This is a genomic window from Chloroflexota bacterium, from assembly GCA_016875875.1.
Taxonomy (GTDB): Bacteria; Chloroflexota; Dehalococcoidia; order GIF9; family UBA5629; genus 9FT-COMBO-48-23.
Window position 1 is genome coordinate 57,672 of the sequence record VGOP01000006.1, and the last position, 57,671, is coordinate 115,342.

General features: G+C 47.3%; 59 protein-coding genes and 2 pseudogenes (2 of these 61 cut by a window edge). 39 read left to right on the forward strand and 22 right to left on the reverse strand.

Annotation, left to right across the window (positions count from 1 at the left end):
• Window positions 1-242: the final stretch of a hypothetical protein gene (locus tag FJ023_05730; GenBank protein MBM4446837.1), read on the forward strand. It extends 361 nt beyond the left edge of the window; the window shows 242 of its 603 coding nt (coding positions 362-603); the start codon falls outside the window, past its left edge; its stop codon occupies window positions 240-242.
• Window positions 243-250: 8 nt separating this feature from the next.
• Here FJ023_05730 and FJ023_05735 read toward each other — a convergent pair whose 3' ends face one another.
• Window positions 251-1,582, reverse strand: coding sequence for a signal recognition particle protein (locus tag FJ023_05735; GenBank protein MBM4446838.1), 1,332 nt, complete (start codon window positions 1,580-1,582; stop codon window positions 251-253).
• A gap of 102 nt (window positions 1,583-1,684) precedes the next feature.
• Here FJ023_05735 and FJ023_05740 point away from each other — a divergent pair, with 102 nt between their 5' ends.
• The 9 genes from FJ023_05740 to FJ023_05780 all read left to right on the forward strand — a co-directional run bounded on the left by FJ023_05740 (window position 1,685) and on the right by FJ023_05780 (window position 11,315).
• Window positions 1,685-2,449, forward strand: a complete 765-nt coding sequence (locus FJ023_05740; protein MBM4446839.1) for a PD-(D/E)XK nuclease family protein — start codon at window positions 1,685-1,687, stop codon at window positions 2,447-2,449.
• A gap of 133 nt (window positions 2,450-2,582) precedes the next feature.
• On the forward strand, window positions 2,583-4,541 hold the full coding sequence (locus tag FJ023_05745; GenBank protein ID MBM4446840.1) for an acetoacetate--CoA ligase: 1,959 nt from the start codon (window positions 2,583-2,585) through the stop codon (window positions 4,539-4,541).
• A gap of 312 nt (window positions 4,542-4,853) precedes the next feature.
• Entirely contained in the window at window positions 4,854-5,432 is a 579-nt protein-coding gene (locus FJ023_05750; protein ID MBM4446841.1) for a pyruvate oxidoreductase subunit gamma, read from the forward strand.
• Window positions 5,433-5,465: 33 nt separating this feature from the next.
• Window positions 5,466-5,717 (forward strand): pyruvate ferredoxin oxidoreductase, encoded by a 252-nt coding sequence (locus FJ023_05755; protein MBM4446842.1) that lies wholly within the window; start codon window positions 5,466-5,468, stop codon window positions 5,715-5,717.
• The gene (locus FJ023_05760; GenBank protein ID MBM4446843.1) at window positions 5,687-6,985 is read left to right on the forward strand and encodes a pyruvate ferredoxin oxidoreductase; all 1,299 of its coding nucleotides are present in this window, start codon (window positions 5,687-5,689) and stop codon (window positions 6,983-6,985) included. Before FJ023_05755 ends, FJ023_05760 begins: the two co-directional genes overlap by 31 nt.
• Window positions 6,986-6,998: 13 nt before the next feature.
• Entirely contained in the window at window positions 6,999-7,934 is a 936-nt protein-coding gene (locus FJ023_05765) for a pyruvate synthase subunit beta (protein ID MBM4446844.1), read from the forward strand.
• 171 nt (window positions 7,935-8,105) lie between these two features.
• Window positions 8,106-9,431 carry a diaminopimelate decarboxylase gene (lysA, locus tag FJ023_05770; GenBank protein ID MBM4446845.1) on the forward strand — a complete coding sequence of 442 codons (1,326 nt, stop codon included), beginning with the start codon at window positions 8,106-8,108 and terminating at the stop codon, window positions 9,429-9,431.
• Window positions 9,432-9,438: 7 nt separating this feature from the next.
• Window positions 9,439-10,482, forward strand: a complete 1,044-nt coding sequence (holB, locus tag FJ023_05775; protein MBM4446846.1) for a DNA polymerase III subunit delta' — start codon at window positions 9,439-9,441, stop codon at window positions 10,480-10,482.
• Window positions 10,482-11,315: a stage 0 sporulation family protein gene (locus tag FJ023_05780; GenBank protein MBM4446847.1), complete on the forward strand. Its 834-nt coding sequence runs from the start codon at window positions 10,482-10,484 to the stop codon at window positions 11,313-11,315. Before holB ends, FJ023_05780 begins: the two co-directional genes overlap by 1 nt.
• 2 nt (window positions 11,316-11,317) lie before the next feature.
• Here the strand turns inward: FJ023_05780 and FJ023_05785 are convergent, their stop codons facing one another.
• The 6 genes from FJ023_05785 to FJ023_05810 all read right to left on the reverse strand — a co-directional run bounded on the left by FJ023_05785 (window position 11,318) and on the right by FJ023_05810 (window position 17,173).
• Entirely contained in the window at window positions 11,318-11,821 is a 504-nt protein-coding gene (locus FJ023_05785; protein ID MBM4446848.1) for an HNH endonuclease, read from the reverse strand.
• 57 nt (window positions 11,822-11,878) lie between these two features.
• On the reverse strand, window positions 11,879-13,306 hold the full coding sequence (locus FJ023_05790; protein MBM4446849.1) for an AAA family ATPase: 1,428 nt from the start codon (window positions 13,304-13,306) through the stop codon (window positions 11,879-11,881).
• Window positions 13,221-13,952, reverse strand: a complete 732-nt coding sequence (locus FJ023_05795; protein ID MBM4446850.1) for a DnaD domain protein — start codon at window positions 13,950-13,952, stop codon at window positions 13,221-13,223. Before FJ023_05795 ends, FJ023_05790 begins: the two co-directional genes overlap by 86 nt.
• A gap of 12 nt (window positions 13,953-13,964) precedes the next feature.
• Window positions 13,965-15,335, reverse strand: a complete 1,371-nt coding sequence (dnaB, locus tag FJ023_05800; protein MBM4446851.1) for a replicative DNA helicase — start codon at window positions 15,333-15,335, stop codon at window positions 13,965-13,967.
• Entirely contained in the window at window positions 15,328-15,786 is a 459-nt protein-coding gene (rplI, locus tag FJ023_05805; protein ID MBM4446852.1) for a 50S ribosomal protein L9, read from the reverse strand. The genes dnaB and rplI overlap by 8 nt, the downstream gene beginning before the upstream one ends.
• A gap of 205 nt (window positions 15,787-15,991) precedes the next feature.
• A complete protein-coding gene (locus FJ023_05810) occupies window positions 15,992-17,173 on the reverse strand; it encodes a M20 family metallopeptidase (GenBank protein ID MBM4446853.1) in 1,182 nt (393 codons plus the stop codon).
• Between the two features lie 147 nt (window positions 17,174-17,320).
• Between FJ023_05810 and FJ023_05815 the strand changes: the two genes are divergently transcribed.
• From FJ023_05815 to FJ023_05840, 6 genes are all read left to right on the forward strand, one after another.
• Window positions 17,321-17,845, forward strand: coding sequence for a DUF177 domain-containing protein (locus tag FJ023_05815; protein ID MBM4446854.1), 525 nt, complete (start codon window positions 17,321-17,323; stop codon window positions 17,843-17,845).
• Window positions 17,846-18,043 carry a 50S ribosomal protein L32 gene (locus tag FJ023_05820; GenBank protein MBM4446855.1) on the forward strand — a complete coding sequence of 66 codons (198 nt, stop codon included), beginning with the start codon at window positions 17,846-17,848 and terminating at the stop codon, window positions 18,041-18,043.
• A 102-nt stretch (window positions 18,044-18,145) separates the two neighbouring features.
• Window positions 18,146-19,090: an ACP S-malonyltransferase gene (gene fabD / locus FJ023_05825; GenBank protein ID MBM4446856.1), complete on the forward strand. Its 945-nt coding sequence runs from the start codon at window positions 18,146-18,148 to the stop codon at window positions 19,088-19,090.
• A 72-nt stretch (window positions 19,091-19,162) separates the two neighbouring features.
• On the forward strand, window positions 19,163-20,314 hold the full coding sequence (locus FJ023_05830) for a radical SAM protein (GenBank protein MBM4446857.1): 1,152 nt from the start codon (window positions 19,163-19,165) through the stop codon (window positions 20,312-20,314).
• Window positions 20,301-20,753, forward strand: a complete 453-nt coding sequence (gene nusB, locus FJ023_05835) for a transcription antitermination factor NusB (GenBank protein ID MBM4446858.1) — start codon at window positions 20,301-20,303, stop codon at window positions 20,751-20,753. The genes FJ023_05830 and nusB overlap by 14 nt, the downstream gene beginning before the upstream one ends.
• Before the next feature lie 17 nt (window positions 20,754-20,770).
• A complete protein-coding gene (locus FJ023_05840; GenBank protein MBM4446859.1) occupies window positions 20,771-21,028 on the forward strand; it encodes an acyl carrier protein in 258 nt (85 codons plus the stop codon).
• A gap of 124 nt (window positions 21,029-21,152) precedes the next feature.
• Here FJ023_05840 and mfd read toward each other — a convergent pair whose 3' ends face one another.
• Window positions 21,153-24,488, reverse strand: a complete 3,336-nt coding sequence (gene mfd, locus FJ023_05845; GenBank protein ID MBM4446860.1) for a transcription-repair coupling factor — start codon at window positions 24,486-24,488, stop codon at window positions 21,153-21,155.
• A 256-nt stretch (window positions 24,489-24,744) separates the two neighbouring features.
• On the opposite strand from mfd, the gene FJ023_05850 reads away from it, so the two are divergent.
• Window positions 24,745-25,353, forward strand: a complete 609-nt coding sequence (locus FJ023_05850; GenBank protein MBM4446861.1) for a hypothetical protein — start codon at window positions 24,745-24,747, stop codon at window positions 25,351-25,353.
• 93 nt (window positions 25,354-25,446) lie between these two features.
• Window positions 25,447-26,328 (forward strand): universal stress protein, encoded by an 882-nt coding sequence (locus FJ023_05855; protein MBM4446862.1) that lies wholly within the window; start codon window positions 25,447-25,449, stop codon window positions 26,326-26,328.
• 50 nt (window positions 26,329-26,378) lie between these two features.
• Here the strand turns inward: FJ023_05855 and FJ023_05860 are convergent, their stop codons facing one another.
• Entirely contained in the window at window positions 26,379-27,974 is a 1,596-nt protein-coding gene (locus FJ023_05860; protein ID MBM4446863.1) for a PAS domain S-box protein, read from the reverse strand.
• 67 nt (window positions 27,975-28,041) lie between these two features.
• Window positions 28,042-28,707: a response regulator transcription factor gene (locus FJ023_05865; GenBank protein ID MBM4446864.1), complete on the reverse strand. Its 666-nt coding sequence runs from the start codon at window positions 28,705-28,707 to the stop codon at window positions 28,042-28,044.
• Window positions 28,708-29,088: 381 nt separating this feature from the next.
• Between FJ023_05865 and FJ023_05870 the strand changes: the two genes are divergently transcribed.
• The 10 genes and pseudogenes from FJ023_05870 to FJ023_05915 all read left to right on the forward strand — a co-directional run bounded on the left by FJ023_05870 (window position 29,089) and on the right by FJ023_05915 (window position 39,659).
• Window positions 29,089-29,664 (forward strand): 4Fe-4S dicluster domain-containing protein, encoded by a 576-nt coding sequence (locus tag FJ023_05870; GenBank protein ID MBM4446865.1) that lies wholly within the window; start codon window positions 29,089-29,091, stop codon window positions 29,662-29,664.
• Entirely contained in the window at window positions 29,661-30,536 is an 876-nt protein-coding gene (locus FJ023_05875) for a disulfide reductase (protein ID MBM4446866.1), read from the forward strand. The genes FJ023_05870 and FJ023_05875 overlap by 4 nt, the downstream gene beginning before the upstream one ends.
• 13 nt (window positions 30,537-30,549) lie before the next feature.
• Window positions 30,550-32,511: a CoB--CoM heterodisulfide reductase iron-sulfur subunit A family protein gene (locus FJ023_05880; GenBank protein MBM4446867.1), complete on the forward strand. Its 1,962-nt coding sequence runs from the start codon at window positions 30,550-30,552 to the stop codon at window positions 32,509-32,511.
• Window positions 32,508-32,915 (forward strand): annotated as a pseudogene (locus tag FJ023_05885) (hydrogenase iron-sulfur subunit). The gene FJ023_05880 and the pseudogene FJ023_05885 overlap by 4 nt, the downstream one beginning before the upstream one ends.
• Before the next feature lie 264 nt (window positions 32,916-33,179).
• The gene (locus FJ023_05890) at window positions 33,180-34,334 is read left to right on the forward strand and encodes a (Fe-S)-binding protein (protein ID MBM4446868.1); all 1,155 of its coding nucleotides are present in this window, start codon (window positions 33,180-33,182) and stop codon (window positions 34,332-34,334) included.
• 16 nt (window positions 34,335-34,350) lie between these two features.
• A complete protein-coding gene (locus FJ023_05895) occupies window positions 34,351-36,312 on the forward strand; it encodes a CoB--CoM heterodisulfide reductase iron-sulfur subunit A family protein (GenBank protein MBM4446869.1) in 1,962 nt (653 codons plus the stop codon).
• The gene (locus FJ023_05900) at window positions 36,309-36,737 is read left to right on the forward strand and encodes a hydrogenase iron-sulfur subunit (protein ID MBM4446870.1); all 429 of its coding nucleotides are present in this window, start codon (window positions 36,309-36,311) and stop codon (window positions 36,735-36,737) included. Before FJ023_05895 ends, FJ023_05900 begins: the two co-directional genes overlap by 4 nt.
• Window positions 36,730-37,689: an oxidoreductase gene (locus tag FJ023_05905; protein MBM4446871.1), complete on the forward strand. Its 960-nt coding sequence runs from the start codon at window positions 36,730-36,732 to the stop codon at window positions 37,687-37,689. The genes FJ023_05900 and FJ023_05905 overlap by 8 nt, the downstream gene beginning before the upstream one ends.
• A complete protein-coding gene (locus FJ023_05910) occupies window positions 37,686-39,146 on the forward strand; it encodes a Ni/Fe hydrogenase subunit alpha (protein ID MBM4446872.1) in 1,461 nt (486 codons plus the stop codon). The genes FJ023_05905 and FJ023_05910 overlap by 4 nt, the downstream gene beginning before the upstream one ends.
• Window positions 39,147-39,188: 42 nt before the next feature.
• Window positions 39,189-39,659, forward strand: a complete 471-nt coding sequence (locus FJ023_05915; GenBank protein MBM4446873.1) for a hydrogenase maturation protease — start codon at window positions 39,189-39,191, stop codon at window positions 39,657-39,659.
• Between the two features lie 45 nt (window positions 39,660-39,704).
• Here FJ023_05915 and FJ023_05920 read toward each other — a convergent pair whose 3' ends face one another.
• From FJ023_05920 to FJ023_05945, 6 genes are all read right to left on the reverse strand, one after another.
• A complete protein-coding gene (locus tag FJ023_05920; GenBank protein MBM4446874.1) occupies window positions 39,705-40,892 on the reverse strand; it encodes a hypothetical protein in 1,188 nt (395 codons plus the stop codon).
• A 79-nt stretch (window positions 40,893-40,971) separates the two neighbouring features.
• Window positions 40,972-41,301: a hypothetical protein gene (locus tag FJ023_05925; protein MBM4446875.1), complete on the reverse strand. Its 330-nt coding sequence runs from the start codon at window positions 41,299-41,301 to the stop codon at window positions 40,972-40,974.
• Between the two features lie 533 nt (window positions 41,302-41,834).
• Window positions 41,835-42,410, reverse strand: a complete 576-nt coding sequence (locus tag FJ023_05930; GenBank protein MBM4446876.1) for a hypothetical protein — start codon at window positions 42,408-42,410, stop codon at window positions 41,835-41,837.
• Between the two features lie 74 nt (window positions 42,411-42,484).
• Window positions 42,485-44,452 (reverse strand): acetate--CoA ligase, encoded by a 1,968-nt coding sequence (gene acs, locus FJ023_05935; GenBank protein MBM4446877.1) that lies wholly within the window; start codon window positions 44,450-44,452, stop codon window positions 42,485-42,487.
• Between the two features lie 43 nt (window positions 44,453-44,495).
• Window positions 44,496-44,951, reverse strand: coding sequence for a cyclic nucleotide-binding domain-containing protein (locus FJ023_05940; protein ID MBM4446878.1), 456 nt, complete (start codon window positions 44,949-44,951; stop codon window positions 44,496-44,498).
• 275 nt (window positions 44,952-45,226) lie between these two features.
• Complete coding sequence (locus FJ023_05945) at window positions 45,227-45,553, reverse strand: hypothetical protein (GenBank protein MBM4446879.1); 327 nt, start codon at window positions 45,551-45,553, stop codon at window positions 45,227-45,229.
• Window positions 45,554-45,761: 208 nt separating this feature from the next.
• Between FJ023_05945 and FJ023_05950 the strand changes: the two genes are divergently transcribed.
• The 3 genes from FJ023_05950 (at window position 45,762) to nadC (ending at window position 48,901) form a co-directional block, all read left to right on the forward strand.
• A complete protein-coding gene (locus FJ023_05950; protein MBM4446880.1) occupies window positions 45,762-46,451 on the forward strand; it encodes a response regulator transcription factor in 690 nt (229 codons plus the stop codon).
• 63 nt (window positions 46,452-46,514) lie between these two features.
• Window positions 46,515-47,951, forward strand: coding sequence for a PAS domain S-box protein (locus FJ023_05955; GenBank protein ID MBM4446881.1), 1,437 nt, complete (start codon window positions 46,515-46,517; stop codon window positions 47,949-47,951).
• 98 nt (window positions 47,952-48,049) lie between these two features.
• Window positions 48,050-48,901: a carboxylating nicotinate-nucleotide diphosphorylase gene (gene nadC / locus FJ023_05960; GenBank protein ID MBM4446882.1), complete on the forward strand. Its 852-nt coding sequence runs from the start codon at window positions 48,050-48,052 to the stop codon at window positions 48,899-48,901.
• Here the strand turns inward: nadC and FJ023_05965 are convergent.
• The 6 genes from FJ023_05965 to FJ023_05990 all read right to left on the reverse strand — a co-directional run bounded on the left by FJ023_05965 (window position 48,898) and on the right by FJ023_05990 (window position 52,336).
• A complete protein-coding gene (locus tag FJ023_05965) occupies window positions 48,898-49,614 on the reverse strand; it encodes an ABC transporter ATP-binding protein (GenBank protein MBM4446883.1) in 717 nt (238 codons plus the stop codon). The genes nadC and FJ023_05965 overlap by 4 nt on opposite strands.
• Window positions 49,615-49,626: 12 nt before the next feature.
• The gene (cbiQ, locus tag FJ023_05970; GenBank protein MBM4446884.1) at window positions 49,627-50,397 is read right to left on the reverse strand and encodes a cobalt ECF transporter T component CbiQ; all 771 of its coding nucleotides are present in this window, start codon (window positions 50,395-50,397) and stop codon (window positions 49,627-49,629) included.
• The gene (locus tag FJ023_05975) at window positions 50,387-50,671 is read right to left on the reverse strand and encodes a hypothetical protein (GenBank protein MBM4446885.1); all 285 of its coding nucleotides are present in this window, start codon (window positions 50,669-50,671) and stop codon (window positions 50,387-50,389) included. Before FJ023_05975 ends, cbiQ begins: the two co-directional genes overlap by 11 nt.
• Before the next feature lie 17 nt (window positions 50,672-50,688).
• Complete coding sequence (locus tag FJ023_05980; protein MBM4446886.1) at window positions 50,689-51,351, reverse strand: cobalamin biosynthesis protein CbiM; 663 nt, start codon at window positions 51,349-51,351, stop codon at window positions 50,689-50,691.
• 54 nt (window positions 51,352-51,405) lie between these two features.
• Complete coding sequence (locus tag FJ023_05985; protein MBM4446887.1) at window positions 51,406-51,819, reverse strand: transcriptional repressor; 414 nt, start codon at window positions 51,817-51,819, stop codon at window positions 51,406-51,408.
• Window positions 51,820-51,883: 64 nt separating this feature from the next.
• The gene (locus FJ023_05990) at window positions 51,884-52,336 is read right to left on the reverse strand and encodes a D-tyrosyl-tRNA(Tyr) deacylase (protein ID MBM4446888.1); all 453 of its coding nucleotides are present in this window, start codon (window positions 52,334-52,336) and stop codon (window positions 51,884-51,886) included.
• A 133-nt stretch (window positions 52,337-52,469) separates the two neighbouring features.
• Between FJ023_05990 and FJ023_05995 the strand changes: the two are divergent.
• The 8 genes and pseudogenes from FJ023_05995 to FJ023_06030 all read left to right on the forward strand — a co-directional run.
• A pseudogene (locus FJ023_05995) lies at window positions 52,470-52,766 on the forward strand (bifunctional nuclease family protein).
• A gap of 183 nt (window positions 52,767-52,949) precedes the next feature.
• The gene (locus FJ023_06000; GenBank protein ID MBM4446889.1) at window positions 52,950-53,261 is read left to right on the forward strand and encodes a bifunctional nuclease family protein; all 312 of its coding nucleotides are present in this window, start codon (window positions 52,950-52,952) and stop codon (window positions 53,259-53,261) included.
• A gap of 375 nt (window positions 53,262-53,636) precedes the next feature.
• Window positions 53,637-53,945 (forward strand): AtpZ/AtpI family protein, encoded by a 309-nt coding sequence (locus tag FJ023_06005; GenBank protein MBM4446890.1) that lies wholly within the window; start codon window positions 53,637-53,639, stop codon window positions 53,943-53,945.
• 4 nt (window positions 53,946-53,949) lie between these two features.
• Window positions 53,950-54,912 carry a F0F1 ATP synthase subunit A gene (locus FJ023_06010; protein ID MBM4446891.1) on the forward strand — a complete coding sequence of 321 codons (963 nt, stop codon included), beginning with the start codon at window positions 53,950-53,952 and terminating at the stop codon, window positions 54,910-54,912.
• Window positions 54,913-54,927: 15 nt separating this feature from the next.
• Window positions 54,928-55,158 carry an ATP synthase F0 subunit C gene (locus FJ023_06015; protein MBM4446892.1) on the forward strand — a complete coding sequence of 77 codons (231 nt, stop codon included), beginning with the start codon at window positions 54,928-54,930 and terminating at the stop codon, window positions 55,156-55,158.
• Between the two features lie 210 nt (window positions 55,159-55,368).
• Complete coding sequence (atpF, locus tag FJ023_06020) at window positions 55,369-55,872, forward strand: F0F1 ATP synthase subunit B (GenBank protein MBM4446893.1); 504 nt, start codon at window positions 55,369-55,371, stop codon at window positions 55,870-55,872.
• Between the two features lie 14 nt (window positions 55,873-55,886).
• On the forward strand, window positions 55,887-56,426 hold the full coding sequence (gene atpH, locus FJ023_06025; protein ID MBM4446894.1) for an ATP synthase F1 subunit delta: 540 nt from the start codon (window positions 55,887-55,889) through the stop codon (window positions 56,424-56,426).
• 21 nt (window positions 56,427-56,447) lie between these two features.
• Window positions 56,448-57,671, forward strand: the 5' portion of a protein-coding gene (locus FJ023_06030; protein ID MBM4446895.1) for a F0F1 ATP synthase subunit alpha. The gene runs 288 nt beyond the window's last position; 1,224 of the gene's 1,512 nt are visible here — the first part of the coding sequence; it begins with the start codon at window positions 56,448-56,450; its stop codon lies off the right edge, out of view.

A 57,671-nucleotide genomic window follows, 5' to 3' on the forward strand; every position in this document is an offset into this window, starting at 1 on the left:
GAATTGACGCTAAAACAGGTTTAATCGGGCGAATTGATATTGGGGAAGGTAAACCCAGAGTAGTAATAGATGAGTTCAATCTAGGCAAACTGCCATTGCCTGAATCTGCAAAAGTAAGAGTTGAGCAGTTAGTTAATGTTATAGTCAGATTACAGATATCCGATGTGCCGCTAGAGATAACTAACGTTGAAATCAAAGACCGTCAGCTTACCATCACTGGAACGGTTAAAACTGGCGAATAGAGCTCTTCTCACCGCCTCAACATATCCATCATATTTTTGGGCATCTTCCCAGTGGCTGCCATTTTAGCAAATTTTTGCATCTGGTGAAATTGATTAAGCAACCGATTAATTTCCGCAGTTGTTGTTCCACTACCATATGCAATACGTCGCCTTCGGCTGCCATTAATAATAGCTGGGTTAAGTCGTTCTTCAGGAGTCATGGATAGGATGATAGCCTCAATTTTGCGCATCTGGTACTCTTCACCGCTCTGAGGAATACTGGAGCCGAGCTTCGAAAAACCAGGTAATAGTTCAATCAATTGAGCTAATGACCCCATCTTCTTAATCTGGCGTAATTGCAGTAGAAAGTCCTCGAGACTAAACTCTGCAGTGCGCATCTTTTTCTCCAACTGTTTAGCGCGCTGCTCATCAAAGGCCTCCTCTGCCTTCTCAATGAGAGTGAGTACGTCACCCATACCCAAGATGCGAGAGGCCAAGCGGTCCGGGTAAAAAGGTTCAAGGGCACTTGCTTTTTCGCCAGTGCCAATGAACTTCATCGGCACTCCAGTGACGAACTTAATAGAAAGAGCAGCACCACCCCGAGCATCTCCATCCATTTTAGTCAAAATAAGTCCAGTCAACCCAACATTCTTGTTAAACTCCTCAGCCGTGTTCACCGCATCTTGACCGGTCATAGCATCAACTACCAATAGCACTTCTGAAGGGCAAATTTCAGCTTTCAGTTGAGCCAGCTCTTTCATCATTGCTTCATCAATGTGAAGACGCCCTTGAGTATCAATAATCACCCAAGTAGCTGCCATCTCTTGGGCCTGCTTTAGAGCTTGGCGACAAATTGCCAACGGTATCGCCTTAGCATCCTCACCAGAGACTGGTATGTCCAATTGTTTGCCCAACATCACCAACTGGTCAATGGCGGCCGGTCGGCGAGTGTCAGCAGCTACTAGCAAAGGACGTTGTCCTGCGTTTTTAAGATGCAGGGCCAGCTTAGCTGCCGTGGTAGTCTTTCCAGAGCCCTGCAAACCGACAAGCATGGCGACTGAAGGTAGCCGACCAGCTACTACAAGATGAGTGCGCTCTTTACCTAAGATATTTACGAGTTCTTCGTTGACAATTTTTATGATTTGCTGAGCCGGGGTAAGACTTTCCAATACGTTGGCCGCTAAAGCCCGCTCTTTTATGCTGACCAGAAAACTCTTCACTACCCTGAAATTAACATCGGCTTCCAGAAGAGCTAAACGTATCTGCCGCAAGGCTTCATCAATATCTTTTTCACTGAGCCTACCTTTACGGCCGAGGCTACTGAATACATTGCTCAGTTTCTGGGTCAGAACTTCAAACATAGGTCTTCTATAGCATTCTACCTATGCCTGTCCCCGCAGTCAATTGTGATAAAATAGAACCAGTGTCTGAAACCATAAAGCCTAGCTCAACATGATTTAAGAATGTTTGAAGCTTCACCATTCAGCCTGAATATGTTTCAGCAGTGCCCGAGACAATATAAGTTTCAGTATATCGATCGTCTTGGGGGCATTTACAGAAAATCACGGCCTTACTTCACCATGGGCGACCATGTACATGCTACGCTCAAAGATTTCCTCTCTGTAATCCCGGTTAGCGAGCGAAATCTATCGAAACTAGAGGATTTGCTCCGAGAGAAATGGCGGCGTTATCGCAAAGGATTCAATGACAGAGCGGACGAGAAAAGATGGGGTGAAAAGGCTCTCAACCAACTACGCTGGTTTGCTCAGAATCAGGATATCTCTGTTACCCCCTTCATGGTGGAAGATTATCATAGTGCTGAACTTACCAGCACCATACTCCTAAAAGGCAAAATAGATCGAGTGGATAAGGAAGCCGATGGTAGTCTGCACATAATCGATTATAAGACCGGCAAAATGCCGACTGAAATAAATCAAACTCAGCTCCACATCTATGCCCTTATTCTTTCCAAAGAACAAGACTTGCCACTCAAAAAAGCTTCCTATTTTTATCTAGATGCCGGTAAATTCAAAACTATCGAGCTGACCACTGCAGACTTAGCGCAAGCTACTTCCTATGTAATTGAACTGGTCGATAGGATATGCAAGGATAGAGAATATCCAGCCACCCCCAATATTTACTGCTGGAACTGTGATTTCCTTGAGATATGCCCGAGTAAAGAAGAGGCTGCCAAATTCGCCGCCAATGAAGACGAATTAGATTTCTAGCGCTTGATTTCCGTCTCGACGAGAAGGATAATAATAAGCTGCTTGTAAGCGTTTTATTCAAGAGTGCACGCTTTGAATAACAAAAGTTCCGCTATTCAGTTCACCCTTAGTAACTACTAGGAAGGAGGTCATAATGGCAAAGCTGCTCTGGAAACCATCCGAGGAACGAAAAAAGAAATCCAATATAGTAAAGTTCATAGATTATGTCAATAAGCGGTATGCCAAGAAAATCAGCACTTATGACGAACTATATTCCTGGTCAGTAAGTGATATACCCGATTTCTGGGCTGCAGTATGGGACTTCGTTAAAATCAGGGCTTCCAAAAGCTATGACACCGTAATCGATGACCTGAATAAAATGCCAGGTGCCAAATGGTTTAACGGGGCAAGACTGAATTTCGCCGAAAACCTGCTCAGATATAGAGATAATCACACAGCCTTTATATTCAGAGGGGAAACTCAAAAATCAGCAAAAATGAGCTATGCGGAACTGTATGACACCGTGGCACGTCTGTCAAAATCCCTGCGGCAAATGGGAGTTTCTCCGGGAGATCGGGTGGCAGCATACATGCCCAACATGATGGAGACTGCCATTGCTATGCTCGCCGGCACCAGCGTTGGCGCTACTTGGGCTTCCTGCGCTACTGACATCGGTCCCGAAGCAGCTATTGACCGCCTTGGCCAAATCGAACCAAAAGTTCTATTCACCGTTGATGGCTATTTCTACAAGGGAAAGGGGTTTAATTCCCTTCCCAATGCCGCTGAGATTGTCCAGAAAATACCTTCAATCGAAAGGGTCGTAGTGGCTTCCTACACAGGACAGAAACAAGATATCAGCTTTATCCCAAACTCGGTGCACTGGATTGACTTCCTATCCCCTGAGAAAGGACTTGAAATTCAGTTTGAACAGCTACCTTTTGAGCATCCCGTATTTATCATGTTCTCTTCTGGAACAACTGGTAAGCCAAAGTGTATGGTGCAGGGAGCCGGCGGAATCCTTATCAATCAGTTAAAGGAGCTAATTATCCATACAGATTTGAAACGAGAGGACATCCACTTCTTCATCACCACTTGTAGCTGGATGATGTGGAACTGGATGTTGAGCTCTTTGGCAACAGGAAACACTTTAGTTTTATATGACGGCAATCCCAGCTATCCCGACCTAGGCGCTACGTGGAAGTTGATGCAAGACGAAAAAGTTACCATGTTCGGTTGCAGCGCAAGCTATATCAATTTTCTCAGAGGCGAGAAATTCAAGCCCGGGAAGGATTACGATCTATCATCAGTGCAGCAAATATGGCAAACCGGCTCAGCTCTTTCAGTCGACGGATTTGAGTATGTTTACCAAGAGGTTAAGAAGGACTTGTGGTTTAACTCTAGCTCCGGCGGCACTGATATTAATGGCTGTTTCTGCACTGGGAACATTATCAGCCCCGTATATGCCGGCGAACTACAAGGGCCTGCTTTAGCTATGAAAATAAATATCTACGATGAAAATGGCAAGCCAATAGCTGACCGTGAGGGCGAACTCGTCTGTGAAGCTCCTGCCCCTTGCATGCCACTTTACTTCTGGAACGACCCCGGCGGCAAAAAATACCTGGAAGCCTATTTTGAAGTTTATCCCGGTGTATGGCGTCATGGTGATTATGTCATGCGTAACAGCAAAACAGGGGGATTTATTTTCTTCGGACGCTCTGATTCCGTGTTGAAGCCTTCTGGGGTCCGCATAGGTACAGCCGAGATATATAACCAGGTGGAAAAATTAGAAGAGGTTGCTGACAGTCTGGCAATAGGACAGAACTGGGAAGGAGACCAGCGCGTTATTCTCTTCGTTAAACTTACTGAAGGTCACAATCTGACAGAGGACTTGAAAAACAAGATTAGAAAGACGCTGCGTGAAAATGCTTCCCCACGGCACATTCCAGCTAAAATCCTTCAGGTGCCCGATATTCCTTACACCCTGAACATGAAGAAGGTTGAAAGCGCCGTTACCAACATAATACATGGTAGACCAGTCTTGAACAGAGACGCTTTGGGCAATCCCCAATGCCTGGATTACTACGAGAAGCTCCTTGAAGAGCTTAAGACATAATGCACCAGGGTCTATCAGGCATTTGTAAATTTAGTAGCCACCGGGTGCTACCCAAAGGATAAGAGCAAAATAGATTACCCTTAAAGTTCTACTCAAAAGGATATTTCCACCTTTCGAACATGCTATGTAACTCGTTGCTTGCTCACAGCACTCTTTAGCACGTGTTCCACCAGCATCAAGCAATGACAACCACCATAGCTTACAGAAACCCCGGTTCTGTATTTGACACACCCAAGGAATGAGAGTTAACATATATGGCCGTTCACTTTGAAATACAAAGCGATTAGCTAAGAAGAGTCAAGGAAATTCTCTGTGATTACAAAGCTGTATGAGATTAGATGGCATGGACGGGGCGGACAGGGAGCAGTAACAGCCGCCAAGATAGTAGCTCAGGCAGCCCACTTTAAAGGATATCAAGGTGTAACGGCGGCACCATCATTTGGCGCTGAGAGAAGGGGTGTTCCAGTAAGTGCCTTAACCAGGATTGCCCCAGAACCAGTAATGGTTGTATCTCAGGTGGAAAAACCGAAAGCTGTTGTGGTTCTGGACCAGTCGCTGCTTAAATACCAGGAGGTAATCAGCGGCTTAGGCAAGGGGGGATGGCTGGTAGTTAACTCATGGCTGCACCCTAAAGAACTTAACATCAAAGGCGATTTTAACATCGCCACCGCCGATGCTACTAAAGTCTGTCGAGAGATGGGGCTGATGGTCGGCGGACTCCCAATGGTGAACACTGCTATGCTAGGTGCCCTTGCTTGCGCTAGTCAAATAGTGGATATGCCCAGCATTGAAAAGGTAATAAGGGAAAGATTTACCAATAACGCTGTTGGCATTAACCTCGCCGCTATTGAGAAGACCTACGAGATTACCAAACTGGAGAGAATAGGATAACACAAGACCTTGGGAACCAGGGATTGCCAGCATATCTGCGATGAGTCATCGCCAGCTATCGGTGAAGCTGGCAAGACAGGTGAGTGGCGCAGCCTGATGCCGGTGATACACAATAACAAGTGTATCCCGGCTAAACAAAAGAAGCCCTCATGTTTTCTCTGCTGGCTGTATTGTCCAGATGCTGTCATAAAGAAAACCATACCCATCCAAATAAATCTGGAATACTGCAAAGGGTGCGGAATATGCATGCAGATATGCCCGGCCAAGGCTATAACCATGGTGTAACGAAAAAAACAGCTCTGTCTGGAACAAGAAAATTGAGCAGCTCTTTGGCAAAGAAAGATAATAAAGCCAATATTCGATTGCTGGACGGCAATCAAGCTGCCGCCGAGGGGGCTAAACTCAGCCGTGTCCAGGTCATTGCCGCCTACCCCATCACGCCACAAACACCACTTACCGAAGCACTTTCTGAATTCGTGGAGAGAGGCGACCTAAAAGCTGAATACGTCGCCGTCGAAAGTGAACATAGCGCCATGACCGTATGCACTTCAGCCTCTCTAGTAGGAGCCAGAACCTTCACCGCCACAAGCGCCCATGGTTTAGCCTACATGCATGAAATGCTGCATTGGGCGGCTGGGGCACGCCTACCAGTGGTGCTCGCCTGCGTTAACCGCGCCATCGGAGCACCCTGGAATATACTCAACGACCAGCAGGACTCTATATCCCAGCGTGATACCGGCTGGATACAGATATATGCCCGAAACAACCAGGAAATTCTGGATTCTATCATCCAGGCGTACAAGATTGCGGAAACTGTATACGTGCCCGTCATGGTCTGCTTCGATGGCTACGTCCTATCCCATACCGAAATGCCGGTGGACGTACCGTCACAAGAAGAGGTGGATAAATTCCTACCCCGGTATAAACCGCACACCATACTGGACCCAGCCAACCCCAAAAACTACAACCTGGTAACGCTCGCCGACCCCAGAGTCAACGCCGAGGGTGTCCTCTGTCACGGATACATGGAGCTGAGATATCTCCTCCAGGAAGCTTTGCAAGACTCCACAGAAACGATAATGAAGGTAGGACAGGAATTCGGCGAACTATTCGACAGGAACTACGCCAACATGTTCTGGGAAGATGACATGAACGATGCCGATATAGTTATTGTTGCCATGGGCAGCCTGGCAATGGAAGCAAAGGTGGCTGTTGACATGCTTCGAGAGGAGGGCCATAAGGTCGGTATTTTAGGTCTGAGAGTGTTCAGGCCATTTCCTAAAGCCGCTTTGGTAAAGGCATTAGAGAAGGCCCAACTGATTGCGGTTTTCGATAAGAATATCAGCTATGGCTCCGAGGGGGCTACCTGCTCAGAAATCAAGGCAGCTCTTTACGGTAGTCAGGTAAAAGCGGCCATAAGAAACTTCATCGTCGGACTTGGTGGGCGAGATGTAAAAGCCAGAGAGCTGGCAGATGCAGTGAGAGAAGCTATAACCTCGTTGAAAACAGGCGCTTTGAATATCGAACATCCTGAATGGATATGCTACATCTAAGAGGTACTCCATTTTGAAAGTTAACGCAGTCAACCTAACTGAAACAGAATATGCACTGCCCGGCAACAGGACATGCCCGGGATGTGCCTTAGCTCTTGCCTATCGCCACATTCTAAAGGCATTAGATGGGCAGGTCATTGTCACCGTGCCAGCAAGTTGTCTCACCGTACTGCACGGCATGTACCCAATAACATCGGTTAATGTCCCTTGCGTGAATACGCCGTTTGCCTCCACCGGGGCATCAGCAACAGGATTAGTTGCCGGACTCCGGGCTACGGGCAAGAAGGGAATTACAATACTGGCAATGGCTGGCGATGGTGGCACCCATGACATAGGAATCCAGTCGTTGAGTGGAGCCGCAGAAAGGCAGGAGGATTTCATCTACATCTGCTACGACAACGAAGGCTATATGAACACCGGTAATCAACGCTCAGGCTCAACGCCCCTGGGTGCTATCACAGGCACCACACCTGTACTGGGCAAGCGACAGAACCCCAAAGACATGGCTGCCATAATGGAAGCCCATTGCCTGCCGTATATCGCCACTGCCAATGCCTCTTACCCACTGGACCTGTACGAAAAGGTCAGAAAAACAAAAGGGATAAAGGGCACCAGGTTCATTCATGTTTTTACCCCCTGCGCTCCCGGCTGGCAATTCCCATACAGTGACACCATCAAAATCGGCCAGTTGGCAGTAGAAACCGGACTGGTTGTGCTCTATGAAGTAGAGGATGACGTTTTTCGTCTCACCTCTGCAAGCGAGTCCCTCGCCCAAAAGGGTAAGCTGAAGCCGGTGAGAGAATACCTAACTGAACAGGGAAGGTTTAAAAACGTTACCGAAGAGCAAATCGCTCAATTACAGGACTGGGTAAATGCCCGATGGCAATGCTATCTCGCCCGGGCAGCCAGTTTACAGCCTGCGACTGATATCACAGAATCAGCACCCTGAGACATCCCGAAAATAATTTATCTCTTTTCACTCGACAAAGCAGTTTTGTCGAGTCTCACACTGACACCACACAAAAAACCGCCCTGAACCCTAAGCTAAGATGACAGTCTAACTACGAGGATAGTATAATGGTTACAGATTATATATGCTGATAGCTGTGATATTGTTTCAATGCGCCGAAGCGATTTATCGAAGCTTTCCCTGTTTCCGTTAACAAAGGAGGTTGACAATCACGGTCACCTTCATATTGGTGGCTGCGACTGTGTTGAGCTGGCTAAAAAATTCGGCACCCCACTTTATGTTTTCGACGAGGCCACTCTTCGCTCCAAGTGCCAGGAGTTCAAGGCTGAATTCACCAAGCGTTATTCGAACACACTTGTCATATATGCATCAAAGGCTTTCCTGAATCGTGCTATAGCCATTATCTTCAAAGAAGAAGACCTGGGCCTAGATGTTGTCTCTGGCGGAGAGATGAGCGTGGCTCAGTCGATAGACTTCCCCCCAGAAAAGGTGTATTTCCATGGAAATAATAAGACTGGCGATGAGCTAAAGCTAGCTCTAGATTGGGGAATCGGGCGAATTGTAGTTGACAATTTGGATGAGCTGGAACTGCTTAATTCATTGGCTCGCGATGTGGGAGTTAGACAGGCCATTCTACTCCGCCTTAATCCGGGAGTTGACCCTCATACTCACCGACATACTACGACCGGCATACTGGATAGCAAATTTGGCTTTCCGCTAGCTACCGGACAGGCTGAGACGGCAGTAGCCAAAGCCACGTCAGCTTCAAACATTGAGCTCGTGGGCCTTCACTTTCACCTCGGCTCACCGATTCCCGATACCTCCTCCTATCAGATAGCCATAAGCCTTATCTTTAATTTTGCCAAGGAAATGAAAACCAAGCATGATTTTCATCTCGACGAATTCAGCCCCGGCGGTGGCTTTGCCGTCCGGTATACGGTAGAATCACAGGCACCAGACATAGCTGACTATGCCGAAGCCATAACTGCCAGGGTTTCAGGTCTAGTCAGTGAGCTTGGCTTGACACGCCCAAAGCTAATCATCGAACCCGGAAGAGCCATCGTGGCACAAGCCGGCGTGGCTTTGTATACTGTCGGTTCAATAAAAGAGATTCCCGGGGTGCGGAAATATGTATGTGTGGACGGCGGCATGGGAGACAACATACGCCCAGCTCTTTATGAAGCGAGATATGAAGTCTTGGTGGCAAACAAGGTCAGCGATGATGAGTCAACAAAAGTCACTATAGCCGGTAAATATTGCGAGTCAGGTGACATACTTGCCAAAGACGTAAACCTGGCTCCAGTGTCACCGGGAGATATTATCGCTATACCGGTCAGCGGCGCTTATGCTATCCCCATGTCGAGCAACTATAACATGGTGCCCAGGCCAGCCGTTGTGATGGTCAGAGACGGCAAAGCCCGACTCATCCGGAAGCGCGAGAGCTATAAGGACTTGATGAGATTAGACTTAATTTAGAAAAGATATGTGGCAAACGATTGGTCAACCAGAAGCATTAGCTTTATTTGAACATAGTCTTCAAACCGGCAATTTGGCTCATGCTTACCTTTTTGTTGGAGCAGCACACATAGGTAAGACAACATTGGCACTTGATTTAACCAGAGCAGTGAACTGTCAAGGCAGCGAGCCACCTTGTGGTGAGTGCCAGTCCTGTAAAAGAATTGCCAACGGCAAGCATGCCGATATTACAATTATAGGTTTGAACTCAGCCAAAGATTCAGGGGATGCAAAATCACGGGTTGAGATTAGCATAGATGATATTAGGGAGCTCCAGCGCAATGCCAGCTTGCCTCCTTTCGAGGGTAAACATAAAGTGTTTGTTATTGACGGCGCTGAATATTTGTCTAGCGAGGCGGCCAACTGCTTGCTCAAAACCATAGAAGAACCTCCACCCTACGTAATGATACTTCTCTTGACCGCCGAAGAGCTGCGGCTCTTGCCCACAGTGATCTCTCGCTGCCAGCGGATAAAATTGAAGCCAGTGTCTAACGAGGAAATAGAGAAGATACTCATCGAGGCCTATGGCGTTGACAGCGATAGAGCTAAACTCTTGGCCCGATTGTCTCAGGGCTGCCTTGGCTGGGCACTAACAGTTTATATGGATGATAGTTACCTTGCACAGCGGAATCAAAGGCTAACCGAAATGTTCTCTTTGCTAGATTCTGGCTGGGAAGAGCGCTTCAACTATGCCGCTAAGCTCGGGAATGACCGTAAGTCGGCCGAGGAGATGATAAAGCTCTGGTTCGCATGGTGGCGCGATGTGATGCTGACTAAATGCGGCTGCGAGCATGCCATCACTAATGTTGACTATGCACCCATACTTGAGAAATGGGCACAGGTGCTAAGCTTATTGGAGATTAAGGACTTCATCAATAGGCTGCAACAAGCGTTAAACCAAATCGCCATAAATGCTAACCTGCGCTTAGTGTTTGAAATATTGATGCTTAACATGCCTAGAAAGGAGAGGGCACTGGGTCAAATAACATTACCAAAGCCCGTAAGATTATAATGTCAGAAATAGTTGGAGTTCGTTTTAATCAAGCTGGCAAAGTCTACTATTTTGACGCCATGAATATCCCCGTGGAAATAAATGACAATGTGGTTGTTGAGACCAGCCGTGGCTATGAACTGGGCAAAGTGGTCATCTCCCCAAAACAAGTTATTCACAGTGAAATAACCGAACCATTGAAACCCATTGCCCGCAAAGCACAGGCGGAGGACATGGAGAAAGCTCAGCGGCAACAAGAAAGGGCAACAAACGCCATAGCCAAATGCCGAGAACTAATCGAAAGACTCAACTTGCCAATGAAACCGATTTCAGCTCAATATAATTTGGACGGAAGCCATCTCACCATCTTCTTCAGTGCCGAGAAAAGAGTGGATTTTCGCGAGCTCGTTCGGGAGTTAAGCCGCAACCTAAAGACACGAGTCGAACTAAGGCAAGTTGGAGCTAGAGACGAGGCAAAGTTAGTCGGCGGCTTAGGTAAATGCGGTTTACCCTTGTGCTGTACCACCTTCCTCAGCGAGTTTGCGCCGGTTTCCATTAAGATGGCAAAGGAGCAAGATATAGCACTAAACCCAATGAAAACGTCTGGTATCTGCGGTCGGCTCCTCTGTTGCTTGGGCTATGAATATGAACAATACCGAGCTATGAAAGAAAAGATGCCCCCATTGCGTCAGGAGGTGTCTACGGCCTTGGGAAATGCTAAAGTAGTCAGCTTTAATCCGATTAAAGAAACAGTGACCGTGGAATTAGAAACAGGGAGTACCGTAGAATTGCCTCTTAGCCAGATAGCCTGGCGTGAAAAAGCAGCAGACGATAAGCAGCAAACAAAAACTTAGATTTACTGAGGAAGATATTTCTGCCACTCGGTATGCACACGGATGTACTGGTAAGGCACGTAGAAGCCATCGTTGTGTGGTGGTCTAGGTTGGTGAAGTAGTGGCATCCCAGCCTCTATTGGCGTTCGTCCGGCCTTCCGACGATTACAAGGTATACAAGCGCTTACCACGTTTTCCCAGCTATGCTCACCACCACGCCGCCGCGGTATAACATGATCTAAAGTGAGTTCCTTACTCTCCCGACCACAGTATTGACAAGCATACCGGTCGCGATTGAAAACTTCAAGCTTGGTCAACTTACGCTGCTGCCGCGGTCGCCTAATAAAATAACCAAGCCGAATCACCGAGGGAACATCGAAAATATCATCAATGGAATGGAGATTACCTCGCCCATTCTCCAAAACCTCAGCCTTGCCACAAAACAGCAAAACTATAGCCCTGCGTACTCTGCAGATATTAAGCGGTTCATAATTCTGATTAAGTACCAGAACTGGCGAGTTTACCACGGCTCTTTCCTAGCTAATCTAGGTTATTTTAGCAGGAAAACTTTTGGCCGACAACAGCTAAGACAATCGACCCCGCCGCGAGTACCGTTGCTGTGTCTTGGCTTCACGAGCCAGTGGCGACTTTATATCACCCCGATGATCAGGTGCATTGATATTTAATACAAGGCTGAGTCTGGGGTCAACCATCCGTGAGCCGATACGTCTTTCAATACTATCCAAGTCAAAACAGGTGGTGATCACCGTGGCTAACCTAGCATTATAGCGATAATTTATTAGCTGATAGAGCTTTTCCTGAGCCCACGGCGTGGCTGCCTGCTCACCAAAATCATCAAGAATAAGCACCGGAGCCTTCTTGATTTTTTCAAAGAGCTCATCATAGGACACCCTGCTCTCCGGATTAAAAGTGGAGCGCAAATAATCGAGGAGATCAGTAACCACAATGAACAAGACTGATTTACCCTCGCGGCGCAGATGATTGTAAATGGCGGCTGCCAGGTGTGTTTTGCCACATCCATTGATACCCATGAAAATCAACCAGCCCTCCGGAGATTTAGCAAAATTGACTGCACCGTGATAGGCTCGCTCCAGGCTCTGGCGCTCCTCAGGCGAGAGATCCAAGAGCTTATAATCAAAATTATTGAAGGCCTTCTCGCGCAATGCCTCTAACTCTATGCTGCCAAGATGCTCCAAAGTCAACGCGGACTTCCCCTGAATAACACATATATTACATAGCTCAGAGTCAGCCAGATGGCCTCGTAAACTCTCATCAAACTTTTCAACTGGCACATCGGTAGTGATAACTGTAGGCAAGCGGACATTGAATCGATAATCGAGCAGCTGCTCCAATTTCCCCTTGGCCCAAGGGGTGGTGGCTGCCATAGTCAAATCATCCAATACTAAAAGCGGCGCATTTTTCACACGCTCAAACAGCTCGTCATGGGCAATCTCACTGCTGGGGCTAAAAGCACTCCGAAGGTGGTCCAAAAGGTCAGCGGCACCTATATAGAAAGCTGGCTGCCCCAGGATCAGCCGGTAATTGGCGATGGCGCAAGCAAGGTGTGTTTTGCCACAACCGCTCGGGCCAACCAAGATCAGCCATCCCTTCGGTTCATCGGCAAAAGCCTTGGCAGCTTCATAGGCCCGTGTGAAATTCTGCTGTACTGCGGCTTCATCGTATCTACCAGTCGGCAAGAGGTTATCGAAGGTTAACCGAGACAAAGCACCAAGATTACTATATTGCTGAAGCTGAGCCAGCTTCTCCTTTTTCAAATCCTGGCGACTGCACTGACATGGCACAACTCGACTGAAATCAGTCTGTCCCGAAGCTGATAAAGGATGTACAAAACCAGCTCCTTTACATATGGGGCACGCTGAACCAGTCAAGCTTTCTTCTCCCGGCTCACCGCTGGACCATGTGTCCGTATTTGCCCCTGATGTATTTGTCTCGGTCGTCCTCTTTTTTAAAATCTCTCCTAGGCTTTCCATCGTCTTTGCCTTCGATAGCCCATCGTTCTAAAATACGCGCAATATATTTCCAGCTACGCTTATTTAAGGCGACAGCCTCCTTAAAGGCACTCTCAATCCACTCTGGAGGATAAAGCTTCTCCGCCTCCTTGAGGTACCCGTCGATCATAGGCGTAAGCATGCCTATGTTTTGTTCATAAAGGCTGAAAATGTTCGGCAGCGGCTTGATTTCCGCCTCCTCACCTTTCCTGGCTACCAAAACCAGCTGCGGAAGTTTGCCTTGCTGAATTTTACTAACTATCTCCTTCGCAGTTTCACTGTTAATGAAATAGGCATCTTCCGGCTGCCCATCTCTGTCAATCCTCAGGTGCAGCATAATACCATGCTGCACGGCTTGGTCCAATGCTTGACGAAGCACTTCGTCTTTGGGCTTGGCTCCTGCCTCTATGGCACCCATAAGTATAGGGTCTGACAGAAATTCACTATAGGTTACAAACTGAGGATAGCCACGGCGACGGCTGAGCAGCCAGAAAACGTGCAATATTGTTTTAAGCTCGGCGATGTCATCAATTTGTGGCACTACTGCAGTGAAGAACAAATTAGGTATTGGAGTAACTTCAGCCCTCGCTGGGAATCCAGAAAATACTTTCCTGGTCACGCTTTTCATCTCCAACAATCCTTAAGCTGCACTGAATTCAGCCTCTACGTCTTCGAATTTGGCTGTCCTAGAGACAAAACGTAATTTAATTTCACCCGTAGGCCCATTACGATGCTTGGCTATAAGGACATCTGCTATCCCTCTGGGGTACGGCTCTGCCTCAATATCATGCTCTTGTTTCCATTGGTCTTCAGTAAAACGCATTTCATCGCGAGAGATAAAGAGGACCACATCAGCATCTTGCTCGATGCTGCCGCTATCCCTGAGGTCGGAGAGTTGAGGTTTATGTGACGCTCGCCACTCCACGGCTCTACTAAGTTGTGAAATAGCTAACACCGGTGCGTCTATCTCACGAGCAAGTGCCTTCAACGAGCGCGTTATCTCACTTAGCTCCTGCACTCGACTCTCACTTCTGGCCGCTCCCTGTATAAGTTGCAGATAATCAACGATAACCAAATCAACAGTGCGTTCGCGATGAAGTCGCTGAGCCTTACCTCGCATCTCCACCACTCGCAGTTGAGGTGAGTCATCAATATAGATAGGCACTTCGGAGAGGATGCCACTAGCCTCCATGATTCTTCGCTCTTCTTTTTCTGTATATGTCCCTAAACGAACGCTTCTAGAATCCACATTTGCCTCATTAGATAGAAGACGCTGGACGACAGCTTGCCGCGACATCTCCAGGCTAAATAAAGCCACACAGGCCTTTTGGTTGATAGCTGCGTTCCTGGCAATATTGAGAGCTAAACTGGTCTTGCCCACACTTGGCCGAGCAGCCAAAACAATGAGATCGGAGCGCTGCAACCCGCCCAGGAAATCATCCAAAGCAGTGAAGTAGGTAATGACGTGAGGAATCGCTTCTTCCCGAGGTTGGGCTGGCCCGACTTCCTCAAAATACTGACCGAGAATCTGGCGAATAGGCACAAAATCCTGACGACTTTGCCGCTGCCTTACTTTAAACAGGATGTCATCCGCTCTACTGAGAGCAACATCAACCTCAGCATCATCTTCATAGCCAAGAGCGGTAATCTGACTGCCAGCGCTGATTAGCCGTCGCATAACGGCCAATCTAGACACAATTTGCGCATAATACTCAATATGAAGAGATGTCGGTACCATAGAGACCAGATGACTTAAATAGGCAGCCCCACCAGCCTCTTCTAACCTGCCTTTCTGTGCTAATTCATGAGCTACGGTTATCTGATTTATACCCTCATTACGCTGGTAAATAGTGAAGCAAGCATCATAAACCCACTGATTGTCAGGCGTGAAGAAGTCCTCCGGCCTAAGAAATGTAGCAACCTTGAATATGCCATCACTATCAATAAGTAGAGAGCCAAGCACCGCTTTCTCAGCTTCAACATCATGCGGGGGTAAATTGTCGTTAATCACTTTTAGTTGTCTCTTCCTCAATGACTATTTTGACTTTAGCCTCCGAACCTGTGCCTAGATTAATTGTCACATCGTAGCTGCCGAGATGGTGCAAAGGCTCCTCCAGCTCAACCATTTTCTTATCGACCTCAAAACCTGTGAGCTTAGAGAGTTCATCAGCTATATTAGCACTGGTAATAGCACCATGAAGGCGACCTTTAGCACCTGCCTTAGCCTTGAAATACAGCTCTTTGCCTTCCAGCTCCTGAGCTATCCTACTTAGCTCCTCCCGCTGGCGAGCCTGGCGCTCTGCTTTCTCATCAGATAACACTCTAGCCGCTTTTGTAGCCGAGGGTGTGGCTGGCAAAGCTAGACCTTTAGGAAACAGAAAGTTCCTAGCATAACCATCGGCTACCTCTTTTATCTCTCCCATTTTGCCCTTAGGTACATCCTTCAGAAAAATAACCTTCATTCTATAACCCCCATCTAGATCTTAAAATTGGCCTAATAATTTCCAAGATCGTCAGAAGATGTGATTTGTAACCATATTTTATAATTTTCACCCAACTTTTGCCTAGCAGCAACAAAGGTGTTTCAACCACCAATGCCAAAAATTTTTGTTGCATGTTAATAACCATCAACTGCAGAGCAAGACCTAAACATATGCGCTAAGATGACTAGCCGGAGAATTCATCCTTAACCTTGGCTAGGGTTTGAGACTCACTTAGAAGGTCAGCAATCGTCATAGCCAGAGCTTTAGCCGCAACTAACAGCCCCTCGTGTCCTGACTCCGAGGCAGCAGCTAAGGCAAAGTCTGATGAATGCAACAGCACGTTAGGGAGAACAATGGCAACCGAAGGATGAATGGCAGGTATAAGCTGGCTAACATTGCCCATATCAGTGCTACCGAAACCAAAGTGAGGTTCAAAAGGTTCCACTTTGCGACCCAACGATTCCAAGTTCTGAGCAAATAGCTTAGCTAAGGCCAAGTTATTTTTCATCGGAGCATAGACTACCTCCCCCCACCTGTAGTCCAATCTGGCACCTGTAGCTAGCGCTGCCCCTTCAAAGCAATTTAAAACCTTTTGTTTCAACTCATCAAGATAGGCATTATCCATAGCACGAACGAGAAATGCGGCTGCTGAATATGCTGGCACTACATTAGCCGCCTCACCACCATGCGTAATTATGCCATGAATCCGAGCCTTGTTTTTGATATGCTGGCGGAGTGAATTCACAGCGTTAAATGCCAAGATCATAGCTTCGAGCGCATTTATTCCCTGCTCAGGATAGGCAGCCGCATGAACCGCCTTGCCCAAAAATTGAACCTCCAGTCCAATACAGGCGAGTGCTTCGGTAGTCGCTGTGTCTCGCACCCCGGGGTGCATTATCATAGCCACATCAACTCCGTCAAAAACACCAGCCTTCAACATGAAGACCTTACCACCAAAAAGCTCCTCTGCAGGTGTACCGAAAACAACAACCGACCCACCATAATCATCAACAATACATCTGCTAGCCGCAGCAGCCCCTACTGCCGAGGCAGCTATTATATTATGGCCGCAGGCATGTCCAATCTCAGGTAAGGCGTCATATTCAGCAAGCAAAGCAATTACAGGTTTACTGCTGCCATAGGCTGCCTTGAAAGCGGTAGGTAAATTCCCGATCCCGTTTTCTACCTGAAAGCCTTTTCCTGCCAGGTAGCTGGTCAACCAGCCTGATGCCTTTTCTTCCTTGAAACCCAACTCTGGATTGGCATGAATCTTGAGGCTTAATTCAATGAGTTCCTGGCGCTGTTGTTCTACCTGCCTGCTTACCTCAGCTTTAAGTTCCACCTTTGAAAGAGCCTTATTCGCCACTTTTAACTCTGCCCCACAAGGACTCATTATACTCCACGAGCCCAGCACATTCTACCTACGTTCACTCGGTTAAAAGACGGTCCCTACCGATAGCTACGTTAGCTTGACTTTAAAAATATCTCAACTTATAATGAGCCGAGATCATAAATGTTAATAGATAGATTTAACATTGGTGTTTCCCAGTTACTCAAGGAACCGATAGGCGCAAGCTGTAGCTATCAGATAGACGGGAGCCTCGATACGGACGACATAAATTCCGTAAAGGGAGCTATAATCTTAACCCGCACCAATCGCGGCATCGTGGTTAAAGGTGAGATGAAAACCTTAGTAACAGGAATTTGCAGTCGGTGCCTCAAACTGATTGATTATAAAGTAATCTATGACTTTGAAGAGGAATGTCTTCCTAGCGTAAGCACATCAGAAGACCTATCTTCACCCGGTCAGTCTGATAACCTTATTATTGATGAGAGTCACATGCTGGACTTAAGCGAAGTGATACGCCAATATGCCTTATTGGCCATGCCTGCCAAGCCACTTTGCCGTCTAGATTGCGCTGGAATTTGTTTATCCTGCGGGCACGACCTCAACCAAGGTCGCTGTCAGTGCCCGTCTCAGACTCATGACCAACGCTGGTCAAAACTAATTCGCTTGGGGAAGGAGAGTAAAACTTAAATGGCGTTGCCAAAGAGAAAATATGCTAAATCGCGGCAGGGGAAAAGGCGCAGCCACCTAGCTCTTAGCATCCCTAAACTGGTTGATTGCCCTCAATGTCACACTCCCAAATTACCTCATCATGTTTGCCCCACCTGTGGTACTTATGCAGGAAGAGAAATGGTTGAAATTAAGGCTCCAAAGAAAACATCTAGCTAGATGACTAGTCTTAGAGAGATAACAATCCCTAAAAACCATTAGATAAGTAAAACTGAGGAAGATAATTGACCTCTAGATGAACCTGAGCTACAAGGAGGAGGCATGGTAGAAGCAATAAAAGTCGCTTATGTTTTCCCCGGACAGGAATCCCACTCCGTAGGCATGGGGTTAGACCTTTACGTCCATTACTCTTCAGCCCGACAGATTTTCGACGAAGTTGACAAAACTCTGGGCTTCTCTCTATCTCGCGTATGCTTTGAAGGCCCTCAAGACGACCTCAGGCAGACCGTCAATGTCCAACCAGCAGTATTAGCCACAAGCGTTGCCTGCCTGAGAGCAGCTCAGGAGGTTAGCAACAACGGCATACCAGAGCCCACTTTCGTCGCTGGACATGACGTGGGCACCTACGCAGCCCTGGTAGCTGCTGGCGCTCTCAGCTTATCTGATACCGTGCGTTTGATTCGCGAGAGAGGCCGATTAATGAACGAAGCCGGACAAAGAACAGCCGGTGGCATGGTGTCTATGACCGGGCTAGATATAGAAGTCTTCAAGAACATCTGCTTCTCCACAGGTGTTGAGATTGCCTATATTGACGCTCCAGACCAGGTCACCATCAGCGGAACCCAAGAAAGCCTGACTAAAGCCAAGAGGCTAGCACAGATAAAGGGGGCTCGCCGCATCCTCCCACTGAGGGCAAGCGGACCTTTCAATTCCACATTAATGGAGCCGGCCATAGAAAGGCTAAGAAATACCATCTCGGAGTTCACCTTTAATAAACCATCAGTCCCTATTGTGGCTAATGTTGCTGCGCAGCCGCTTACTGACCTGGAAGCGATAAAGGAGGAGCTGGTTAGCCAGATTGTCCGCCCGGTTCAATGGCAGCAATCTGTTGAAACTATGATCGCCCGAGGTGTAACCACCTTCTTTGAGATGGGGCCTGGTGAGGCACTAGCCAAGTTGATTAAGCGAATCAGCCCCGGAGCACAGACCTTTAACATCAGCAGCGCTCAAACCATCAGCGAAATAACAAGATGGCGCAGAGGATAATTGCTGCACGCCAGACCACAGATGTGGCAACTGCGCTTAACCAGACCGGTCAAATCTCGGGGTATGGCCAAAATGCTAAAGCCTAGCTTGCCCCCCAAAACTGCTGCCATCTGTAACCACTGCGATAAGAAATCCGCCCTCATCTCCAAGTCCCTTGGTCTATGTGCTGATTGTATCCACCACGATTTCCAAAAGGTCGAGCCCACAATCCAGGAAGCACATCAGAAATCAAGGCAGTCCTTTAACCTACCGCTACAACCACCAAAGACAATAAATGGCGTTGCTTGCCACCTATGCCTTAATGAATGCCAACTTCCAGAAGGGCAAAGGAGTTACTGTGGCATACGCATAGCCGTCTCAGGGAAGCTCACTGGTGCCACGGCAGAGAAAGGCAATGTAAGCTGGTACTATGACCCATTACCTACAAATTGCGTTGCCGACTGGGTCTGCCCTGGCGGCACAGGTTCAGGGTATCCTGACTTCGCTTATTGCCCAGGTCCAGAGCACGGTTATAATAATCTCGCCGTTTTCTATCAAGCTTGCTCTTTTGATTGCCTCTTCTGCCAGAATTGGCACTACCGATCAGCAGCAATAAAGCAAGACTGGGTTAGCCCCTTGGAACTAGCTGGTGCAGTTGACGACCGAACCTCCTGCATCTGCTATTTTGGTGGCGACTCAACACCCCAATTACCCCATGCCCTACGTGCTTCACGTCTGGCATTAGATAGAAATAAAGGGCGCATCCTCCGCATTTGCTGGGAAACCAACGGCTCAATGCATCCAGCTTTACTCAAGCAAGCGGCTAAGCTTTCACTTGATTCCGGCGGATGCATCAAATTTGATCTTAAAGCTTGGGACGAGAAGTTACACATCGCCCTTTGCGGCGTAAGCAACAAGAGAACGTTAGACAACTTCAGCCTTCTCGCCGGCTATGCAAGAAAAAGACCTGAGCCGCCTTTTCTCATAGCCAGTACCTTGCTAATTCCTGGCTATATAGCCGAACAGGAAGTATCCAATATCGCCAAATTTATCGCCTCTTTAGACCCGAATGTACCTTACGCTCTTCTCGCTTTCCACCCTGATTTCTTGATGACTGACTCGCCAACTACCTCGCTGCAGCATGCAGAGCGATGCTTAAAAGCAGCTAAAGAGGCCGGGTTATGCCGGGTACAGCTAGGAAACGTTCATTTGTTGAGGAATGAATATCAGAATGGCTGGATTTAGACGGATAGCCAGGACTATTGCTCTACAGACGCTTTACGAGCTTGATTGTTCGGCTCACAAGCCGGATGAGATTTTGACTCGCTTGCTAGAGGGAAAAGCCCTGCCTGGCGAAGCAGCCGATTTCGCCAGAAGCTTAGTTAATGGAGTCCTTAAGAACAAGAAAAATATCGATGATATGATTCGAAGGTTCGCTCCCGCCTTTCCCGTCAACCAAATAGCCCCTATAGATAGAAATATTCTCCGCCTTGCCATTTTTGAGATTTTATTCGATAATAGAGTTCCAGTCAAAGCAGCTATTAATGAAGCTGTTGAGCTGGCTAAGAGTTTTGGTGGTGATACTTCTCAAAAATTTGTCAACGGGGTTTTGGGCTCAGTAGTCAATGCTGGCATGCAGCAAGAGAACCGACAGGAAGCGATTAAAGAAACTGAACAAACCTGAATGCACAGAGGAAACTAATGACACAAATTCCAGATAAGCTCAAGAAGATGATTGCAGAGCAACTCGGCGTTGACGAGGAATCCATAGAGCCTTCGGCATCCTTTGTTGACGACCTCAATATCGACCCATCCGATTTGGCCGAGCTTATCACCGCCATAGAACAGGAATTCAGCACACCAAGACGCAAGTTGGAAATATCAGACGAAGATACCGAAAAAATCGTTACCGTTCAGGACCTCATTGACTGCCTTCACGACTACGGCATAGAAGATTAAATGCTCTTGATAATCCCACTTGTAGCATTCTAAGCATTCCTGCGTGTCACCAGCCTAGGGGTGACCATGTGGTTTTAATTTGCGTGGTGGGTCACCTCTGGGCAGGTGCCACCTAGAAGAGCAGTTAAGCACGTATAGCTACTTTTTTAAGCACTTCCTTAAGTACATCCTGCCAATTAGTGTCCAGGAGCTTTATGTCAAGTTTTATGTGCTGGCTGCCTACTCTAATTCCAGATTTAAAATCCTGTGCTAAAGACAGTTTGTTTAACTGTCTGGTATTGTTGAAATGCAAAACGATTTGTCGACCCTCTGTAGAAATCGATTCCACCATCGCGGCAGCAGCAAGCTGCTTAACTTCCACTACATAGAGAAGATTCTTGACCGGCTGTGGCATCTGCCCGAATCTGTCATCAATTTCCATCGCTATGTCCTCTATTTCCTGAACTCGTTTAACCGCAGCCAACCGCTGATAAAAAGTCAGCCTGGTGCTTAAAGCCGGGATATATTCTTCTGGAATATAGGCGTCCAAAGGTAGAGCTACAGTTGGAACCGCAGGTTGCGGCGTTCTTCGCTCCTCTCCTACTACTCGCTCCTGCCTTAACTCCTCCACTGCCTCAGCCAATAGCCGGCAATAAAGGTCAAAGCCTACGGCAGCTATATAACCACTTTGCTCCACACCCAGCAGATTACCAGCCCCTCGAATCTCCAGGTCTTTCATTGCAACAGCAAATCCAGCACCCAGTTCTGCGGCCTCAGAGATAGTTTTGAGACGCTTCCGAGCCTCAGGAGTCAGTTGCTTACCTTTCTCAAAAAAGAAATAAGCGTAGGCATTGTTGCTACCGCGCCCGATGCGTCCCCGCAGCTGATAAAGCTGCGTTAGACCTAACCTGTCCGCATGGTCAACAATCAAGGTATTGACGTTAGATATATCGAGTCCGGACTCGATAATGGTGGTAGTAACCAGAATATCGCTTTTGTGATTAACGAAATCCGTCATCACCTTTTCCAGCTCCTCTTCAGGCATTTGGCCATGGGCAACAGATATTTTGCCTTCAGGAACCAAACTGCTTAGCCTGCTGGCAACCATAGCAATGCTGTGAACCCGGTTATGAACGAAAAATATCTGGCCATTCCGCTCCAGTTCACGCAGTATTGCCTCACGGATTATCCTTTCATCATAAGCACCAACATGAGTCTTGATTGGTAAACGCTCCTCCGGCGGGGTTTCAATCGTGCTCATGTCCCTAATCCCAGCCAGCGACATATGAAGAGTGCGAGGAATAGGAGTTGCACTTAATGTAAGAACATCTAGCTCCCTTCTCAGTTTCTTAAAGTGCTCCTTGTGTATCACACCAAAACGCTGCTCTTCATCTATGATTATGAGCCCTAAGTCTTTAAACACGACATCTTTTTGCAATAAACGGTGAGTACCAATGCAGATATCCACTGTGCCTGCTGCCAAGCATTCGATTATGTCAGCCTGTTCTCTTTCAGTGCAGAAACGGCTCAACATCTCGACTCTTACTGGAAAAGCTTGTAGTCTCTCACAAAAAGTGGCAAAGTGTTGCTGTGCCAACACTGTCGTCGGAACGAGCAAGGCTACCTGCTTGCCATCCATCACTGACTTGAAGGCAGCCCGAAGCGCAACTTCAGTCTTACCATAACCTACATCTCCGCAAACAAGGCGGTCCATCGGCCTTTGCTTCTCCATATCACTCTTGACAGCTAGAACAGCCTCCAACTGGTCAGTGGTTTCCATGTAGGGGAAAGATGACTCTAGCTCATGCTGCCACAGGCTGTCTGAGGAGAAAGCGAAGCCAGAAATTACCTCCCTCGTCGCATATAGACCCAAAAGCTCACGGGCAACACTAGCCACGGATTCTTTAATTCTCTGCTTGGTACGTGCCCATTCCTGGGTTCCCAATCGGCTTAAGGTTGGCGGTTGGTCGCTGGCGCCAACATAGCAGCTAACACGGTCAACTTGGTCAGTAGGCACATAAAGCCTATCACCAGCAGCATATTCCAGGACAAGATACTCCCGCTCAATGCCATCAGTGATCATCTTGGTCAACCCAGAAAACCTGGCAATACCATGTTCAATGTGGACTATATAATCACCGGGCGTCAATTCGGAAATAAACCAGTGGTAACGTATTGGTTTCTTCCTGGATAAGCGTCTTTGTTTGACGAAGCCGAAAATTTCATTATCCGTAAACAGAGTGAGGACATCTCTCATCGCCCAGCCTTCAGCCAGTGCCCCTTGAACTAGAGTGACTGATTTCGAAGATGGCACCTGCTCTATCTGTGAAACTGGGCTGGCCAGGACATCCTGCTCCTGCAACAGTTCGGCTAGACGATTTGCTTGCTGACTAACTACAACGATTCGCTGGCCTTCCTGTAGCATCTCTCTAAGTCCTTTGGAGAAGGCTTCAAGTCTGCCTCCATAACTTGGCACCGGAGCTAAAGGCAAGAACTGAATATGGGTTTTATCAGAGTCACCGGTGTTCCACGAATAAAGCATTAAGCGTTGCTTGATTTTCTTTGTCTTTGTATCAAATTCTGGCCAGGACACAATAGGCAAATCCGATGCTGGTTCACCTTGTTCCAACTTCGCCTGGTCAAGCTCCTCAGCCTCCTTGTTTAGCTTGTCTATAACAGTTTTGAGTTCATCAAGGTCATCTGTAACTAGCAGCGCCTTTTCAGGCAGGTAATCCAAGATAGTGTCCCCATTAAGATGCTGCTGGCTTTCTTTAGCCGAAACTATTGTAACCGAGTTTGCTAACTTCAATGACCGCTGTGTCTTCGGGTCAAAGATCCTGATGCTTTCAATCCGGTTGCCAACGAACTCTATTCTGGCAGGGAACCCATTATCCGGAGAGAAAACATCAACGATACCTCCTCGGCGACTGATTGTTCCCGGAACTTCAACAATATTCTCCAATTCGTACCCAATAGCCTGCCATCTTGCTATAAGTTGGAGCGGGTCGATATTCATGCCGACCCTCAAGGCATGGCAAGACGCAACGAACTCGTCTCGAGGCATGGTCCTGCTAACCGCAGCTAAAGCGGAACTTACAATTATAGGGCTCAGTCTATCTGCCGATATGTCACAGCAAGGAGTAAAGGCCGAAAGAGTTCGCAATCTTTCAGCTATCGTAAAGATGTCAGACGTCAAGTATTCACCAGCCAAAATGTCAATTTCAGGGAAAAACTGCAGCCAAGTTGCACTGGGACACCAAGCCTGGAGCTCGTCATAGAGTCTCTTGGCGCTTTCAGGCTGAGCAGCTATCACCAAAATGGGCAGGTTTAGTTCTTCATGGAGAGCAGCTATCACGAAAGGCTTGACGGCGTCAGCTACCACCAGCCTAATGTCTTTCTCCTGCAACCCGGTTAGTTCGCCTTTTAGCTGCCGATAGCCGGGAACCTGTTCGATTAAAGAAAGGAGACGAGACAAATCCATTTCCAAACACCCATAGGGCTAGCCGCTACCTCAAGGGTAGTCCAGACTAGCCCTGACTGAATTGTAGCACACGCTCAACTACTCGAACAATTAATGCGAGTGTGTAAAAGGACGGAGCCAGCATATCAAAAATAACCCAAATTGGTTGAGGCCGACAAGTTTAGAGAATATAATTGTATGGAAGGATGTTCAGATAGCGCGAATATCACAAACCAAAGCAGAATTACTTAATCATCTAAAAGAGCAAATAGTCTTCATGATTGCCTCTGCGGCCTCCTATGACCAAGGGTTCGAAGGCGAAGCTAGGAGATTATCCGTTAGTATTAGGATATTGGCTCATGATACATCACGTGCTAAGTCTCTACTGACCCAATTAGGAAAGAAGGAAATTGGGTTTCTTGATACCGCTACTCCCTTCAACCCAAATAATCCGCTTGCAGTTAATTGTCTAACAATGATGAAGTATTCCTTCAAGGATGGCGTACATACTGGGGCCTATGTAGCCCCTTTAGATAATCTGTCCCCGTCTAGAGCCAACAAAAAGATACCCTTTGACGCTTGGTGGTCAGAAAATATTATCTATCGGGATAACAGGAGAAACACATTTACTCGGAAGGATTTAGTTTTGAACGTTGCAAATACAGACGGAGGAGCTCATGTTGACCCAAACCTAGACCAAGCGTATGCTCAATTCTCTAGGTTTAATACGTTAGGTTGGAAGGTATTCAAAGGTAGTGCTGCGGAGGACTTTGCAAATACCCCTGTATTGCCAAGCATACGTCAGATGACCCATGAACTACTTATAACGCTAAAGGATGAATTCCCTGGTTTATTTCCAAACACCTATAGGACTAGTCCTGACTGAATTTTATCACGCGATTGCTTAACCAAAAAAACTGTTGCCAGTGCGACCTCTACAAGGCTATAATGCAAGACACATCAGGATTAAGGAGGCATAATGGCATACAGAAGAGTGCTCGTCCCCTTAGACGGCTCCGAACTGGCAGAACGAGCTATCCCCTACGCTAAGACCATTGCCAGAATCAAGGGCAGCGAGTTAATACTGTTTACAGTTAGCATTGCTGCTGTCGAGCAGTTGGACCGCCCCATGAAAGCTTATCTGGAGCTCAACGCACAGGAGCTACAGTCGCAGGGTATCAAAGCATCTACAGCTATTGCCTATGGCAACGTAGCGGATGAGATTATTAGCTTCGCCGACAAGAACAATATTGACCTTATAATCATCTCCACCCATGGATACTCTGGAATCAAGCGCTGGGTGCTAGGAAGCGTAGCTCGAAAGGTGCTCTACGGCACCTGCGTTCAAGTGCTGCTGATAAAGTCAAAGGCACCGAAAGCCTCCCAGGTAGAATTGAAAAAGTTATTACTTCCCCTGGATGGCTCACCTTTCTCCGAGGCCCCTATTCCTTTTATTGAGGAACTTACAAAAGGAACTGAGGCAGAGATTGTTCTAACTGTAGTCTGCGAGCCCCCACTAGTGCCTTCTTATGGGGACCGCCCCATCAACCCGACTTGGGAAAAGCACCGGGATAAACTGTGGACAGAGACACAACAGCAGGCTTCAGAATACCTGAAAAAGGTAAAAACCAGACTTGAAAAACAGGGGATAAAGGTAAAGTCACAAGCTATACCAGGTGACCTCGGGAAGGTAGCAGAGAGCATCATGCAAGTAGCTCAGAAAGAGAAGGTCAACTTGATAGCCATGACCACCCAAGGACGCACCGGAATCAGCCGCTGGGTCTATGGCAGCGTAGCTACTAGAATTGTGGAGGAATCGCTGCAGCCGGTTATGCTCATCCGCCCATCCGTGCCTAAGTAGCCTTCAGCCTAAGTACTTCTGGCTAGCATGCCCATCCTCAGCAGTTAATATCATGCTGCCGCCTCAATCACTACTGCCGTGCCTTTGCCAGACCTAGACTTTATTCTCAGGCTGCCACCCACCAACTGGATACGCTCTTGCATCCCAGCCAAGCCCAATCTACCTTGCTTCACCAAGTCGCCGGTTGTTTCTGGAAGGTCGAATCCCTTGCCATTGTCCTTGACAGTTATTCTAATTTTCCCATCGCCGAACTCCACTGCGACCACAGCACTAGTCGCCTGAGCATGCCTCAAGGCATTTCTCAATGCTTCCTGGGCAACACGAAAAAGCACAAGCTCCACTTCGGAGGAAAATCTTCGGCTAACACCATGTATACTAAACTTGACATTTATCCCTGAGCGTTTTCCTACGTCGGAGGCTAACCATTCTAGCGCTGGTACCAAGCCCAAGCGATCTAACGCTGGAGGACGCAAGTCCTGGCTTAACCGCCTCACATCTGCCATTATGTTGTTGATCTGCCCCCTCAAGATCTCCAATAGGATTCTCTTGTATTCAGACAACCCCTTATCACTGGAAGCAATATCATCTAGCTGACGCGCCAGGACAACCAAGGACTGAATGGTCTCATCGTGAAGTTCTCGAGCAATACGTTTTCTTTCTTCCTCTTGAGCCATAGTGATTTGGCCTAAGTAAAAGCGTAAGCTCTCCTGCATTCGTTTCTCCTGGGTAACATCCCTGGCAATGTGCTGGAAACCAACAGGGCTTCCATCAACTCCAACCAAGTTAGTAGTTAGCTTCAAAATAGCCTCAGCCCCTTCTTTTGTAATTAATCTCTGCTCATAAGGTTGAGCAACAGGCTCTCCTTGAAGCAGCCTTGCTCTAATATCTTTAGCTAGGTTCAAGCTTCCTTCAGAAAGGAAAGATTTAACATTCATGCAGCATAACTCCCCTACTTCGTATCCCGTAAGTCTGGCAGCTGCTGCATTAGATGACACAATATTTCCATCCATGTCATGAACCCAGATAGCGTCATGGGCATTCTGGAATAGCTCTCGATACCTTTCCTCAGATGCTCGCAATTGCTCTGCGACTTTATGCTCCTGTTCATAAAGGCGGGCATTTTCAATAGCAACGCCAATCTGGTTGCCTATAGCAGCAAGCAATTCCACCTCGTCTCGATTAAATTGACGGTGTCGATGCATAGCCACACAAATAGTACCCATGACCTTACCTTTGGATTCCAAAGGCACGATAATTTGAGACCGTATTTCTTCTTCCTTAACCGCCATTTTAGTCAATCTATTATCTTTTGAGGCGTCTTTTATAAACGTTGGCTCCCCAGTCTGAGCGACCATCCCGTTTAAACCATCACCCAGTTTCAGTCTGTTAACACTCTGGACAAATGAGTCTGAAACTCCTCTGTGGGCACTAAGAACAAGCTCGCCAGCTTCATTATCCAGAAGAAATATCAATACAACATCAACATTCATCACATCGATGATGCTATCGATGCTGCTGTTCAGAATCTGTTTTAAGTCCAGCGACTGAGAGACTACACTTGAGATGTAATTGATAGCCGCAAGTCGGAGGTGGTGTTCACGCTGCCCACCCAACGATTTGAAGCCAAAAACCCGGCCTAGAAACAACCCTCACTCACCCCCCAAAGGGCTCTTTTCACAACAATATATCCCAGTCATTCGGAGGCCACAATCCTCAGGACACATCATCGAGAGTGACCCAACCTTCCTTCAAGGCATGTACTACAGCCTCAGTACGTGAGCCAACCCGAAGCTTATTGAAGATATTTGCCAAGTGCCCCTGCACAGTGCGTACACTTAAGCAAAGCTCATCGGCAATATCCTTGTTGCCCAAACCTCTGGTTACCAGCTTCAACACCTCCATCTCTCGCTCGGTGAGCAGTTCCAAGGTTTTCTTTTCACGTGGCTTGCTGGAAACGTTGGCGAACCGGTTTAGAACTTTACGGGCGACTGAGGGATGAAGCACCGACTCCCCAGCATGTACCGCCCGAATAGCGTCGACTATCTCATGACCACGAACGCTCTTCAACATGTAACCAGCAGCCCCTGCCTCCAGCAAACCGAAGACAAATTGATCATCGTCATAGGCACTAAGCACTAGCACCGCTACAGTGGGGCATAGAGCTTTTATCTGTCTGGTCGCCTCAATGCCATCTAGTTTGGGCATGGCGACATCAACTAAAGCAACATCTGGCTTTAAGTCGGAGGCAAGTCTCACTGCTTCCTCGCCATCCCCAGCCTCAGCCACTACTTCCAAATCCGACTCCTGCTCCAGAATGCGGCGTGTGCCCTCACGGACAAATGCGTGGTCATCTGCAATCAAAATCTTTATCGTTTTCAAATAATGTCTCTCCCACCTGGGTTCATTATATCAGACCATTGCCCAAAATTAACCACAAATCCGCCTCAGTCTAGGTATAATTGCCTGCTGTCAGAGTCATCTGACAAGCTTTCCGTACAAATAAAAACAAGCATTATTACGGAGGCAAATCTGCTGGCAGATATGATAACCTGACGCTGGGGGCAAGATAAGCAGTAACTCACCAGCAGCAACAAAAATAAAAAATGACCTGAAGATCAGACTTAGCTCCAAATCTCTTACCTGCTTCTATTCATTATATACGGTGCGACATTCTAAGTCGAGAGAAGTAAGAGCAAACATAGTCCGTTCCTCATTTTATTTAAAACTGGAAAAGAATTATAATAATGCAAAGGTAGGTGCATGATGGAGATAAGAAAAGAAGGCAGCAACGATTTTATTCAAGAAATTTCATCCATGCCCGGCGGCGAAAAAATCAACCTTTGCATCCAATGTGGCACTTGCTCTGCATCCTGCCCCAATGCCAACAAAATGGACTATACACCACGCGAACTAATTGCCATGGCACGGGCTGGTATGCGAGATGAGGTTCTATCCAGCAACTCAATGTGGCTTTGCTTATCCTGTTATCTCTGCACCGTGCGCTGTCCCAGAGGAATCGTACCGACCTACATCATGCATGCTCTGGAGTCTCTGGCCATGCGTCATCATCTGAGCACGAAACGAACGCGCACGCCGATCCTGTACAAAGTCTTTAGCGATACTGTCTATAATGTCGGCATGATTCCCCGTTTTGGCTGCATGAGCCGGTTTTATCTCAATGTGAACCCATTTGGTGCTCTAAAGGCAGTACCGGTAGCGCTTGGCCTGCTCCGGCATGGGCGCCTGCAGCTCAAATCCAAGACACTGAAACCACAGGCAAAACACCAGCTCCAAACGATTCTAGACAAGGCAAAGGCATTTGGAGGCGCATCATGAAATATTATAGTTACTTCCCTGGCTGCTGTATGCACGATGACAGCCCGATGTACGACACGTCGGCCAGAGCTGTCGCCCAAGTTTTGGATATGGAACTCATCGAGCTTGATGACTGGAATTGTTGTGGTTCCACACCCTACACAGTTGTTGACGAATTGTCTGCCTTTTGCTGCTGCGCCCGCAACTTGGCACTGGCTGAAAAAAGAGGCTTTGACCTGGTGGCAGCCTGTAGCGACTGCTACCTCATACTTAATAGGACCGACCAGCACTTCAAGGAATACCCGGAGATAAAAACCAGAATAAACGAAGCCCTCGCCGCTGGTGGGCTGGAATATCATGGGACTGTCAGGGTACGACATATCCTCGATGTCTTTGCCAATGATGTCAGCAGTGAGGACATCAAAGCCAAGGTCAAAGTGGACCTCGGTGGGTTGAAAGTAGCTCCTTATTATGGCTGCCAGGTAGTGCGGCCGACACCTAACTTCGATGATCCAGAATATCCTCAATCACTGGAGCACCTGATAGAAGGCTTAGGAGCCGAAGCTGTACCCTATCCGTTGAAAACTCGCTGCTGTGGTGGTTCCCTGATACTATCCGAAGAGAGTATAGCGCTAGGATTAATGCACAAGCTACTCGATAACGCGTTAAGCAACGGCACCGAGTGCATTGTGACCGTATGCCCATTCTGCCAACTAAATCTGGATGCTTACCAAAGCATGGTCAACAGGAAGTTCAAGACAAATTTCAACCTGCCTATTTTGTTCTTCACCCAGCTCATGGGTATAGCCTTTGGAATCGAGAGCAAAGCTGTAGGTCTGAAATATAACATAGTTCCAGCCGATAAAGTATTAGCCTCATATGTCAGAAAATGATAAGGAGGAGCGAATGGAGCCGAAAATAGGTGTCTATATCTGCCACTGCGGAGCCAATATCGCCGCCACAGTTGATGTCGAGAAAGTAACTGAGTCCGCCAAAAGCTTACCATCGGTATTTGTGGCCAGAGATTACAAATTCGTGTGCTCGGACCCAGGACAAGAGCTGATAAAGAATGACATCAAAGAACTGGGACTTAACCGCATTGTGGTGGCCTCATGTTCACCAAGATTGCATGAACAAACTTTCAGACGAACATTAGCCAGTGCCGGTCTGAATCCATACCTTTTCGAGATGGCAAATATCCGTGAGCACTGCTCCTGGGTACATGAGGACGGTGGAAGAGCAACTGAGAAAGCCAAGGCGCTTGTCAGCGCTGCAGTAAGGCGAGTTGCTCACCACATACCACTGGAAACTAAAGAAGTTCCGTTTAATCCTAACACGTTGGTAGTCGGCGGAGGCATTGCTGGTATACAGGCAGCGCTGGAGATCGCCGACTCGGGCCATAAAGTCTATCTGGTAGAGCGGGAACCTTCGATCGGCGGCCACATGGCTCAACTCGATAAAACCTTTCCCACCTTAGACTGTTCCGCCTGAATACTCACACCTAAGATGGCCTCGGTGAGGTCACACGAAAACATCGAGATGATGACTTATAGCGAAGTCATGGAAGTTTCAGGCTATGTGGGTAACTTCAAGGTCAAGATTAGAAAGAAGCCACGCTACATAGACGAAAGCAAATGCACCGGCTGTGGCACCTGCCAGGATAAATGCCCCATGAAAGCAGACAGCGAATTCGATTTTGGGATTGGCACAAGAAAGGTAATATATACACCATTCCCGCAGGCGGTACCAAATATCCCGATAATTGACCGAGAGCGTTGCACCTATTTCCTCAAAGGCAAGTGTAGAGCCTGCGAGAAATTTTGCGAGGCCAAGGCAATTGACTTCGAGCAGACAGAGAAGATAATCGACCTGGATGTGGGCTCGATCATCGTTGCTACAGGCTTCGATTCCTTTGATCCCTCCCCAATGTCTCAATTCGGTTATGGACGATACGATGACGTTATCACCGGCTTCCAGTTCGAGAGAATGAGCAGTGCTTCGGGACCCACCGGAGGTAAGATATTGCTCAAAGACGGCTCAGAGCCACGAAGCATAGCCATACTGCACTGCATTGGCAGCCGCGACCTCAACTATCACGAATATTGCTCTCGTGTCTGCTGCATGTATTCGCTCAAGTTCGCTCACCTAATTAGGGAAAAAATCCACGACGCCGAAATCTATGACCTTTACATTGACCTCCGCTGCTTCGGCAAAGGCTACGAGGAATTCTACAACCGCCTTCAGGAGGAGGGGGTCAACTTCATCAGGGGCCGTGCTGGAGAGGTTACCGATGTAGCCGAAACTCCCGAAGAAAAGGGAAGACTCGTGGTTCTCTGTGAAGACACCTTAATCGGTCGGCAACGGCGCCTTCCCGTTGACATGGTAATTCTGAGCAATGCCTTGGAGCCTCGTTCTGATGCCAAAGAGGTAGCCAAGCTCTTTTCTATCAGCCGAAGCAGAGATGGCTTCTTCCTGGAGAAGCATCCCAAGCTTGACCCCGTGGCCACAACAACAGATGGCGTTTTCGTCACCGGTTGCTGTCAGGGACCAAAAGACATTCCCGACACCGTAGCCCAGGCCTCAGCCGCCGCCGCCCGTGTCATGGCCATGATATGCAAAGGCAGTGTTGAGATTGAGGCAGCTACTGCGGTTATCGAAGAGGAGTTCTGTTCCGGATGCAAGACTTGCATTTCGCTCTGCCCTTATAATGCGATTTCCTTCAACGAGGATAAGAAAGTATCTATTATCAACGAAGCTCTATGCAAAGGTTGCGGCACCTGTACTGCCGCCTGCCCCAGCGGAGCTATCACCAGCCGACATTTCACCGTTAAGCAGATTATGGCACAGCTGGAAGGAGTGATGATATGAGCTACGAGCCAAAGATAGTCGGATTCTTATGCAATTGGTGCTCTTATGCAGCCGCCGATTTGGCAGGCACCTCCCGGAAAAAATATGCGCCTAATGTACGCGTAATCCGAGTTATGTGCAGCGGTCGTGTCGAGCCCACCTTTATCCTCAAAGCTTTCCAGTTGGGTGCAGACGGTGTGCTCGTATGCGGCTGACATCCCGGCGAATGTCATTACCTGGAAGGTAATGTAAAGGAAGCCCGCAGGATACCCTTGCTCAAGAAAATGCTAGGTCAACTCGGCATCGAAGAGGAGCGGCTTAGGCTGGACTGGGTCTCAGCCTCAGAAGGCGACCGCTTTGCTTCCATTGTCGATGATATGACTGATCAAATAAGAAAGCTTGGCCCTTTTAGCCAAAATGGCTGACGTTTCTTTCTAGCCCAACGGTTTTTAGTTTCAAATAGTATCCTCCTTTTAGCCTGAGGCTCTAGCCTCAACTAGTTTGGCATCGTTTCGCTCAGAATAACAAAGGGCCAAAGCCAAACCGTTTCCTTTTAAAAAAACTTGCGTAAAACTACCTAAAAAACTTGCCTGAAACAGGCAAAATCCCCGTGTTTCCGCTTGCAAGGAATTCCCAATATGTTGTATCATATTGCGATTTCCAAACTCGAGAGAAAGGAAGGATTCGTTATGGAAGCAGTAGTACCCTTGAAAGAAACCACCGATATCATTTTAGAGGAGGGGGGCAACCCCCTTGAATTATGTTATCAATGTGGTCTATGCACCGGCGTCTGTCCCTGGAACATGGTAAGAGACTTCACTCTGCGCAAGTTGATTCATAAGACGCAGATGGGCCTGATTGATTTCGAAGATGAAGACCTGTGGAGATGCACCAACTGCTACGCTTGCGTCAAGCGGTGTCCTCGTGGTGTGGAAGTGCCACACATCATGAGGGCTATGCGCAGAGTCATTATGGAGGTGGGCGCAGGCAAAGCCCCCGAATCGTTCCGTATTACAGTTAAAAACATCGCCAGTGTGGGCAACCCGCTCGGCGAACCACCAGAGAAGCGAATAGATTGGGCAAAATTCCTTGGGGTTAAGACCTTCACTAAAGGAACCGAGTATCTATACTTCCCCTGCTGTTACCAGGCCTACGACCTCGCTATCCAGAGAGTGCTCCGGGCAGCAGTCTATATCATGAACAAAGCCAATGTAGACTTCGGTATCTCAGATAGCAGGGTAGTCTGCTGCGGCGAAAGTGTACGCAACGGAGGTGCCCAAAGCTTATGGAATAACTTGGCTCAGACTAATATTAAGACCTTTGCCGAACTTGGGGTTAAAAAGATTGTGGTCACCTCCCCACACTGCTATCTTGCTTTCAAGAATGACTACCCCGAGCTCGGAGGCAATTTCGAGGTAATTCATATTATGCAATTATTGGCCGAGCTGATTAAGGACGGAAAATTGAAGTTCACAAAACCAGTGAACAAAAAGGTTACTTTGCATGACACCTGCTGTGTCGGACGCAGAGAGGGCATGTATGATGAACCCAGGTTGGTTCTAAACAGTATCCCCGGCCTGGAACTGGTCGAGATGAGGGATTCTCGTGAGTATTCCCTATGTTGTGGCGGTGGTTGTATGGGAAGAATCTGGATGGAAACCAAAAAGGGAGAGAGGTTTTCTGACATCAGACTGGAGCAAGCTCTCGAGACGGGAGCCAACACCTTAGCCATCTACTGCCCTTACTGCATGCTCAATTTCGATGATACTGTACTGGTCATGGACAAGGCTGGCGAAATCGAAATCAAAGATGTTTTAGAGCTGGCCTCAGAGGCATTGGAATAATCAAAAGGAGGAAAGAATGGCGAAACCCAAGATAGGTGTATATGTTTGCCACTGCGGGTCTAATATCGCCGGTACCATTGATGTACCGCAGGTAGTCGAGTTTGCTAAGGGGCTGCCGGCGGTAGCAATTGCCCGCGAATACAAATTTATGTGTTCTGACCCGGGACAGAGCATGATTAAGGATGACATTAATAACTTAAAGCTTAACCGGGTAGTGGTTGCCTCCTGTTCTCCACTACTGCACGAGCAAACCTTCCGCCGCGCAGTTCAAGAGGCCGGAATCAATCCCTATCTCTTCGAGATGGCAAATATCAGAGAACACTGCTCCTGGACCACCGAAGACCACGGAGAAGCCACCGAGAAAGCCAAAGCCCTGGTAAGCGCTGCAGTAAAACGCGTCTATTATCATCAGCCTTTAGAGACAAGAGAGGTTCCGGTCAATCCAAATACCTTAATTGTTGGTGGCGGCATCGCCGGGATTCAGGCTGCATTAGAAATCGCCGATGCCGGGCACAAAGTTTATCTGGTCGAGAAAGACCCGAGCATCGGTGGACACATGATTCAATTCGACAAAACCTTCCCCACCCTGGACTGCTCTGCCTGCATCCTCACCCCCAAGATGACCTCAGCAGGCTCTCATCATAACATCGAATTAATGACCCACAGTGAAGTCAAGGAAATCGCCGGTTTTATCGGCAACTTCAAAGCCAAGATTCGTAAAAAAGCTAGATTTGTTGATGAGTCCAAATGCAATGGCTGCGGTGTGTGCATGGAAAAATGTCCATGGAAAGCAGATAGCGAGTTTGACCTCGGATTAAGCCAGCGAAAAGCTATCTACACCCCATTCCCACAAGCAGTACCTAATATCCCCGTGATAGACAAGGAGAGCTGTGCCTATTTCCTCAAAGGCAAATGCCGTGCCTGCGAAAAGTTCTGCGAGAGAGAAGCCATTGACTTCGAGCAGCAGGATAAAATTGTCGAGATAGATGTAGGCAACATAATCATAGCCACCGGCTATGACCCGTTCGACCCCACCCCCATCATCAAGTACGGTTATGGTAAATTTCCTAACGTTGTCACCGGCCTCGAATTCGAGAGAATCTGTAATTCCGTAGGACCTACCGGTGGCAAAATCGTTCTTAAAGACGGTTCTGAGCCAAAGAGCATAGCTATCATCCACTGTGTCGGCAGCCGCGATGAAAATTACCATGAATACTGTTCTCGCGTCTGCTGTATGTATGCCCTCAAATACTCCCACCTTATAAAAGAAAAAACAAAAGCCGATGTCTATCAGATGTATATAGATATGCGCTGCTTTGGCAAGGGATACGAGGAATTCTATAAGCGACTATCTAAAGAAGGGGTTACTTTCATACGAGGCAAGCCAGCCGAGGTTAGTGATAGGGCAATGAGTGAAGAGGAGAAAGGAAAACTGATTGTCGTCGGCGAGGACAGTTTACTTGGAACCATTGTCAGAGTCCCGGTCGACATGGTTATCCTGTGCATAGCACTAGAAGCCCGTGCTGATGCCAAGAACGTTGCCCAGTTGTTCAGTATAAGCCAAGGGGCCGATGGCTTCTTTATAGAGAGACATCCCAAACTTGACCCGGTAGCAACTATGACTGAGGGTGTCTTTATCGCCGGCTGCTGCCAGAGTCCTAAAGACATACCTGACACCGTAGCCCAGGCCTCAGCCGCAGCTACTCGCGTCTTGGCCTTGATAAGCAAGGGGAAAGTTGAGCTAGAGGCAGCCGTCGCAGTAATTGATGAAGAGAAATGCTCTGGCTGCCGAATCTGCAATCTACTCTGTCCCTACAACGCTATTGACTTTATTGAAAAAGACGAGGTATCTCGAATTAACGAAGCTCTGTGTAAGGGTTGCGGTACTTGCGTCGCCGCCTGTCCTAGCGCAGCTATAACACATAAGCATTTTACCACTGAAGAAATTATGGCAGAAATCGAGGGGGTATTAGTATGAACAACTTCGAACCAAAAATCGTCGGCTTCTGTTGTAACTGGTGCTCCTACCGGGGAGCCGATTTAGCTGGCACTGCCAGAATGAAATGCTCTCCTAATGTCCGCATCATCAGAGTGATGTGCAGCGGCCGGGTGGAACCAACATTTGTTGCCAAAGCTTTCGAACTGGGAGCGGATGGCGTTCTGGTTTTAGGTTGCCATCCTGGTGATTGCCACTATGTCGAGGGCAACTATAAGACAATGCGGCGCATGCCATTGCTCAAGAAAATGCTAGGGCAGCTCGGCATTGAAGACGAGCGGGTGCGGCTCGACTGGGTATCAGCTTCCGAAGGGGACCGCTTCGTCTCAATAGTTGACGATATGACCACAAAGGTTAGAGCCTTAGGGCCCTTCAAAAAGAACTCCAAGGAGGCAAAACATGGCTAAGCTCAAAATTGCGCTCTACTGGGCAGCTAGTTGCGGTGGCTGTGAAATCGCTCAACTCCAGATTGGCGATAAAATCCTCAAGCTGGCCGAGGTTGCCGATATCGTTTTCTGGCCAGTTGCTATCGACGCCAAGTATAAAGACGTCGAAGCTATGCCAGAAAAGAGCATAGATGTCTGCCTGTTTAACGGAGGCATCAGGAATTCCGAACAGGAACACCTAGCAAAAATGCTGCGCGAAAAATCCAAAGTGATGATTGCCTATGGCGCTTGTGCTTCTGAAGGTGGCATTCCCGGACTAGCGAATCTGTTCAACCGGGAACTGATTTTCCAGAGGGTCTACCTTGAAACACCGTCGACAGATAATAAAGACAAAGTATTCCCCCAGCCGAAATACAAGGTGCCTGAAGGTGAACTTAACATACCCGAGTTCTACGACACAGTCAGGACCCTCGCTCAGACAGTGGATGTAGACTATACCATCCCCGGTTGCCCACCAGAAGCCAGGACAACTTGGCTGGCTTTGGAAGCCTTGATTGAAGGTAAATTGCCTCCAAAAGGGACGGTGATCACTCACAATGCCAAAGCAGTATGCGATGATTGCCCTCGGAAGAGGGATGTGAAAAAGGTCAAGAAATTCTACAGAACTTTCGAAATCATACCGGAACCGGAAATCTGCTTGCTTGAGCAGGGCCTCCTGTGTGCCGGCATCGCCACCCGTGGTGGCTGTGAGGCTCCCTGCCCACAGGCCAATATGCCGTGCACCGGCTGCTATGGACCAGTGGACGGAGTGATCGACCAAGGGGCACATTTTTTGAGCGGAGTGTCTTCAGTGATTGACTCCAATGACCCAACCGAAATCGACAAAATCATTGCCGGTATTCATGACCCGGTGGGCATCTTCTATCGCTACAGCTTAGCTGATTCGCTACTAAGGAGGGCAAGAATAAAATGAAGAAAATAACCATAGACCCTATAACCAGGCTTGAAGGCCATGGCAAAATAGAGATATTTCTCAACGACGCTGGAGAGGTGGAAAATACCTACTTCCAGGTCCCGGAACTCAGAGGCTTTGAGAAGTTCTCTGAAGGGCGGCTGGCTGAGGACATGCCTCAGATAACCCAGAGAATCTGTGGCGTCTGTCCTGAAGCTCACCACATGGCATCAGCAAAATGTCTGGATGACCTGTTCCATGTTGACCCACCAAGCCCAGCCAAGAAGCTTCGCGAACTCTTTTATAGCTCCTTCTATGTCACTGACCACACCACCCATTTCTACATCCTGGCTGGTCCCGACTTCGTCATGGGACCAGAGGCTCCTGTGGCCGAGCGCAACATCCTGGGAGTTATCGCCAAAGTCGGCCTGGAACTAGGTGGAGCCGTGATTAATACACGAATGAAAAATCACCACATCATCCACATGCTCGGCGGTAGAGCCGTGCATCCTGTCTTCGGCCTGCCCGGTGGTGTCAGCAAGGGGCTTAATGAGGAGGAGAGAAAGGAAGTCGAGCAAATAGCCAAGGACTCCGTTGAATTTGCCAAATTATCCCTCAAAGTATTTGATGATATTGTCCTCAAGAACAAAGAGTACCTGGATATGGTCCTCAGTGACGCCTATACTCACCGCACCTACTACATGGGTCTGGTCGACGAAAAGAACAGAGTAAACTTCTATGATGGCAAAGTTAGAGTGGTTGACCCTGACGGCAAGGAATTTGTTAAATATGCACCCCGAGAATATCTCGACCATATCGCTGAACATGTAGAACCGTGGACTTATGTCAAGATGCCCTACCTCAAGAAGATCGGCTGGAAAGGGTTTGTCGACGGCAAGGACAGCGGCGTTTTCCGGTCAACTCCTCTTTCCCGACTCAATGCCGCCAATGGTATGGCAACTCCTCTGGCCCAGGCAGAGTACGAGAGATTCTACTCCACACTGGGCGGCAAGCCGGTCCATCAGACGTTGGCGACTCACTGGGCTCGACTTGTCGAGCTTCTATATGCTGCCGAAAGATTGCTTGAGCTCAGCAAAGACCCTGAGATTACCAGCCCCAACATCCGCACTATCCCCACAGCCACCCCAGATGAAGGCGTTGGCATAGTGGAAGCTCCCAGAGGCACCCTAACACATCATTATATTACTGATGAGAAAGGGATTATCAAGAAAGCGAACTTGATTGTGGCTACAGTCAATAATGCAGCGCCTATTAACATGTCCATCAAAAAAGCAGCCATGGCTCTCATAAAGCCCGGCAAGAAGATAACTGAAGGGCTGCTTAACCGCATTGAGATGGCCTGGCGCCCCTATGACCCCTGCTGGGGATGTGCCACCCACACTTTTCCGGGTCAGACGCCAATGGAGGTAACTATCTACAACAGCCAGGGAGAGGTAGTAGAAAGGTTAAGCCGTTAACCTCTGTGTATAGCAATTTAAAGAATAAGTGCATTTACATAAGTGGATGGGAAAACGAAGACACTAATATTGGGGATGGGCAATTCACTCCTCAGCGACGATGGAGTGGGCCTCTACGTTGCTGCTGAACTTAGAAAAAAACTGAATCAACCAGACATAACCGTTATGGAGACCGGCGTGGCCGGTCTCAGTCTTTTAGACCTGCTGGTTGGCTATGACAGAGCCATCATCATTGATGCCATTCAAACAATAGGCGGAAAAGCGGGGCAGATTTACCGCCTCGACCCAAAAGCGTTTGATACCGCCCTACACACGGCATCAGCTCACGGTATTGACTTTACTACCGCCCTTGAATTTGGTAAAAAATTCGGCCTTGCCCTACCACAGCAAATCGTCATCTTCGCCATCGAGGCTTTGGACATAAGCACATTCAGCGAAGAGTGCACACCCGAGATTAAACAGGCAATTCCCGCCTGTGTCGAAATGGTCCTCCAAGAACTAAAAATGGGGTGACAGCTTCTCAGCCATCACCCCATTTTCAAAAAGGAGGAAAAATTATCACCACTTTTCTTGAGATAATCTGGAGGTAAGCCAGGTACGCAAAGGTTCATCTAACATACCAACCCTGGATTCCAGCCAGCGGACGTCCCCGCTCTCCAGTGCAGCTTTTGCTTCCGGTGTTAGATTATAAGCCTTGAGAGCCTGATTAGGATTGTCCGCCAGTTTAGCCAAGAACTTAGTGTCATCTCTAGCTCTAGCTAACACCGATATGAGGGCATTAGTCTCCGCATCCAGATAGGCTGCTTGCTGAGGCTGCAATTGTGGCTTAGAAAACATACCTGCAAGCCAGGGCCTAGCAGCTACTGCTTCAGCAGCACGTTCCTTGCGAAGGTATATTAGCCAATATATACTACCTACAAACGTGCCGCCGACGATATTGCCCAGAGTAACTGGAAACAGATTACCGATAAGGCCAGCGACATTGAGATTAGCCACCTGGCTTGCAGTCACGCCAGCTACTTCAAGGACTTTGGCCTGTCCCGCCATAGCTATGCCCATTGGAATGAAGTACATGTTAGCTATGCTATGTTCAAAACCACAAGCCACAAATGCAGTTATAGGAAAAAGGATGGCGAATACCTTATCAATGGTGGAGCGAGCACCAAAACAAAGCCAGACAGCTAGACAGACAAGCGTATTGCACAGAATTCCACGAGCAAAAGCCGTCCAAAAAGCCAAGTTGACTTTGGCATTAGCTATTGATAAGGCATTGACACCCACTTTAAAACCATCCAGTGCCCAAAACTGACTATAAAAGACTACAAGCACTAAGAGCAGTGACCCAACAAGATTGGCGAAATAAACTATGCCCCAGTTTTTAAACAATTGAGACAGCCTTATCTTGCCACTGGCTCGACCAGCTACCATAAGCGCATTACCAGTGAACAGCTCGGCTCCAGCTAACACCACGAGAATAAGTCCTAGGCAGAACACAACTCCGCCGAGCAGCTTGGTCAGGCCAAAACCAACCTGGATATCAGTAGTAACCAGAGTGCAGAACATGGCTCCCAAACCAATAAAGAACCCCGCCAATATTCCTAGCAGCGAGATAGACCAGATATTGCCATTAGCTTTGGTTACTCCCACACCTTCCATTTTTACCGCCATCTCCGCCGGCGGTCTACAGTCAGTAGTGGCACAGATTTTCAGCTCTTCCAAGGCAGTCTGTAAGCGAGACACCTCCATAGTTGGAAGCTTCCCCACCTCCAGTCTTTGTATTTCCTTACCTGATGACTTTAAGTCTGCCATGATTCCATTCCTCCCCCTACCATTTCTCCTGAGACATTCGGTACCACAACCAGGTTGACAGACGCTTGTCCAGTTTCCCCACCCAACTCTCAATCTTCTGGATATCACCACTAGCTAGAGCTGCTTTCTCTTCCTGTGTCAATGTGTAATACTCCTTAAGTGCTTCGTGAGGATTATCTGCCAGACGGGACATGAATTCAGGCTCGTCGGCTGCTCTGGCCAGCACAGACAATACTGCCCACCTTCCGGTCAAGCCCTCTTTTGGGACAACTGTAGGTGCACTAATAAGTCTGTCAAGTGCTTCGGGGGTAGTTTCTTCGGTCTTTCTATGAACTTCCTTAGCCATTTTGACACCTCCTTCTTTATTTTGGTTTCCACCCTAAATGTAGCAACTATCAAAGTATCTCTCATCGGTCTTCAGCTCTAATTGCGATAGGGCTTTAGGTATGTACAAAAGTATCATGTTGGCCGAACAAGCAGTGCTGCTATTTGGAATCCTACGGATGCTCAAAACAAGTGTGCTTTGGCCATTAGTACTAGTTCTTTTAGGCTCCGCAATTGACACTGGGTTGACTTTATTTTAGAATGCAAGCCAAATAAAGAGGGGGGTGGACGGTGACAAACGCGGCGTGTTCGGCTATTACGTCAAGGGGGCAAGGCACAGGCTCGGGGTCAACTGCTTTGAAGGAATTGTCTGTCACCGCCCACTCGGTACCCTCCTCTATTAAGGCATCACACCTACAAGTTGAATTAAGTTAATGCCACCGAGTTTAACAATTAATTCCAGATTACCTTGCTCATATTTATTTGTTAATAGCAACTCCCTGGTTTCCAAGGTATTACAACTAGTCCAAACAGCTAAAATATGTCTCTAACAATTTATTTGGAAATCAGGCCGATAGGGAACACCCACCTTCCGAACTTGTCATTCAACACCACGGCTGCTGATCCATAGGCTGCTGCAGCACCACAGCACAGTCCTTCTATTCCTGCTACCACTGCTGGCAGAATACCAAAAAACACGGCTGCAAGCAGGAAGAACAGTATCGTCAAAGTGGCGAACACGAAGATGTGCATCACTGACATTCTAAAGGTGCCTATGGTCATATAACCGGTGAATATACCCCAGCATATGAACAACCAGGCAAGTCCGGAGCTCTCCATCTCTACTACACCAGTCCACTGCAACAGGAAGTAAAAACTCAGTCCTAGCCAGAACAAACCATATGAAGTGAATGCAGTCAGACCAAAGGTGTCACCACGACGAGCGTCTATTATGCCGGCAATAACCTGAGCCACACCCCCCCAGAAAAATCCGTATACCAGTGGCAGGGTACCTTCAATCAAACCGAGATTGTGTATCTGTAACAAAATAGTATTCAGGCCAAATCCAGCTAACCCTAAGGCACCTGGATTAGCCCACTTAACATCATTTTGAGTCATTACCTTTGCCATAAAAGTACCTCCTTTCTTAGAATTATCTTATATTGGTCGGAACCAGATACAGATTGGTCCGACCAGAAAAGACTCTAGATTCTCTCCTTAACCAGTATATCAACCACCGAGGGGTCAGCCAGAGTAGTGGTATCACCCAATTGCTCTACGTCACCAGCAGCAATCTTGGTCAATATTCTCCTCATAATCTTGCCGCTCCTGGTCTTGGGCAAAGCATCAGCAAATTGAATCTTGTCTGGTGTAGCTATGGGGCCAATCTCTTTGCGAACATGGGCTACCAGTTCTTTCTTAAGCTCTTCGGACTTTACCACGCTAGCTTTTAGAGTAACAAAAGCATATATGCCTTGCCCTTTTATCTCATGGGGCATGCCAACAACTGCAGATTCTGCCACCTTATCATGAGACACCAGAGCACTTTCGACCTCGGCCGTGCCTATGCGATGACCTGACACATTAATAACATCATCTATACGACCCATTAACCAGTAGAACCCGTCTTCGTCTACCCTAGCTCCGTCTCCTGTTGTATACACGCCAGGGAACCGAACAAAGTAAGTGTTCTTGAACCTCTCAGGGTCACCATAGACCCGCCGCATCAGACCCGGCCAAGGTTTTTTAATCACCAAGTAACCGCCCTCATTCACATCAGCAACGGAACCATCCTCCCTAAGCACGGCTGGCTCAACCCCAGGAAATGGTAACGTCGCTGACCCTGGCTTAAGTGGAGTAGAACCGGGTAAAGGAGTGATTAATACTCCGCCTGTTTCTGTTTGCCACCAGGTATCTACAATCGGACACTTACCTTTACCTATTACATTGTAGTACCAAATCCAAGCCTCGGGATTTATAGGTTCGCCCACTGTTCCTAAGAGACGCAAGGAGGTCAAATCATGCTTTTCAGGCCACTCATCTCCCTCCCTCATTATGGCCCGTAGAGCAGTGGGGGCAGTGTAGAAAATACTGACTTGGTACTTTTCGACAATGTCCCAGAACCTATCAGGATGGGGATAGTTTGGTACCCCTTCAAACATAAGGACCGTTGCTCCGTAAGACAAGGGGCCATAAACGATATATGAGTGCCCAGTCACCCAACCAATGTCGGCTGTGCACCAGAAAGTGTCTTCTTCCTTCATGTCAAAAATCCACTTAAAGGTCTGATAGCAGTACAATAGGTAACCTGCCTGAGTATGGAGAACGCCTTTCGGTTTCCCGGTGCTACCACTGGTGTACAAGATAAACAGAGGGTCTTCAGCATCCATAACCTCAGGCTCACAGTGTGCTTTAACGCCATCAGCAGCCATCTCGTTATCCCACCAATAGTCACGCCCTTCTTTCATGGCTACTTCAATATTAGCCCTCTTGACCACTATTACATCTTTTACGTCAGGGCAGGCCGCAAGGGCTTCATCAGCATTGTCTTTACTCCGGATAATCTTACCGCCACGATAGTAACCATCTACACAAATGAGTACCGTAGACCCGCAGTCCAGCATCCTATCCTTCAAGGCGTCAGCGCTAAAACCACCAAACACAACACTATGAATAGCACCGATCCTGGTACAGGCCAACATAGCAATCGGTAATTCGACAATCATAGGTAGATAAATAGATACCCTATCTCCCTTTTTAACGCCATGTTTTTTGAGCACATTAGCAAATTTGCACACCTCTTGATACAGCTGTTGATAGGTGAGTATCTTGCTGTCACCAATGTCACCTTCCCAAATCAGTGCTGCCTTATTTCTTCTCCATGTCCTAACATGCCTGTCCAAGCAATTTTGACAAACATTGAGTTTGCCGCCCACAAACCATTCGTGCTTGCCCTCTTTGAAATCATCAACAAGCACCTTATCCCATTTCTTGTACCAATCCAGCTGCTCTGCCATCTCTCCCCAGAATCCCTCGGGGTCGTTAATGGACCATTGATAGACGTCTTTATACTCGACCAGATTCCTTATGTAAGCCTTTTCACTGACTTCCCTTGGAGGATTAAAAACTCTTTTCTCCCCCATCATTGAGGTGATTGTTTTAATATCTGCCATTGCTAAACTCCTTTCTAGACTTGGGCATTTTCAATTACCTGATCTACACCTGAGAAGTGACACCCAATAACTGAGCATATGCCTGGCGCAGTCTAGTTGCTACCACACGTGCAATCCCCCTGGAGACTCTGCAGCCTATCTCAGGCTTGGTGATGCACAAAGCGGATAACTCTTGCCCATCAAAGGTCAACACCTTTGTACTCTCTAAAGCTTTTACCGTAGCCGTGCAAATATATGGGTCGAGCATAGCTGACCAACCGAATGCCTCGTAATCAGTTACCGCTTGAACCTGGCGTTGGGCAAGTGGCCCAACTTCCAGAATAATCCCTACCGTGCCGTTTTCAATCACGTAGAGTTTTTGCTCCTTGCAACCCTGCTTGCAGATAATCGACCCAGCACCAAATTCTTCATGGTCGCACATTTTTTCCACTTCGCGAAGCTGCTTATCATCCAAAGTCCTGAACATTTCGCATTTTCTCAACACATCAAACTTCTTCATTTGTTCAACCTCCTAATTTCTATTTGCCTTTGCCGCAAGACACCAATTGCTCCTCAGCTGCTACCACAGCTATGTACTTTACCCTCAGCCACGGCAGCCGGAATCAGTCATAGACCTAGCTCCTGTGCGGTCAGAGCGCAACCTGAATACCCTCTGAGCGACACTGTAAAGACCACGCAAGCTCGAAAACAGAAAAAATGCTGTAAGACACAGGGCAATAGAAATCACAAAACCTACAACTGCAATAAAGTGCAAATTCATTGTTTCCATCTCCTTTACCACTTCTCCTGTGACAGTCTATACAACAGCCAGGTTGACAAACGCCTGTCTAGCTTGCCCACCCAACTCTCAATTTTCTGTATATCACCGCTGGCTAAAGCCGCTTTTTCTTCCTGAGTCAATGTGTAGTATTCCTTAAGGGCTACGTGAGGGTCATCTGCCAAGCGGGACATGAACTCAGGTTCATCAGCTGCCCGGACAAGCACAGATAGTATCGCCCATCTCCCAGCCAAGCCATCCTTCGGAACAACGGTAGGCGCTTTGATCAGCTCCTCCATTGCTTCGGTAGTTTCTTCGGTCTTCCCACGAACCATCTTATCCATTCCTGTCACTCCATTGGCTTTTGACTCGCTTTTCTGCTTTTACTGTAGCAATTAGCAATTGGGCTATCATCGGTCTTTAGCCCTAATTTCGATAGTACTTTGGCCTATGCCTCAACCAAGGCATTCGAAGCGTCTGACCATGTGATTATTGTTTCTTTCGGTTGATATACCTTATAATTGATATCAAACTGGCCGTGGGTTATAGAAAATGAAGACGAAGACCAGAATTTTAATCGCCGATGACCATCCACTGCTGCGCGAAGCACTGTGCCAAGTATTTTCCAATCAAAAAGACATGGAGATAGTTGGCCAAGCAAATAATGGTGAGGAGGCTATCAACCTAACTTCCCAATTGAAGCCAGATATTCTAGTTATGGATATTATGATGCCAAAGTTCGATGGTCTTGAAGCTAGCCGACAGATTAAGAAAATTGCTCCCAATACTGCCATATTAATTCTCACTGCCTACGATGACGACAATTATGTTCTTGGATTACTAGAGGCTGGAGCAACTGGTTACTTGATGAAGAGTGCTCGAGGACAAGACCTGGTAGAAGCCGTGCGAGCTATAAGAGCCGGCGAATCAGTACTTCACCCTAAAATCATTGAGAAGCTGCTCAAGCAAGCCATGGCTAAACCAGCAGAAACTGTAGACCGCAAAATAAAGGACCTTCTGAGCGACCGGGAGATGGAAATGCTGAAGCTGTTGGCTACCGGAATGAGCAACAAAGAGATAGCCGACAAACTATGTCTCAGCCTACGTACTGTCAAGGCTCACATGTCCAATATTTTCACCAAGATGAATGTCGCTTCGCGAAGTGAAGCTCTCGTTGAGGCCCTTAGAACAGGACTTCTTACCTTAAAAGATATCAAACAAGAAGCTACTCCAGAAGATTAGAATAGGCTAATGCTTGAATTAGTATCCGTACGCATAAATAGATGAGGAGAAACATTCGCAGCAATGTCAGATAGATGGCGAATTTTCCACATCTGTTTGCTAACCCTCTTTTTCTTAGTTCTAACTCTATCTCATTACCACGAGCTTCTGGCCGGGATACCTATAGTAGGCGAGGTATCTATTACTTCGTCCCTTGGTTTATCAAGGCATGTCATAGAGCGATTCATTTACATCGTACTCGTAATCTATGCTGGCTGGTCACTGGGAATAATGTTCGGCATTGCTACATTGTTGGCCTCTGCTATCGCTATGCTACCTTGGGCACTATTTATATCCACTAATCCCATAGACGCCATAACCGAGAGCATCGCTGCGCTTATTATCAGTGGCTTAAGCATTTCCCTAATTCAAATGCACCGCGGATGGTATCGGCAAAAACAAAGGCTGCGTGGAATCAAAGTGGCCTTAAGAACATCCCAACAAAACTACGAGGAGCTTTTTACTAATGCCAGTGATGCCATCTGGGTTCATGACCTTAACGGCAAGATAATTATGGCCAATAAAGCCTGCGAAACAGTCAGTGGCTATTCCCCAGATGACGCAATAGGCAAAAATGTTTCCGAATTTATGTCCCCCGATGCGCTCAGTATAGCCAGAGGAATCAAAATTAAGCTCATGAAGGGCCAAGCCATAGACCAGCGCTACGACCAAAGATTAATCAAAAAAGATGACTCAGAAGCTATTGTAGAATTGTTTACCCGTCTAATCAGAGATGATGACGGCAAGCCCATCGCCTTTCAGAATATCGCTCGTGATGTGACTGAGGAAAGAAGACTGCGGGACAATCTCCGATTTCAAATTCACAAAACTCTCATGGCACAGGAAGAAGAGCGAAAACGCATTGCTCGGGAACTCCATGATGATATTGCCCAATCTATATTGTTATTGTCACGCCAACTGGATATCCTTATATCCGGAGGTGCCCAGAATAGGCTGCCAAAAGCTTCAGTAGGCGAGCTAGAGTATATACAAAACATAGCCAACGAGACCTACAAAGGTCTGCAGCGCTACGCACGTGACCTGAGACCAAGCATTTTGGACCAGATGGGACTAGTGGCAGCATTGAATTGGCTGGCTGAGGAACTTAGTAAAGAACTGGGGACCAAAACTACGGTGAAAGCGGATAAATTGCCCCTACTCGCCTCAGAAACAGAGCTAGCCATGTTTCGCATTGCGCAAGAGGCATTGAACAACGTTCGGAAGCATGCTCAAGCTTCCGAGGTCAACATTACAGTGAAAACTGATTCGAACAATATAAAGATGGCTATCACAGACAACGGCAAGGGCTTCTCGACACCCAGATTGACCGGGGATCTGGCAAGAGAGGGAAAACTCGGCGTCTTGGGCATGGAAGAGCGAGCACGTCTTATCGGAGGTGAGTTACACATAAAATCCGGGCCAGGCAAAGGTACAACTGTAATCGCCAAAGCACCTATTTAAATTTGATAAAGAGGTTCATCATGCCATATTCTGAAACGCAGTTTCTTTTGCTTATATCACCTTAATTTGTACCACCTCTGGTAAAATCAGGACAAGAAATGAGATTGCCAAACACTCCGCAAGCTAAACTAATTATTGACCAGGCTCTAGCCGAAGACCTCAGTTGGGGAGATGTGACTACAGAGGCATTGGTACCCGAAACACAGCAGGGCAAGGCATCGATAATAGCCAAAGCAAGAGGAATCATAGCTGGAACCGATATAGCCAGACAGGTTTTTCTTAAAGTTGACCCGAAATTAAAGATAAATATTCTTATCAAGGACGGTACTGAAGTTAAGCCCAGCGATGTGATAGCCAGAATAGAAGGCAAAACATCAAACATATTGAAAGCCGAGCGGGTCGCCCTAAACTTCCTGCAACGTCTCAGCGGAATTGCCTCAGAAACAGCCCGTTATGTCGAAGCCGTAAAGGGGCTGCCTGTTAACATCACCGATACTAGGAAGACTACACCGGGATTAAGAACATTGGAAAAGTACGCTGTGCAAATCGGCGGCGGTAAAAACCATCGCATGCATCTAGGAGACGGCATTCTTATTAAGGACAACCACTTGGCAGCACTCCGTAACCAAGGGCTGAGCATAGAGGAAATTATAGCCAGAGCCCGCCAAAATGCTCCTCCGAAGCTGAAAATCGAGGTTGAAGTCAAAACTCAAAAGGAAGCTGTCGAAGCTGCTGCAGCCGGAGCCGATGTTATAATGCTTGATAATATGGAACTTGAAGATATGCGTCAGGCTGTACAACTAATCAAAGGCCGTGCCCTAATCGAAGCTTCCGGAGGCATTAATCTGGAAAGAGTTAGAGCCGTTGCTGAAACCGGCGTTGACCTTATATCAATAGGAGCCCTCACTCACTCTCCGAAAGTCTTAGATATCAGCCTGGAATTAGATTAAATCCTAGTTGGCGCCAGACCATGTCCCTTGAGCAAAGGAATATCACCCAAAATCGCTTCGGTGTCACCATCAGCAACTACTTTTCCTTCATCCATCACCATAGTCCGATGGCACAGAGCACTTACCAATTCCAGGTCATGAGTGGCGATGATTTTGGTCATAGGAAGCTGCTTCAGCAAAGCAATCAAAGACCATTTGCTTCGCGGGTCGAGGTTGCTAGTAGGTTCATCAATAACCAGAACCTCAGGGTCTAAGGACAAAACAGTGGCAATGGCAATACGTTTTTTCTCGCCAAAGCTAAGATGATGAGGTGAACGCTGTTCATAACCACACATTCCAACCCACTCCAGAGCTCGAATCACACGCTGTCCAACTTCGGCCTCGGAGTAATCCATGTTTATAGGGCCAAAGGCAACATCATCAAAGACGCTCAATGAGAAAAGCTGGTCCTCAGGATCCTGAAATACCAGGCCAACTCTTTTCCTTATTTCTTTCAAATTATTATCCTCCATAGCTAAGCCGCAAATCTTCACAGAGCTATTGCCACGGAGGATTCCATTTAGATGAAGTAAAAGCGTTGATTTCCCAGCTCCATTGGGGCCAATCACCGCCACATTCTCACCAGGACAGACGACAAAGTCAACATTTTTCAATCCCTTATGTCCATCAGGATAATTAAAGGAAAGGTTTTTGATTTCTATGACTTTATCCATAGCCTACCAAATCTACCACGAGATAATAAATGGGAAAATGAGCATAAGACAAAAGATGGCGCTAAAATAAGCATCAGCCGGTCTGAGGCTCAAATTTTGCAGCGTGCGAATCTGGCCATCAAAACCTCTGGACAACATAGCGGCATAAATCCTTTCGCCCCGCTCATAGCTCCTGATAAACAAGGTTCCGACCATGCTACCGATGGCCTTCAGTTGATGCAGCCGTTTGCCACCGAAATTTCTACTATCGCGCGCTTGCTGCATCCGCATCACCTCATCCGCCAAAACAAAAATGTAGCGATACATGAAAGAAAGTATCAATATCATCACAAGAGGCATACCTAATTGCCTCAAGCCTTTTAACAAGTCGGCAAGCCTTGTTGTCGATGGCAGCAAAATCAGAGCTAAAATACAGAGCCAGGCTTTTACCACCACATTCGCCAGAATAAACAAGCCATTGTAAGTTACTGAGACGTGCCATAGCCAGATATTATAGCTGCCAGCTATCTCCCCTTCTTTAAAAAAGGGGATAAAGACAGCGATCAGCAAAACGAAGGGGAAAATAACCAGAGATCTTTTAAGAACGTAAAGCGGCGGTAACTTGGAAAGGATTAGCAAAGCAACTATGATACAGAAGTAGAAAGCAAAAACTCGCCAGTTGCTTGCCGGTGTCAACACCACGGTCAGTATAAAAGCCAGGTTGGCAATGAGCTTAGTCCGCGGGTCAAGCCTGTGGATAAAGCTGTCCAGGTCACTATATTCGTCAATAAAGCTATGCTTCACCTTTTGCCCTCAATAATCTGGCTAATCCATAACCGATGCCGAAAAGGATAAGAGTACCCACTATGCCAGCCAGAATTGTAGCTAAAGCTTCATTCGTCACACAGGGTATCACATAGTCAGGCAAAATTTTGAAGAAAGGTTCAAGAGCTGCACCAATAAAGCCCTTATCCTCAGCCACCCTTTCTAAACCATCTGGCGACGAAGAAGCCAAGGGAGACGATATCGCCAGCAACAAAGCTAAAATCAGAGCTCCATACCACCATTTGAATTTCATCTCTGATTTCACTCCCATCAAGCCTTCTGTAGTTCCAACAGGTCAGCCCTAGTAGCTAACACCAAAGAGAGCACTGCTGCAGTTATCAAACCCTCACCAATACCAATGATAGCATGCATACCTGCCATCGCCGGCAAGGCTATACCCAAGGGCACGGTACCCGATATCGCCAACTCAACCGCACAAGCACCCGATGCAATTACCACTGTAAACCAGGCAGCCACACCACTGCCGACCATCATGCCTAATTTGCGCTTACGGAAAAGCGGAGCAATACCTCTATAGAGATAATACCCTATAAAGCAAGGAACAACACCCATATTGGCAACATTAGCCCCTAAAGCGAGAAGTCCACCATCCTGAAAAATCAAGCTTTGCACAATGAGCACACAGGCCATTATAAGCACCCCCGCCCAAGGACCTAAAAGGATAGCAGCTAAAGCAGCTCCGATAAGATGCCCAGAAGTACCCCCAGCCACAGGGAAATTCAACATCTGGGCAGCAAAGATAAAAGCCGCCAGCACTCCCATCAGAGGTATTTGCTTCTCACCCATCTTTTTGTTCGTCGCCTTTACCGCATAAGCAACACTGCCAGCAGCCATGGCAATTCCAGCCGCTGCTACCGGCGTACTAATAAAGCCATCTGGAATATGCATCGAAATCCCCCTAAACAAACACATTCAATTAAATGCAACTGCAACTAATTTCACCAAGCACCAAAAATAAAAATCATCCTAGCTACCTTGACACCTCGAACACAGACCAAAAACAGCCATATGTTTCAAATCAGCCTTAAACTGATACATATCGGTCAAAGTATTTTCCAAATGAGTCAGTGCCGACTCAGGCAAATCAATTAGTCTGCCGCACTTCTGGCACACAAGATGATGATGATGCCCTTTCTCCGCAGGATGGAAACGAACACACCCGTCTCCCAAGGCTATCTCTGTAACCAGCCCGAGTTCCTTCAACAAATCTAATGTCCGGTAAACCGTAGAAATATTGGCATAAGGATACCTGGCTTTAACCTGAGCATAAATCTCCTCAGCGCTAACATGCTTGTCAGCGCTATGCAACGCTTCGACCACCATCATCCGCTGCGGCGTCAGCCTATAGCCCATCCCTTTAAGCGCCTGACCACAACTCATATCTATAAAGTATAGCAACGGAAGATGAAAAATGCAAACAGTTGCATTAGCAACTAATTGAAACTCATGAAAGCTTGTCCTTGCTATTCAATGATATAGTAACCGGACCATCGTTATATATTTCCACCAGCATGTGTTGCTGAAATCTCCCCGTCTCCACTTTCAGCCCGGTATCGCGTACTCGGCCAATAAGAAAGTTAATCAAAGCTTCGGCCTGCTCCGGCGGTGCTGCTTCTTCAAAACTAGGTCGACGTCCCTTCCGCGTATCAGCCAAGAGGGTAAACTGGCTGATAATCAAAACTTCGCCTTTAGTTTCCAGCACCGAAAGATTGAACTTGCTTGCTTCGTCAGCAAAAACACGAAGGCTGGTCATCTTTTCAGCTAGATAAGCAGCGTCTCTCTCCGTGTCTCCCCGAGCTACACCAACGAGGACAACTAAACCCCGACCTATTTCTCCAACGACCTCACCATTCACACTTACAGATGCCTTGGTGACCCGCTGCACTAACGCCTTCAAAACGTCTCCAATCTCTTAACGAACTAGTAAAAGCCTACCTCGATATTTTACGAAAGCAGTCCGCCTAAGACAAATTGACACCTAAAATTTGATAGAGTACAATGGTTTTTGCATAAGACACTGAGGACCAAGCATGATAGAGATAGAGATGACGATTCACAGCATTCGGGTGAGCCCGATGAATTATGATCACGCAGTAATCCTGCTAAAAGAGAAGGCGTCAGACCGCTACCTGCCTATCTGGATCGGCCTAGCAGAGGCAAACGCTATATCAATAAAATTGCAGAATGTTGATTTAGCACGACCAATGACCCACGATCTTCTTAAAAATGCAATCTTCGCGCTGGAATCCACATCAGGAACCGTAGTAAGTAAAATTGTTGTAAATGACCTCCGTGCTGACACTTTCTATGCCCAGATTATTTTTGAAACTACCAATGGACCGAACCCGATCAGCGTAAAGCACCTCCCTGAAGGTAGTTCGCGTCGAGGACATGATAACGAACCATGGATATCTCTCACCTGGCAGGGAAAAGAGCACAAACTTAAAATAGCCAATGAGTTGCACGAATCAGGTGACAGATTCATCGAGGCGGTGAATGATGACGGCCTGATGTTTGTACTTCGCTTTGACAAAACAATTGAACGGTGGCTTCTTACCAAAATAAAGCTTGATTCCCGTCCCAGCGATGCAATCGCTTTAGCAGTAAGAGTAGCAGTACCTATATATGTTGAGGAAGCAGTCTTGGACAAGGCTGGCATCATGCTCGACCTAGAAACAGGCAAACCCATACCCATAGATAGAAGTGCTGATAAGCCAGGCGGTAAGGGTAAGGTTGACGAGCAAGAACTGAAGAAACTGTCAGCTTTCTACGATTTCATTAATACCCTTAACTTGGATGACATAGGGAAGCATAAATCATAAACAGACACACATATGCGCCATATTTACAAAGTCTGTTCAACGACTCGATAGGGATTTAGCTGAACTTCCCAGTCAAAGTACAGGGCAACAACATAGCTTTGTGTCTACCAAACACGGCGGTTGTTTATAAGAGCTACAAGGGGCTGGTACCTAGCTGATAAAACCAAACTAATGTAGTCCATCAACAATTTGTGGCATTGTCTTTTAGTACATATGAAAATTAGTCCTAAGGTCGATGACAGCTATTTCTCAACCTGCTAGATTAAGTGTATGGACAAAATTGTGCCAAGGCAAGAAGCAGTTTCACATAGCTTCTGAAGTCTTATAACTAAAAAGCCACAACATAACTAGAAAGCAGATTACAGAAATAGCAACATGACTTCAGTTCAAGAAAAGGCCTATTATATAGTGGCGCAGCCTAAGCCCGATAAACCGACATCAAAGGAATGGGTCCGCCCCCTGTGGTTCCTTTTCACCGTTGGCTGGTACGTGGCCCTGAGCGTTGTTCTCCCAACCTTATTAGGCCTCTGGCTCGACAGTCCCGAAAGGTTTGACAGCCACCCTCTATTCACACTCATCGGTTTCTTCCTAGGCACAGTAATTGCCTTTTACGGTCTGTACCAGATGCTACGCCAATTCTATAGGGAGCAAAAGGAGCAGGACAAGAGCAAAGAGTCGCAATAGTGAGATGAAATTAGGCTGTGGTTGCTCTACAAAAATCTTTGCCTTGGTGGCTATTGTTCTGCTGGCGCTTCTATTAACGGGATTTGTGGTTGGACCAATTGGCTCAAGTCTACTAGGCATTAAAGCTCCTAGTTTCCTGGCTGTGACCAAGCCTCAAGTTGAACTCCCATCAGAAGGCATATTTCATGTCAGCACCTTTACCATCACAAATACTCTTATAGCTTCCTGGCTTACCATGATTGTTTTGGCCGTCTTATTTTACGCCGCCACTCGCAAGATGAGATTGATACCGGGTGGGCTCCAGAACCTCGCTGAATTTATCATAGAAACACTCTTAAACTTCGTTAAAGGCGTAGCCGGAGACAAAAATGCTCGAAAACTCTTCCCGGTGGTAGCCACCATATTCCTTTATGTCCTGACTAATGCTTTTCTAGCTCTTCTACCCTTCTTTGGAACCGTAGGTATTACTGAGCACAATGGTACCTTTGTGCCTTTGCTCCGGGCGGCAAACACAGATATCAATTTACCTCTCTCTATCGCCCTCATTTCATTCTTGATCGTCGAATACTGGGGCTTGCGCAGTTTAGGGTTTTTCCGCTATCTCAACAGCTTTTTTAATGTTGGACAGTTACGTGACGGTTTCAAGAGCTTATTTAAAGGAAAATTTAGACCTGCCATCAGCGGTATAATGTTCGGCTTCATCAATATATTTGTAGGTTTGATAGAAGTACTCAGTCACATCATTCGGATAATCAGCTTCACCTTCCGTCTCTTTGGCAATATGACTGCCGGCGAGATATTGCTGCTGGTAGTGACTTTTCTGGTACCATTTGTAGTATCAATAATCTTCTACGGATTAGAATTACTTGTCGGCGTTGTTCAAGCATTGATTTTCGCCGGCTTAACGCTTGTATTTGGCGTTATCGCCATGGCTCCACATGAAGAGGAGCCGGAGCATGCAAATTAATAAAGGAGGAAACAAATGGACGCGGAAACTATGAAGATGTTAGCTGCAGGGCTAGCCGGAGGTCTGGGCATGATAGGCCCCGGTATCGGATTAGGGCTTATTGGCTTTGGTGCCATGCAGGCCATTGGGCGCAACCCCGAAGCCAGAGGCCCAATCCTGACGAATATGATTCTGATAGGTGCCTTTGCTGAAGCAATCGGAATCTACGCTTTGATCGTAGCCATTCTGCTGGCCCTAGTAGTCTAAAAAGGAGAGTTAAAAATGGAAGAGGGTGGATTGCCAGGTTTCATAGGTGGCCTTATCAGCGCAGCTATAACCATCGGGGTTGTAGTAGCTTTTAGCATGATTATCCTGGTCTTTATTCTGGCTCAAGCCTGAGTTATCAAGCTTGATTTTGCGCTTGGTGTCTAACTGATAGTAAAGGATAATCAATAAACTAACAGGTCAGGTGACGATATGGAAGGTATAGGGATTAACATACCGCTTTTAATAGCATTTGTCGTAAACTTCATTATTTTGTTTACCATATTGAGTATTGTTGCATACAAGCCGGTACTCAAGATGCTCGAGGCAAGACAAGCTAAAATAAGAGAAAGTATGGAACAAGCCGAAAAAATCAGGCAAGAAACGGCACGCAGCGAAGAGGAAATCAAAGCTCAACTGGAAAAAGCACGCAAAGAGGGACAGGGTGTCATAGCCCAGGCGACGCAAATTGGAGAAAGGTTAAAGGAAGAGGCCAAACAGGGTGCTCGCGAGGAAGCTGAGTCGCTGATTGCCAAAGCGCGCAGCGAAATACAACGGGAACGTGATAAAAGTATCGAGGAACTACGTGCCGAATTTGCTGATATCGCCATCCTCGCTGCAGAAAAGGTCATTAAAGAAACATTAGATAAAAAGAAACACCGCAAAATCATTGATCAAGTGCTCAAGGAAAGCACAACTTTTGAACAAAAAAAATAGAAGGCTTCGGTTAAATGCCAGTAACAACATCTGTTAAACGATACGCTCAAGCAGTCTTCGAGATTGCTCTGGAAGGCAATAAGCTGAAAGAGTGGCAATCTAACCTGACAAAGATTGCCAAACTTGTACAAGATGATGAATTTGTATCATTGGCGGAAAATCCTAAAATTCAGTTCGACCTGAAGACAAAGCTGGTACAAGAGAGATTAGGGAAAATAAATCCTATGGCCCTGAATCTAGTCTATCTCCTAATCTCCAAAGGAAAAATCAAAACAGCTAGTCAAATCTCAGAAGAATATAACCGCTTATTGAATGAGCACTATGGAATAATAAATGCGGAGGTTACCACAGCCATTCCGCTAGATAACATGGAAAGAGAAAGGCTTGGTCAAAACCTTGAAGCGCTGGTCGGAAAGAAAGTCAGCATGAACGTTCAAGTCAACCCAGATATTCTGGGTGGTTTCATTGCCAGAATAGACGATAGTCTTATTGACGGTAGCATCCGCCACAACCTAGAAATGTTAAAGAAGAGGTTGGCTGAAACCAGAAAATAACTGCCCATAAGGGGGTGAAAAATGACAACGGGTGGTCGAGACATAGTCTCTGTAATTAAAGAGCAAATCAAGCAATTTGGGTCTACCGTGGCCGTGGTAGACGTGGGAACAATAATCAGCGTCGGTGATGGCGTTGCTCGAATTCATGGGCTACGTGGTGCTAAATATAACGAACTTTTGGAATTCCCAAATGGGATTATGGGATTAGCACTTAATTTGGAAGAGGATAACGTCGCTACGGTTATTCTTGGCGATTTCAGTCATATTAAAGAAGGAGACGAGGTCCGCTCCACCGGAAGAGTAGTCGAGGTGCCTGTAGGTAACGAGCTTATCGGCCGCGTGGTCGACCCGCTTGGCAACCCCTTAGATGAGCAGGGATCGATTAAAACAACCAAGACACGGCCAGTGGAAAGGGTTGCGCCTAACGTCGTGATGAGGCAACGAGTAAACACGCCAGTATATACAGGTATAAAGGCGATAGATGCTTTGATTCCAATCGGGCGGGGGCAACGCGAGTTAATAATAGGCGACCGGTCCATAGGCAAATCAGCCATTGCTATCGATACCATCATCAACCAGAAAGGCGGCGACCTCATCTGCATTTACGTCGCTATCGGGCAAAAAACATCAAAAGTAGCACAAGTAATAGGCACGTTTCAGAAATATGGAGTCATGGAGCATACAATAGTCGTCGTTGCCAGTGCTTCTGACCCGGCGCCTTTGCAATACTTAGCCCCTTATTCCGGCTGTGCTATCGGCGAAGAATTCATGGAACAAGGAAAAGATGCGCTGGTTATCTATGACGACTTAACCAAGCATGCCTGGGCGTACCGGCAGCTATCCCTTATACTCAGGCGTCCGCCTGGCCGTGAGGCCTATCCCGGTGATGTTTTCTACCTTCACAGTCGACTTCTTGAAAGAGCTGCTAAGTTGGATGAAGAACATGGAGGCGGCTCACTCACCGCCCTCCCTATCATAGAAATCCAGGCCGGTGATTTAGCTGCTTATATTCCAACCAATGTTATCTCCATTACCGACGGGCAGATTTATCTTGAAACAGATATGTTTAATAGCGGTATCCGTCCGGCGTTAAACATTGGTCTATCGGTATCAAGAGTAGGCGGTAATGCTCAGACCAGAGCTATGAGACAGGTAGCTGGTAGATTAAGGATAGATATGGCCCAATATCGCGAGCTGGCCGCCTTCGCCCAATTCGGTACTGCTGATTTGGATAAAGCCACCCGG

What these genes read in the sequence shown, in the direction of transcription:
- FJ023_05735 (MBM4446838.1), bottom strand. Translation starts at nt 1,582, where the DNA reads ATGTTTGAAGTTCTGACCCAGAAACTGAGCAATGTATTCAGTAGCCTC.
- FJ023_05740 (MBM4446839.1), top strand. Translation starts at nt 1,685, where the DNA reads ATGTTTGAAGCTTCACCATTCAGCCTGAATATGTTTCAGCAGTGCCCG.
- FJ023_05745 (MBM4446840.1), top strand. Translation starts at nt 2,583, where the DNA reads ATGGCAAAGCTGCTCTGGAAACCATCCGAGGAACGAAAAAAGAAATCC.
- FJ023_05760 (MBM4446843.1), top strand. Translation starts at nt 5,687, where the DNA reads ATGCCCGGCCAAGGCTATAACCATGGTGTAACGAAAAAAACAGCTCTG.
- lysA (MBM4446845.1), top strand. Translation starts at nt 8,106, where the DNA reads ATGCGCCGAAGCGATTTATCGAAGCTTTCCCTGTTTCCGTTAACAAAG.
- holB (MBM4446846.1), top strand. Translation starts at nt 9,439, where the DNA reads ATGTGGCAAACGATTGGTCAACCAGAAGCATTAGCTTTATTTGAACAT.
- FJ023_05780 (MBM4446847.1), top strand. Translation starts at nt 10,482, where the DNA reads ATGTCAGAAATAGTTGGAGTTCGTTTTAATCAAGCTGGCAAAGTCTAC.
- FJ023_05790 (MBM4446849.1), bottom strand. Translation starts at nt 13,306, where the DNA reads ATGGAAAGCCTAGGAGAGATTTTAAAAAAGAGGACGACCGAGACAAAT.
- FJ023_05795 (MBM4446850.1), bottom strand. Translation starts at nt 13,952, where the DNA reads ATGAAAAGCGTGACCAGGAAAGTATTTTCTGGATTCCCAGCGAGGGCT.
- rplI (MBM4446852.1), bottom strand. Translation starts at nt 15,786, where the DNA reads ATGAAGGTTATTTTTCTGAAGGATGTACCTAAGGGCAAAATGGGAGAG.
- FJ023_05815 (MBM4446854.1), top strand. Translation starts at nt 17,321, where the DNA reads ATGTTAATAGATAGATTTAACATTGGTGTTTCCCAGTTACTCAAGGAA.
- FJ023_05820 (MBM4446855.1), top strand. Translation starts at nt 17,846, where the DNA reads ATGGCGTTGCCAAAGAGAAAATATGCTAAATCGCGGCAGGGGAAAAGG.
- fabD (MBM4446856.1), top strand. Translation starts at nt 18,146, where the DNA reads ATGGTAGAAGCAATAAAAGTCGCTTATGTTTTCCCCGGACAGGAATCC.
- FJ023_05830 (MBM4446857.1), top strand. Translation starts at nt 19,163, where the DNA reads ATGCTAAAGCCTAGCTTGCCCCCCAAAACTGCTGCCATCTGTAACCAC.
- nusB (MBM4446858.1), top strand. Translation starts at nt 20,301, where the DNA reads ATGGCTGGATTTAGACGGATAGCCAGGACTATTGCTCTACAGACGCTT.
- FJ023_05840 (MBM4446859.1), top strand. Translation starts at nt 20,771, where the DNA reads ATGACACAAATTCCAGATAAGCTCAAGAAGATGATTGCAGAGCAACTC.
- mfd (MBM4446860.1), bottom strand. Translation starts at nt 24,488, where the DNA reads ATGGATTTGTCTCGTCTCCTTTCTTTAATCGAACAGGTTCCCGGCTAT.
- FJ023_05850 (MBM4446861.1), top strand. Translation starts at nt 24,745, where the DNA reads ATGATTGCCTCTGCGGCCTCCTATGACCAAGGGTTCGAAGGCGAAGCT.
- FJ023_05855 (MBM4446862.1), top strand. Translation starts at nt 25,447, where the DNA reads ATGGCATACAGAAGAGTGCTCGTCCCCTTAGACGGCTCCGAACTGGCA.
- FJ023_05870 (MBM4446865.1), top strand. Translation starts at nt 29,089, where the DNA reads ATGATGGAGATAAGAAAAGAAGGCAGCAACGATTTTATTCAAGAAATT.
- FJ023_05875 (MBM4446866.1), top strand. Translation starts at nt 29,661, where the DNA reads ATGAAATATTATAGTTACTTCCCTGGCTGCTGTATGCACGATGACAGC.
- FJ023_05890 (MBM4446868.1), top strand. Translation starts at nt 33,180, where the DNA reads ATGGAAGCAGTAGTACCCTTGAAAGAAACCACCGATATCATTTTAGAG.
- FJ023_05895 (MBM4446869.1), top strand. Translation starts at nt 34,351, where the DNA reads ATGGCGAAACCCAAGATAGGTGTATATGTTTGCCACTGCGGGTCTAAT.
- FJ023_05900 (MBM4446870.1), top strand. Translation starts at nt 36,309, where the DNA reads ATGAACAACTTCGAACCAAAAATCGTCGGCTTCTGTTGTAACTGGTGC.
- FJ023_05905 (MBM4446871.1), top strand. Translation starts at nt 36,730, where the DNA reads ATGGCTAAGCTCAAAATTGCGCTCTACTGGGCAGCTAGTTGCGGTGGC.
- FJ023_05910 (MBM4446872.1), top strand. Translation starts at nt 37,686, where the DNA reads ATGAAGAAAATAACCATAGACCCTATAACCAGGCTTGAAGGCCATGGC.
- FJ023_05920 (MBM4446874.1), bottom strand. Translation starts at nt 40,892, where the DNA reads ATGGAGGTGTCTCGCTTACAGACTGCCTTGGAAGAGCTGAAAATCTGT.
- FJ023_05925 (MBM4446875.1), bottom strand. Translation starts at nt 41,301, where the DNA reads ATGGCTAAGGAAGTTCATAGAAAGACCGAAGAAACTACCCCCGAAGCA.
- FJ023_05930 (MBM4446876.1), bottom strand. Translation starts at nt 42,410, where the DNA reads ATGGCAAAGGTAATGACTCAAAATGATGTTAAGTGGGCTAATCCAGGT.
- acs (MBM4446877.1), bottom strand. Translation starts at nt 44,452, where the DNA reads ATGGCAGATATTAAAACAATCACCTCAATGATGGGGGAGAAAAGAGTT.
- FJ023_05940 (MBM4446878.1), bottom strand. Translation starts at nt 44,951, where the DNA reads ATGAAGAAGTTTGATGTGTTGAGAAAATGCGAAATGTTCAGGACTTTG.
- FJ023_05945 (MBM4446879.1), bottom strand. Translation starts at nt 45,553, where the DNA reads ATGGATAAGATGGTTCGTGGGAAGACCGAAGAAACTACCGAAGCAATG.
- FJ023_05950 (MBM4446880.1), top strand. Translation starts at nt 45,762, where the DNA reads ATGAAGACGAAGACCAGAATTTTAATCGCCGATGACCATCCACTGCTG.
- FJ023_05955 (MBM4446881.1), top strand. Translation starts at nt 46,515, where the DNA reads ATGTCAGATAGATGGCGAATTTTCCACATCTGTTTGCTAACCCTCTTT.
- nadC (MBM4446882.1), top strand. Translation starts at nt 48,050, where the DNA reads ATGAGATTGCCAAACACTCCGCAAGCTAAACTAATTATTGACCAGGCT.
- FJ023_05965 (MBM4446883.1), bottom strand. Translation starts at nt 49,614, where the DNA reads ATGGATAAAGTCATAGAAATCAAAAACCTTTCCTTTAATTATCCTGAT.
- FJ023_05975 (MBM4446885.1), bottom strand. Translation starts at nt 50,671, where the DNA reads ATGAAATTCAAATGGTGGTATGGAGCTCTGATTTTAGCTTTGTTGCTG.
- FJ023_05980 (MBM4446886.1), bottom strand. Translation starts at nt 51,351, where the DNA reads ATGTGTTTGTTTAGGGGGATTTCGATGCATATTCCAGATGGCTTTATT.
- FJ023_05985 (MBM4446887.1), bottom strand. Translation starts at nt 51,819, where the DNA reads ATGAGTTGTGGTCAGGCGCTTAAAGGGATGGGCTATAGGCTGACGCCG.
- FJ023_06000 (MBM4446889.1), top strand. Translation starts at nt 52,950, where the DNA reads ATGTTTGTACTTCGCTTTGACAAAACAATTGAACGGTGGCTTCTTACC.
- FJ023_06005 (MBM4446890.1), top strand. Translation starts at nt 53,637, where the DNA reads ATGACTTCAGTTCAAGAAAAGGCCTATTATATAGTGGCGCAGCCTAAG.
- FJ023_06010 (MBM4446891.1), top strand. Translation starts at nt 53,950, where the DNA reads ATGAAATTAGGCTGTGGTTGCTCTACAAAAATCTTTGCCTTGGTGGCT.
- FJ023_06015 (MBM4446892.1), top strand. Translation starts at nt 54,928, where the DNA reads ATGGACGCGGAAACTATGAAGATGTTAGCTGCAGGGCTAGCCGGAGGT.
- atpF (MBM4446893.1), top strand. Translation starts at nt 55,369, where the DNA reads ATGGAAGGTATAGGGATTAACATACCGCTTTTAATAGCATTTGTCGTA.
- atpH (MBM4446894.1), top strand. Translation starts at nt 55,887, where the DNA reads ATGCCAGTAACAACATCTGTTAAACGATACGCTCAAGCAGTCTTCGAG.